General features: G+C 41.2%; 47 protein-coding genes (2 of these 47 cut by a window edge). 40 read left to right on the top strand and 7 right to left on the bottom strand.

Going from position 1 to position 57,671, the window contains the following annotated elements; translation table 11 throughout:
- The 13 genes from NRIC_RS08775 to NRIC_RS08715 all read left to right on the top strand — a co-directional run.
- A protein-coding gene (locus NRIC_RS08775) for a SpaH/EbpB family LPXTG-anchored major pilin (protein WP_146622318.1) crosses the window boundary here: on the top strand, positions 1–716 show its final stretch. It extends 1,342 nt beyond the left edge of the window; the window shows 716 of its 2,058 coding nt (coding positions 1,343–2,058); its start codon lies beyond the left edge, outside the window; the stop codon is at positions 714–716.
- 81 nt (positions 717–797) lie between these two features.
- Positions 798–1,694, top strand: a complete 897-nt coding sequence (locus NRIC_RS08770) for a class C sortase (RefSeq protein ID WP_146622317.1) — start codon at positions 798–800, stop codon at positions 1,692–1,694.
- Entirely contained in the window at positions 1,681–2,853 is a 1,173-nt protein-coding gene (locus tag NRIC_RS08765) for a pilin N-terminal domain-containing protein (RefSeq protein ID WP_146622316.1), read from the top strand. Before NRIC_RS08770 ends, NRIC_RS08765 begins: the two co-directional genes overlap by 14 nt.
- The gene (locus NRIC_RS08760; protein WP_146622315.1) at positions 2,853–7,571 is read left to right on the top strand and encodes a prealbumin-like fold domain-containing protein; all 4,719 of its coding nucleotides are present in this window, start codon (positions 2,853–2,855) and stop codon (positions 7,569–7,571) included. The genes NRIC_RS08765 and NRIC_RS08760 overlap by 1 nt, the downstream gene beginning before the upstream one ends.
- A 60-nt stretch (positions 7,572–7,631) precedes the next feature.
- Positions 7,632–8,519, top strand: coding sequence for a class C sortase (locus NRIC_RS08755; protein WP_146622314.1), 888 nt, complete (start codon positions 7,632–7,634; stop codon positions 8,517–8,519).
- A gap of 30 nt (positions 8,520–8,549) precedes the next feature.
- Positions 8,550–9,320, top strand: a complete 771-nt coding sequence (locus tag NRIC_RS08750) for a winged helix-turn-helix domain-containing protein (protein WP_146622313.1) — start codon at positions 8,550–8,552, stop codon at positions 9,318–9,320.
- A 734-nt stretch (positions 9,321–10,054) separates the two neighbouring features.
- Positions 10,055–11,167: a tyrosine-type recombinase/integrase gene (locus NRIC_RS08745; RefSeq protein WP_146622312.1), complete on the top strand. Its 1,113-nt coding sequence runs from the start codon at positions 10,055–10,057 to the stop codon at positions 11,165–11,167.
- Between the two features lie 367 nt (positions 11,168–11,534).
- Positions 11,535–12,209 carry a helix-turn-helix domain-containing protein gene (locus tag NRIC_RS08740; RefSeq protein WP_146622311.1) on the top strand — a complete coding sequence of 225 codons (675 nt, stop codon included), beginning with the start codon at positions 11,535–11,537 and terminating at the stop codon, positions 12,207–12,209.
- A 78-nt stretch (positions 12,210–12,287) separates the two neighbouring features.
- Positions 12,288–12,827, top strand: a complete 540-nt coding sequence (locus NRIC_RS08735; RefSeq protein ID WP_175580042.1) for a signal peptidase I — start codon at positions 12,288–12,290, stop codon at positions 12,825–12,827.
- Between the two features lie 60 nt (positions 12,828–12,887).
- Positions 12,888–13,862, top strand: a complete 975-nt coding sequence (locus tag NRIC_RS08730) for a BsaA family SipW-dependent biofilm matrix protein (protein WP_146622309.1) — start codon at positions 12,888–12,890, stop codon at positions 13,860–13,862.
- A gap of 119 nt (positions 13,863–13,981) precedes the next feature.
- On the top strand, positions 13,982–14,698 hold the full coding sequence (locus tag NRIC_RS08725) for an LPXTG cell wall anchor domain-containing protein (RefSeq protein WP_146622308.1): 717 nt from the start codon (positions 13,982–13,984) through the stop codon (positions 14,696–14,698).
- A gap of 172 nt (positions 14,699–14,870) precedes the next feature.
- Complete coding sequence (locus NRIC_RS08720; protein ID WP_146622307.1) at positions 14,871–15,464, top strand: hypothetical protein; 594 nt, start codon at positions 14,871–14,873, stop codon at positions 15,462–15,464.
- Between the two features lie 14 nt (positions 15,465–15,478).
- Positions 15,479–19,300 carry an RCC1 domain-containing protein gene (locus NRIC_RS08715; protein WP_146622306.1) on the top strand — a complete coding sequence of 1,274 codons (3,822 nt, stop codon included), beginning with the start codon at positions 15,479–15,481 and terminating at the stop codon, positions 19,298–19,300.
- 106 nt (positions 19,301–19,406) lie between these two features.
- On the opposite strand, the gene NRIC_RS08710 is transcribed toward NRIC_RS08715, so the two are convergent.
- The 5 genes from NRIC_RS08710 to NRIC_RS08690 form a co-directional block, all read right to left on the bottom strand.
- On the bottom strand, positions 19,407–20,069 hold the full coding sequence (locus NRIC_RS08710; RefSeq protein ID WP_146622305.1) for an ABC transporter permease: 663 nt from the start codon (positions 20,067–20,069) through the stop codon (positions 19,407–19,409).
- 5 nt (positions 20,070–20,074) lie between these two features.
- Positions 20,075–20,992, bottom strand: a complete 918-nt coding sequence (locus NRIC_RS08705) for an osmoprotectant ABC transporter substrate-binding protein (protein WP_146622304.1) — start codon at positions 20,990–20,992, stop codon at positions 20,075–20,077.
- A 3-nt stretch (positions 20,993–20,995) separates the two neighbouring features.
- The gene (locus NRIC_RS08700) at positions 20,996–21,631 is read right to left on the bottom strand and encodes an ABC transporter permease (protein WP_146622303.1); all 636 of its coding nucleotides are present in this window, start codon (positions 21,629–21,631) and stop codon (positions 20,996–20,998) included.
- 2 nt (positions 21,632–21,633) lie between these two features.
- On the bottom strand, positions 21,634–22,812 hold the full coding sequence (locus NRIC_RS08695) for a betaine/proline/choline family ABC transporter ATP-binding protein (protein ID WP_146622302.1): 1,179 nt from the start codon (positions 22,810–22,812) through the stop codon (positions 21,634–21,636).
- A 267-nt stretch (positions 22,813–23,079) separates the two neighbouring features.
- Positions 23,080–23,970, bottom strand: a complete 891-nt coding sequence (locus NRIC_RS08690; protein WP_175580040.1) for a VOC family protein — start codon at positions 23,968–23,970, stop codon at positions 23,080–23,082.
- A gap of 160 nt (positions 23,971–24,130) precedes the next feature.
- Here NRIC_RS08690 and queA point away from each other — a divergent pair, with 160 nt between their 5' ends.
- From queA to NRIC_RS08680, 3 genes are all read left to right on the top strand, one after another.
- A complete protein-coding gene (queA, locus tag NRIC_RS08685; protein WP_146622300.1) occupies positions 24,131–25,162 on the top strand; it encodes a tRNA preQ1(34) S-adenosylmethionine ribosyltransferase-isomerase QueA in 1,032 nt (343 codons plus the stop codon).
- Between the two features lie 397 nt (positions 25,163–25,559).
- A complete protein-coding gene (locus NRIC_RS19280; RefSeq protein ID WP_175580039.1) occupies positions 25,560–25,736 on the top strand; it encodes a hypothetical protein in 177 nt (58 codons plus the stop codon).
- Positions 25,737–25,905: 169 nt separating this feature from the next.
- The gene (locus NRIC_RS08680) at positions 25,906–26,859 is read left to right on the top strand and encodes a tocopherol cyclase family protein (protein WP_146622299.1); all 954 of its coding nucleotides are present in this window, start codon (positions 25,906–25,908) and stop codon (positions 26,857–26,859) included.
- A gap of 179 nt (positions 26,860–27,038) precedes the next feature.
- On the opposite strand, the gene NRIC_RS08675 is transcribed toward NRIC_RS08680, so the two are convergent.
- Positions 27,039–28,370, bottom strand: coding sequence for an FAD-dependent oxidoreductase (locus NRIC_RS08675; RefSeq protein WP_146622298.1), 1,332 nt, complete (start codon positions 28,368–28,370; stop codon positions 27,039–27,041).
- A gap of 137 nt (positions 28,371–28,507) precedes the next feature.
- Between NRIC_RS08675 and NRIC_RS08670 the strand changes: the two genes are divergently transcribed.
- The 5 genes from NRIC_RS08670 (at position 28,508) to NRIC_RS08650 (ending at position 34,610) form a co-directional block, all read left to right on the top strand.
- Positions 28,508–29,302 carry a CPBP family intramembrane glutamic endopeptidase gene (locus tag NRIC_RS08670; protein WP_175580038.1) on the top strand — a complete coding sequence of 265 codons (795 nt, stop codon included), beginning with the start codon at positions 28,508–28,510 and terminating at the stop codon, positions 29,300–29,302.
- 366 nt (positions 29,303–29,668) lie between these two features.
- A complete protein-coding gene (locus tag NRIC_RS08665) occupies positions 29,669–30,529 on the top strand; it encodes a PRD domain-containing protein (RefSeq protein WP_146622296.1) in 861 nt (286 codons plus the stop codon).
- A gap of 2 nt (positions 30,530–30,531) precedes the next feature.
- On the top strand, positions 30,532–32,376 hold the full coding sequence (locus tag NRIC_RS08660; RefSeq protein ID WP_146622295.1) for a beta-glucoside-specific PTS transporter subunit IIABC: 1,845 nt from the start codon (positions 30,532–30,534) through the stop codon (positions 32,374–32,376).
- Positions 32,377–32,392: 16 nt separating this feature from the next.
- On the top strand, positions 32,393–33,826 hold the full coding sequence (locus tag NRIC_RS08655) for a family 1 glycosylhydrolase (protein WP_146622294.1): 1,434 nt from the start codon (positions 32,393–32,395) through the stop codon (positions 33,824–33,826).
- A 1-nt stretch (position 33,827) separates the two neighbouring features.
- A complete protein-coding gene (locus tag NRIC_RS08650; RefSeq protein WP_146622293.1) occupies positions 33,828–34,610 on the top strand; it encodes a histidine phosphatase family protein in 783 nt (260 codons plus the stop codon).
- Positions 34,611–35,195: 585 nt separating this feature from the next.
- Here NRIC_RS08650 and NRIC_RS19545 read toward each other — a convergent pair.
- On the bottom strand, positions 35,196–35,345 hold the full coding sequence (locus NRIC_RS19545) for a GntR family transcriptional regulator (protein ID WP_265416107.1): 150 nt from the start codon (positions 35,343–35,345) through the stop codon (positions 35,196–35,198).
- 369 nt (positions 35,346–35,714) lie between these two features.
- On the opposite strand from NRIC_RS19545, the gene NRIC_RS08640 reads away from it, so the two are divergent.
- From NRIC_RS08640 to NRIC_RS08550, 19 genes are all read left to right on the top strand, one after another.
- A complete protein-coding gene (locus tag NRIC_RS08640; protein WP_175580036.1) occupies positions 35,715–36,323 on the top strand; it encodes a TetR/AcrR family transcriptional regulator in 609 nt (202 codons plus the stop codon).
- Positions 36,324–36,331: 8 nt separating this feature from the next.
- Positions 36,332–36,973: a DUF998 domain-containing protein gene (locus tag NRIC_RS08635; protein WP_146622291.1), complete on the top strand. Its 642-nt coding sequence runs from the start codon at positions 36,332–36,334 to the stop codon at positions 36,971–36,973.
- Positions 36,974–37,124: 151 nt separating this feature from the next.
- Positions 37,125–37,559, top strand: a complete 435-nt coding sequence (locus NRIC_RS08630) for a hypothetical protein (RefSeq protein WP_146622290.1) — start codon at positions 37,125–37,127, stop codon at positions 37,557–37,559.
- Positions 37,560–37,656: 97 nt separating this feature from the next.
- Positions 37,657–38,151: a GyrI-like domain-containing protein gene (locus NRIC_RS08625; RefSeq protein ID WP_146622289.1), complete on the top strand. Its 495-nt coding sequence runs from the start codon at positions 37,657–37,659 to the stop codon at positions 38,149–38,151.
- 284 nt (positions 38,152–38,435) lie between these two features.
- On the top strand, positions 38,436–38,591 hold the full coding sequence (locus tag NRIC_RS08620; protein WP_227873772.1) for a hypothetical protein: 156 nt from the start codon (positions 38,436–38,438) through the stop codon (positions 38,589–38,591).
- Between the two features lie 184 nt (positions 38,592–38,775).
- Positions 38,776–39,294 carry a helix-turn-helix transcriptional regulator gene (locus NRIC_RS08615; RefSeq protein WP_146622288.1) on the top strand — a complete coding sequence of 173 codons (519 nt, stop codon included), beginning with the start codon at positions 38,776–38,778 and terminating at the stop codon, positions 39,292–39,294.
- A 745-nt stretch (positions 39,295–40,039) separates the two neighbouring features.
- Positions 40,040–41,086 carry a zinc-binding dehydrogenase gene (locus NRIC_RS08610; RefSeq protein WP_146622287.1) on the top strand — a complete coding sequence of 349 codons (1,047 nt, stop codon included), beginning with the start codon at positions 40,040–40,042 and terminating at the stop codon, positions 41,084–41,086.
- A gap of 922 nt (positions 41,087–42,008) precedes the next feature.
- On the top strand, positions 42,009–44,651 hold the full coding sequence (locus NRIC_RS08605) for a cation-translocating P-type ATPase (protein WP_146622286.1): 2,643 nt from the start codon (positions 42,009–42,011) through the stop codon (positions 44,649–44,651).
- A gap of 435 nt (positions 44,652–45,086) precedes the next feature.
- Positions 45,087–46,232, top strand: coding sequence for a tRNA guanosine(34) transglycosylase Tgt (tgt, locus tag NRIC_RS08600; RefSeq protein ID WP_146622285.1), 1,146 nt, complete (start codon positions 45,087–45,089; stop codon positions 46,230–46,232).
- A gap of 80 nt (positions 46,233–46,312) precedes the next feature.
- A complete protein-coding gene (gene yajC / locus NRIC_RS08595) occupies positions 46,313–46,669 on the top strand; it encodes a preprotein translocase subunit YajC (RefSeq protein WP_175580035.1) in 357 nt (118 codons plus the stop codon).
- 298 nt (positions 46,670–46,967) lie between these two features.
- Positions 46,968–49,133, top strand: coding sequence for a BglG family transcription antiterminator (locus tag NRIC_RS08590; RefSeq protein WP_146622284.1), 2,166 nt, complete (start codon positions 46,968–46,970; stop codon positions 49,131–49,133).
- A gap of 5 nt (positions 49,134–49,138) precedes the next feature.
- On the top strand, positions 49,139–49,618 hold the full coding sequence (locus NRIC_RS08585; protein ID WP_146622283.1) for a PTS sugar transporter subunit IIA: 480 nt from the start codon (positions 49,139–49,141) through the stop codon (positions 49,616–49,618).
- A gap of 24 nt (positions 49,619–49,642) precedes the next feature.
- A complete protein-coding gene (locus tag NRIC_RS08580) occupies positions 49,643–49,987 on the top strand; it encodes a PTS fructose transporter subunit IIB (protein ID WP_146622282.1) in 345 nt (114 codons plus the stop codon).
- Between the two features lie 90 nt (positions 49,988–50,077).
- Complete coding sequence (locus NRIC_RS08575; RefSeq protein ID WP_146622281.1) at positions 50,078–51,133, top strand: PTS fructose transporter subunit IIC; 1,056 nt, start codon at positions 50,078–50,080, stop codon at positions 51,131–51,133.
- A 20-nt stretch (positions 51,134–51,153) separates the two neighbouring features.
- Positions 51,154–52,104 (top strand): aldo/keto reductase, encoded by a 951-nt coding sequence (locus tag NRIC_RS08570; protein ID WP_146622280.1) that lies wholly within the window; start codon positions 51,154–51,156, stop codon positions 52,102–52,104.
- 18 nt (positions 52,105–52,122) lie between these two features.
- Positions 52,123–53,181 carry a 2-hydroxyacid dehydrogenase gene (locus NRIC_RS08565; RefSeq protein WP_146622279.1) on the top strand — a complete coding sequence of 353 codons (1,059 nt, stop codon included), beginning with the start codon at positions 52,123–52,125 and terminating at the stop codon, positions 53,179–53,181.
- An 11-nt stretch (positions 53,182–53,192) separates the two neighbouring features.
- A complete protein-coding gene (locus NRIC_RS08560) occupies positions 53,193–54,095 on the top strand; it encodes a class II fructose-bisphosphate aldolase (protein WP_146622278.1) in 903 nt (300 codons plus the stop codon).
- A 345-nt stretch (positions 54,096–54,440) separates the two neighbouring features.
- Complete coding sequence (adhE, locus tag NRIC_RS08555; RefSeq protein ID WP_146622277.1) at positions 54,441–57,047, top strand: bifunctional acetaldehyde-CoA/alcohol dehydrogenase; 2,607 nt, start codon at positions 54,441–54,443, stop codon at positions 57,045–57,047.
- Positions 57,048–57,190: 143 nt separating this feature from the next.
- Positions 57,191–57,671, top strand: the 5' portion of a protein-coding gene (locus NRIC_RS08550; RefSeq protein ID WP_146622276.1) for a hypothetical protein. The gene runs 14 nt beyond the window's last position; 481 of the gene's 495 nt are visible here — the first part of the coding sequence; the start codon lies at positions 57,191–57,193; its stop codon lies beyond the right edge, outside the window.

The following is a 57,671-nucleotide window of genomic DNA, read 5'->3' as shown; positions in this document are numbered from 1 at the left end:
CTGATCCAACAGACTTGGTATTCAGCAAAACAGCAACCAGCTTCAAATTAGCCTTCAAACCTGGTGGCGAAATCAAAAACCACGCAGGTGAAAAAATTATCGTGAAATACAAAATGACCATCAATAACACTGCGGTACTTGATACAGGCCTTGAAAATACTGTGGACTTAGACTACAGCAATGGTCCAGTAACTGACCAAGAAACGGACAAAGAAGAAGTGTACACTGGCGGATACAGATGGCAAAAATACGGCGAAGAAGCGGCTGATCAAGATGGATTAGATGGTGCAAAATTCGTTGTCATCAACAAAAAAGGCGGCGCGGATGATGGCAAATACATGAAACAAGATGCATCAGGCAATGTTTCATGGGTAACGAACATCGGCGATGCAACAGAAATCGTTTCTCAAACCGTTGGCGGTATCAAAGGGGTTGTCGAAGTAAAAGGGTTAGATTACGGTGATTACCAATTGAAAGAAACCTATGCTCCAGCACCGTATCAATTACTAGTAAATCCAATTGACTTTGAAGTGACTAGCACAAGCTGGACAGATGGGTTCGATTCAATCGATTATGCAGAACGCATCGAAAACAAGAAAAAACCTGAACTACCAATCACTGGTGGCATGGGTACGATCATCTTTACTATCTTAGGTTTGACAGTGATGACTGGCGCAGCCATCTATACGATCAAAAATCGTCGCAAACCTGCATAAGTTTTTCTGACTGAATGAGAGGCGCTTGCTTCTCATTTGGTCGTACATAGCAAATACGTCACACGTTTGGAGGGAGGGATCATGAAAAAGAAAGCACCGAAAAAGTTTAAGGACATTGTTGCTATCATCATTTTTTTACTGGGACTTGGGCTGTTTTTGTATCCAACGATCAGCAATTATCTCATGGTCCGCTCCCAAACGATGGTGGTCGAACATTACGAAACGAAAGTTAAAGAAATTCCGAAAAAGAAAAAAGAAGATTTGAAAGAAAAAATAGCTGCCTACAATGACCAGCAAAATGGTGTCGTCGAAAAAGCGCAGGATACAAAAGGCAATGCGAAAGATGAAGATGGACAAGAAGTATTTGATGTGATGCAAGCACTGTTGGGCGAAGAAGTGGGAACCTTGAATATTCCAGAAATCCATGTAACATTGCCAATTTACCAAGGCACTAGTGAAGACGTGCTACAAAAAGGAACAGGATTATTAGAAGGCAGTGCGATCCCGATTGGCGGAAAAGGTACGCACGCGGTGATTACCGGACATAGTGGATTGCCAAACGCCAAAATTTTCACCGATCTACCGAAAATGAAGGTTGGAGATATTTTTTATATCCAATCCTTTGATGAAAAGCTGGCGTACAAAGTCGACAAATTAGCGACTGTAGAGCCGGAAGAAACCGATGCGTTGCGAGCGGAAGCCGACAAGGATTATGCGACGTTGATTACTTGTGTTCCGATTTCGGTGAACAGTCACCGACTCTTCGTTCGGGGGCATCGGATTCCGTACAAGGAAAAAGAAAAGAAGACTGTAGACAAAAAAGCACAGCGTTCCTTCAAATGGGCGCGGGTAAAAGAGTATTTAGTATTCGCGGGAGCGATCCTGTTGCTCTTACTGCTGATCGCATACTTGCGCTATCGCAGAAAAAGAAAAAAATCTGGGGGTGAAATGGGTGGAAGAAAAAATGAAAAGGGTTAGTGGAATCGGGTTGATCGCGTTGCTCATTTGTTTCTTTTGTGGCAGCTTTTCTCAACAAGTCCATGCAGTAGAAACGACCACGATCACGTTGCATCGCGTTCTATTTACGGGTGAAGAGGCCGAAGCGTTTGACAATCAAGGGGGGCGTCCTCTAAAGGATGTAAAGCTGGGTGCCTATGATGTGAGTGAGAAATTCTACCAATTAGTGAATGAAGGAAAAACACCGCAGCAAGCACAAAAAGCCATCAGTGAAGCAGCGACGGAAGCTGTTGAAAACGATGGACTCAACAAATCATTTACTAAAGCAGCCGAAGATCAGCTAACCAAAGAGGATGGAACAGTCACTTATGTGTTGCCGACCTATCATTCTGGTACCCTCGGAAAAGTCTATTTGTTTGTTGAAAAATCTGTACCGAACGGTGTAAATTATCAAGCTGGGAATTTAGTCGTGGGCTTACCGCAAGCAGAAAGTATGGTGGATGATGTCGTACATCTATACTTCAAAAACCAGTTGGTCGTGCGAAAACCATATTTCCACAAATATGGACAAGATGCGACTGGAAAAGATGAAGGTGTGTTGGCTGGGGCAGAATTCCAATTGTACAAGCTAGTGAATAATGAAAAATATTATTTGCAGGAAGAACCTTTTAACAACGGCAATCAATGGGTGCCAAGTGGTGAAGCAGGTATCGTGACATTTATTTCTGATCGTACAGGAAAGGTATCGACTGGAGAGTATGCATTAGCTCCTGGAACGTATTACTTTGAAGAAACAAAAGCACCTTCCGGTTATGAAATCACTGAGCAGGCGAAAAAAATTCAAGTCGATATCCCTAGCAATTCGACAGAAAAAATCACAGTAACTATTGATGATAAAGGAATTTTGATGGAAGAAGCGAAGGTGTTCAATCGCAAGACGACAGAACCGCCAGGCTCAAGCGAACCTGAAGAGCCGGAAGAACCAACGACACCAAGCTTGCCTTCGACAGGTGGCAATCGTTTGCCAAGTACTGCAGGTGGAACCTCTACAAGCAGCACGAAATCCTTACCAAGAACCGGCACGAGAAATCAGCCACTATTAATTATTTTCGGTGGCATACTATTGATAGGATTCACATGGATCTTATATAAACGAAACCAACCAGAGGAGGAGAAGTGATGAAAAAGAAACTTTCGATCATAGGAACGATTATTTTTCTAGCAGGCATACTCCTTCCCATTTTTCAACCAGTGTTGACCGCGATGGCAGAAGAAATGCAACCGAAGTTATTGACGGTCTATCATAATGGAAAAAAAGTGAAAGACGATGAAGAAATAGAAGTAGCAGCAGTCAACCAGATGCAATTGAAAGCAACCGGAGATTTTACTTTGACGATCCCTGAAAATGACGACTACGAATTTTCTTTGCTTTCTGATGAAGAACAAACAGATGTATTGGACCAGGTGAAAAAGAAAGACAAAGTATCCTTTGATGTTCGATACGACGAAGAGACAGGGTACCAATTAGAATTCAAAAAAGGAATGACGTTGTATTTCAATGTGACGTTGTTAAATGAATCTGCGGTGATTAACGGAACAGCTTCATTTGCACCTGAGAAGATTCCCGATGCCGAACTGACCTTGATCCAATTCGTCAAGCCAAAGGAAACAAAGACCAGCAGTGACAAAAAAGAAAAGACTTCAGAAACAGAGAAAAAAGCTTCAGAAGAGGCCAAGGGGTCGGAAACGAAAAAAGAATCTGAAGAACCAAAGGAATCGAAAAAGGAAATTGTCTTCTATAAAGATGATAAGCTGATAGATAAAAAGAAAAAAGTAACGATTGAAGAAGGCGAAGAATACAATCCATCTGAGAATGTTACTGCGAAAACAAAAGATGGTTCGGAAGAGTACCCAGTCGAAGTTGAAGTGAAAAAAGATGGGAAGACTTTAACGTTAGAAGGTGAAAATTTCGTTCCAGAAGAAAAAACGAATTATTCGATTCAATATAGAGCAATGGATGGAAACGAAGCTATTGCAACGATGGGGATCGGAGTGCAAGTATCTAATGGGAGTGTCAATGTCTCATTGGAATGGGTAACTGGTAATCCTTCTTATATCAGTAATCAAGATTATATTGTAGGACAAACAGGAAGTGGTGTCACTGCGATTCCTTATCGAGTGAACATCAGTACGACAGGTCAAATGTATGAACCTGGACAACTGGAACTTAGACTGCCAGCGAGTCAATTTCAATTCAGCGACTCAACAGGTGTAAGTGGTGCACTTGGGTGGAATACAAGGCATATTTCACTGTTGCCTTATGCACAAGTAACTACACAAACCTTTGGCTATGAGATATCTGCAGATAATCAGACATTGATCATCAAGAATGTAAATAAAATTACAGGAACAATCCAGGAATCCTTTGAAATATCGACTGTTCTGAATTCAGCCAATCGTTCTGCGACAGGTGTTCCCCAAAGAGTAAGGGCAAGACACATTGTCCATGGAACGAATGCGAAACTGAAATTTGATGTGACGGACTACACACAAACTACGCCGGCAAAAAAAGACTTTTCTACGAATGAGTTGAAATTAACTCTAAAAACAGAGTTTGCAAAGCCTAAGACAACAAAAAGTTCCCGAAATTTTGATCCATATAATGAATGGGATACAAGTATTTACGGTAATCGACCGACTGATTTCAACAAATATTACTGGATCCGTTACACAATATCTGAACAAGATATCGTAAATAGCGGGAAAAGATTACAAATAAGATTCCAAGACAGTATTTCAAAAGAACCTAGTGGTGGTTCGCAGACGCAATTGACAACAGCACAATTAAATCAATTAAAAATCATAACAAATTTTGACTACTACAATAGTAGCCTTAGCACCTCTTACAAAGATTTTTATGAAGAGGATGATGGTGGATTAGACAGTAAGTCGATTTCCTCAAATGCAATCAAATGGCAAGTCAATCAAAATCGAGGGTTTAACCAATTTAAAAATGCGACGTTGTCCATAATAAATGACTTTGTATTTCTTGTAGGGTATCCTAAAGCAAACTATAAAACAACAGACAAAATTTACAATAAAATCACGACTCAATACTATGATGCAGATGATAAAACAACCTATTATGATACGAATACTGCTCAAACTAGTACAACGCTAAAAGACTATTCTTTTGCTTATCCGCCAGGGGCTATTGTTGGTGCAAATAAAGTAATTAATTCAAAATACGGTCTATCAGACAGGCCCAATTTTTATACCGATAGCGGAATCGTCAATAGAGATTTGGTCGTGAACCTTCTTCAATCGGGAACAGAAGTCGAAATGCGAACGGCAAGTTTGTACTATACTGTCAATCATCCCAATGGGAATGACAATCCCTTCGCCATGACGATGTATGATGACAATATGACTTGGAAAGCAAATGATACCTCGACAGTAAAAATGACTCACGAGGATTATTACTTCAAACAAATAAATCTGCTTTCAGAAACAGTCATGCCGAATAAAGTGAATAATACTAATCAAGACAACGGTGTTCCTTTACCAAATTTGAGATTAGAATATCAAGACGACAATTCAGGGGTTTGGAAAAAGCATCCGACCTTGATTACGCCAAATGTGTATAAAAATAGAGGTGTTAATCCAGACGGAAGTACCTATGATATTTATTCTTGGGGAGAGTTAGATGCTTCAAACAAAATTGTCATGAGAATGTTGAAGATGTCTGATTTTGGGATAAAACCGTATCGTTTTCGTTTTGTTACTGTAAATGACGCAGGAACAAAAGCCGGGGTTTACGGTAGAGTGGATGTGAAAATGGAAGCGAACATCTCAATTTACGGAGTGAATCCTAATGACAACAAACAAACACAGTTAGAAAAATGGATCGCTGCGGGCAATGATACCAGTACGATTCAACTGTTCAACTTTTTGGGCTATGAGGCTGAATCAAAAGGTAGTGGTAACACGTGGACGGTCTTGAATCCAGATGATCAAAACAACAATACGAGATTAGAGTCTGATATACAAGAGTACGGACACTATTTGTATCGAAAAGAAGGGAATGCCATTCTTCAATCTACTTCACCGACGTCGAAGATGAGGAAAACAGCGAAGCAAGTCAACAATGTAGCTGAGAAACGTAACGATATAACTTGGACGATTGATTGGGTAGAAGGATACGATGGAACCAATTCTGATGCGACCCTCAAAGAGTTGATCGACAACGGGATTCTGAATATCCCATTGAGAGAAAAAATCGTCATCTATGATTTGATCCCAGCAGGACATTCGTTTCAATCGGTAGACGAACTTTATTATCGAGATCAAAAACTTAATAACAGCCAGTACACTTCCGCGATTGTATCAAATAATTATAATAATAGTGGAAGACAATTGATCCAAATCACTATTGACGGTAAGAGTATTACGAATAAATCGGGAATGACAGCCTTTACCGAAGTGCAGCCTAATGGTTTAAAAATTCGAGGAAACAACTTCAGTCTTCAGTATAAGACGCAAGTGACATGGGCGGATCGCTTAATAGCCAATGAAAATTTCTCTAGCTCCAATCGAAACTCTGTGACCGTATCTTTGTTTGATGATAAAAATAAGGCACAAGTAATGATGGATGGTGGAAAAACGCGAACTGAGGTCAATAATGAACTGAAAACATCGTCAGGACTCGATAATTCTGGATTAGGGTATGTCCCAAGTGTTGGAACAGGAAATACGAATATCAAGAACTCTATGAACGATTACGGGGCAATAGAAATCACTGGTGAAACGGCTGTTCAAGCAGGACTAACGAAATATGTTAAGGGCAATCGGCCAGAATCAGGATTTAGTGAATCGGATCACTCAGTCCACACAGCAGACGGAACCTATCAATATCGTTTAGATTATATTGCGGACGCTGCAGATGGTGCTGGGAACTACGTGAAAGACGTGGTCTTATTCGATAAGATCGAACGAGTCGAGACACCGAATAGCCAAGGCTATACACAAGGTTGGAGAGGAGTCGTTGACAGTATTGATCTTTCCTATGCACGTAGTTTAGGAATCGACGCGAAAGTTTATGTTTCGATGTTAACCTCCAAAGAACCTTTTGCACCGGGGGGTGGAGCATTCACTGATTCAGGGTGGACAAAATGGGAAAATGTTGCTGAGTCCGGGAAGCAAAATATCCAAATGATCGCGATTGATCTATCGAAAAAAATCGGTGGCGGAGATTACGTCTTTACTAAAAATGAGTATGTAAACATTACCATTAATATGAAGATGCCAACTAATTTTCCTACGCAACCGAAAGCTTATAATGTACCTTGGCTTTCAGCAACAAAATATACGTCAAATCAGCCCAGCAAAGAACTGACCGAAGCCACCTACACGGACTTTGAACTCACTCGAAACTATGATCTGAAAATCGTCAAACAAGATCTACAGACACCATCGAAGAAACTGAATGGCGTTGTTTTCGAGATCGAATACCCAGATGGTACAAAGAAGAACCACACGACATCTGGCGGGACGAGTCCGAACTTCTTAGGTGAAATCAATCTGAGTAGTTTAGATCCAGGAACTTACAAACTGCGGGAGAAATCGACTATCGCAGGGTATGAACTACTAGCTGAGACGTATACCTTCACGATAAAAAATGACGGAACGATCACACATCAGACAGATTCGGCGTATTGGAAATATAACAAATCAGACAATCAAATCACATTGACTGTAAACAATCGAAGGAAATTCACGCTACCAATCACCGGTGGCCCAGGAGGAATCAGTTTATTGCTTCTTCTGGCAATCGCTGTTGTTGTAGGGACTGGATGGTATTTGAAAAAGTACCGTTTTCAACTTGATGGAATAGAATAATCGAGTAGAAACGGCGTAAAATCACCTTACGCCGTTTTTGCTTAAAAGGGACGATGGATGATGGAGAAGACGACAAGACAAAAAATCATATCAAGAGTCATCATGCCGCTGATTTTTCTGATTGGCTTAGGCATTCTCCTTTATCCGAAAATCAGCAACTACCTTTTGGTTCGTTCGCAAACGATGGTCGTGGAGCACTATGAGACCAAGGTCGCGGACTTGCCGAAAGAAAAAAAGGAAGAATTAAAAAAAAGTACGAAGGATTACAACAAATCTCGTGTCGAATCAACCCCTTCGCTGGGCAATACCTTCAGCGATGAAAAGGTTCAAAAAACCAAAGGAAATGCCGTGGATGATCAAGGCAATCAGATCTTCGACGTAATGCAGGCGATGCTGGGCGAATCGCTGGGAACTATCGAGATTCCGAAGATCGGACTTGTATCACCGATCTACAAAGGGACCAGCGAAGATATTTTACAAAAAGGCATCGGCTGGCTGGAGGGAAGCTCTCTACCATCAGGCGGCGAGAGTACCCACACGGTATTAACCGGTCATCGCGGATTGCCGACAGCGGAACTGTTCACCGATTTGCCGGAAGTCAAAAAGGGCGATCAGTTCGTCGTTACATATTTAGACGAAAAATTGGCGTATGAAGTGGATCAAATTCTGACGGTGAAGCCAGAAGAGACAGAGGCTTTGCGAATCGAACCGGGCAAGGATTATACCACCTTGATCACCTGTACGCCTTACATGGTCAACAGCCATCGATTGTATGTTCGAGGGCATCGAGTTCCTTACTCGAAGGAAAAACTGACCGCTCAAACAAAGGATACGAATCAGCAAATGACAAGCTATTTGATCATCGGGATTGCCTGCCTCATCGGGCTATTATTGATTATCGTTATTATTAAAAGACGCAGAAGGAAAAAGTCGGTCACCAAATCGTAGCTCTATCAATGAAAAAGGACGTGAAGGAAGATGAAGATCACGATATTATTACTAACAAAAAATGTGTTGGCCGAAGCCAGTTTGCAAAAAAAGCTGCAGCGTTTGAATTATGAAGTGTTTTGCTCCAGCAGCTTGCTGAAAAAAATCGAGCTGGAAGAAAGCTTGAGCCAATGCTTCAGTATGTTCCATTATACGATCATCAGCGAGACCGTTTCTGATTTTGAGATGAAGCAGATTTTGCCTCGATTGGCACAATCCTCAACGGTAGTGATCCGTAAGAGCGATCAACACGTCAAGAACGCTGAGCGAGAGACTTGGTATGAAGAAGGTGTGAAGTACTGGGTATCAAACGAATCTACCTTGGAAGAGCTGCGGGAGATCATGATCGATTCGATTCTGGAAACCAAAAATATGACCACTAATTATTTGTTCCACGCTACCGAAGAAAATCGCTTGCCGTTGATGACTCAGGAGGCTGAGTTGGGTAAAAAACGTTCCATGTCGATGATCGCTTTAAAACCAGTAGAACGGGCGATCTTAAATCGTTTGTACCAGTCCAAGGGGGAGATCGTTTCCCGCGAAGACATGTGCAAATACATTTGGGACGGAGTCATCAGCAATTCCAACATGGTCAAGCTGTCCGTTTCAGTCAAACGATTGCGAGAAAAGCTGCAGGTAGAAGGCCTGCCTGAGGACACAATCCAAACCATTTGGCGCAAGGGGTATCAATTGGCGGACCATTTCTTCTTACTTTATTGCAGTGATGTAGAGACTGACGAGGCAATAAGACAAACCAGCTAAAGAAATGACAGAACTAAATTCAAAATGGACGATTTTCAAAATAGAAAGTCGTCCATTTTTGAGTTCACCAACACTCATTGACGAAAAAACCTACTAAGAAGCCCAACCATCTTAAATCGATGATTGGGCTTTTTTCTATCCAGATGAATCTAGCGTTTCTCATATTGAAAATTAATGAATGAACTGCGAATATCGTAAAAGCATCAAACGAAGGTCTATTTTTTAGCTAGTGAATACATTATTTATAATAGATGAATGTGCTATTTAAGCTCAAAAATGCTAGTTTGAGGGGTAGAAAGTAACTTATCAAATAAATTCATTGTTTTTTAACAAAAGGAATAAAAGCATTTTTTGCCAAATAAAAACAATTGTTATTATTTAAATTTAATCTAAAAAGTGATTTTTTTTATTTTTTTTAAAAAAAGACTATACATTTGATGTGATTTTTATTTATAATGGATTAAAATAATTCTAACCATTGTTTTTTTCTTGATATAACAAAAAACAAGAAAAAACTTTATCGGAGCTACATTTTAATGTGTTAAAAACCATTTATTGTAATAATAATTATAAAATTTAACCAAGATTAAGTCAATGAATAATCCAAAAATAACTTTTTTTATTAATTGAATAAATTTTTTTGGAATTTGATTTAAAAATATTTGAGAAAAAGGTTGTTTTAATCATATTTTCTATAAGACGTCGGCTTAGCCGTCAAATCGAAAGGAGAAAACATGCGTAAAGGTGAAAATATATATAAAAGAAAAGATGGCCGCTGGGAAGGCCGTTACTTTAAAGGCAGACATGCCAATGGTCGTATCAAATATGGTTACATTTATGGAAAAAGTTATCAGGAAGTCCGAAAAAAACTGTATGAATACAAACTAATGTATCAACAAATCCTTGACGCTAATGGTGATCCGTACTTAACTTTTCAGGAATGGAACCTTAGATGGCTGTCAGAAAAACAACTAGAAATAAAACCTTCTACATATTCGAGCTATCAGTATAAATTCCATAAATACGTAAACCCAATTATTGGACATATTTCTCTGAATGAATTGAGAGAGAAACATGGAGACGAGTTGCTCAAAAGTATGCAGGAAAACAATCTGAATGCCAGCTCGATAAATAATATCTTCAGATTGACCATCAAATGTTTCCAGGCAGCCAAGAGAGAAAATAAGCTTCCGATTAATCCATTTGATCAGGTAAAACTTCCCAAAATCAAACGAGAAAAAGTTCGAGCACTGACGAAAAAAGAGCAACGGATGTTGGAGCAGGCCGCACTTTCAGAAAAGAAAGAAGGAAGACTGCCAGTCTTTTTATCGTTATATGCTGGATTGAGGATCGGCGAAATCTCTGCATTGCGCTGGGAAAATATCGATTTTGAAGAGAATTTGATCCGCGTCGATTCGACATATCAACGCATCCCGGGCAACAAAGCTGGAGAAAAAACTCAATTGATCTATGCTAGTTCTAAAACGAGATCCTCTGAACGGCATATTCCTTTTGGAAACAAGCTGAAACAAATGCTGCTGGAGCACAAAAAATACATTCAAGGAGAGTTTGTCTTTGCCAAGAATGGCCATCCATTTGAGCCCAGACTCATCACGTATTATTTTCATAAAATCAGAAAAAGAGCGCAATTGCCGCATATTCATTTCCATCAGCTGAGACATACCTTTGCTACAAGATGTTTAGAGACCAATGGAGACATTCCTTCAGTAAGTGCATTGTTGGGACATGCTTCCACTCAGATGACGTTGGACACTTATGCAGATGCCATGCTCGAACAGAGAATTGAAGTCATTCTTTCTATGGAAAAAGGAATTGAGATCGATTGATCCACTAAAACAGAACTGAAAATGCTGAATTGTCCGTCATTATTTGACGGGCTTTTTTTTTTGGCGAATTTTTTTATGCGCCGTCTATCCTCGTCAAAGTTAAAAATAAACATTGATTTCTCACTTGTTTTTTACCTTTTCTTGTTTTTTGTTATATCAAGAAAAGTTGATGTAACAGGGAAAGCATTTGATGGTATATAGTAACGTTTGTTTTTTATAAACATACGCTAATTGTAGTATAAATCTCCCGTATGTCAATAAATCCTCTTGGGTTTAGGAAAAAAGAGAAAAGTGAAATGAATTTTATATGCCGGAGATTTCAGCATTTCTTGAAAGAAACAAACTATAAAAAGGAGCGGATCTGCAAATGAAGAAAATCATGGTTCTGACCAAGAATATTTTAGCTGAAGTAGACTTGCAAACGAAGCTGCAGCAGTTAAATTTCGAGGTGTTTGTTACATCCCAAACAATGGATGGACTTTTTTTGGATCAGATGCCTTCCGCTTGCCTGAATTATTTTGATTTCATTGTCATTAGTGAACTAATTACCGAAAGTGAAATGAATACCATATTGCCCTTTTTACAGCAGAACGGGATGCCTATTTTCCGCAAGGTAGACAAGGTAGTGTCTGAAAATGTAAAAAAGGATATTCAGAACAATATATTAAGTGGGTGGATTTGTGCATCAATGCCTAAGGATCGGCTGCGGGATTTGTTTTCTTCTAAGAAACTGGTCACATCAGAGAAAACGGAGGGTTGTACTTTCGGTAAACGAGTTTCTTTGACTGATCTGCCTTTATCAAAAAATGAAAAAAAATTCTTTTCAATCATTTATGAAAGCAATGGCAAACTGGTGACCAGAGAAGAGCTGTGTCTGCAGATTTGGAAAAGATGTGATCATTCGACCATGAGCCAGCTTTCTTCGATCAAGAAAAGGATCGAAAAAAAGCTTAGGGATCAGCAATTGCCGGATGAGTTCGCCAAAACTTCTTGGGGAAAAGGCTATGTAATGAACCAACATCTATATGAATATATCGCATAGAAAAAGTAATTGAAATAATTTTTCAGTAAATTACTGTTATTTGTTATGCAAAAAAAGACGTTTGAAGGATGGATTTTAGTGAAAAAAAAAGTGTATTGGTTCTTTAATCTTATTTTTTGGGTTTTGTTAATTGCGATCGTTGGAGCAGCAGTGATGTTCCGTTTTAGTGATAAAACGGATAAATCATTGTTTGGCTATCGAATATATACCGTTGCGACGAATTCGATGAACACAGAGGCGCCATTAAGCGAGCGGTTCAAAGGACAAAGCTTTGAAAAAGGCGATGTCATCGTTGTTAAGATCAAAAAAGCAAAGGACATTGTTGTCGATGATGTGGTGACCTTTGTTCCGACTGGGATCGAGGATGGGTCTGTCTATCTGACTCACCGTGTTGTTTCTGTCGATGAAAAGAAAGATACCTTCATTACAAGAGGAGACGCAAATAATATGGATGATCCAGAAATATCTGGCAAACAGATCATCGGGACGGTCCAATTTGCAACTCCTTTTGTCGGACGATTGCTGGAATTTATCAGAGACAATCTTGTTTTAAGCATTGGGGTGGGAGCGGTCTTTCTCCTATCTATTGGAATGATTCAACGGAAGTTTTTCACGTAAGGCTTTACAAAAAGTGTCACAACTTTTTGATAGCATAAAAAATTTTAAGGGGGATTCTAAATGAATTCGAAAAAGAAGAGAGCGTTAGGGGTATCACTAGTTTTAGCAATTGTTTTGGTACTAGCTGGAACATATGCTTGGTTCACATCTACTGATAACGTAACCAACAAATTTAAAACAGGTGCGTTGCCAGATGGCTCCGTGAAGATCGTCGAGGACTTTGAAGAACCAGATCCATGGTTGCCAGATCAAGAAGTGAAAAAAGAAGTCGGCGTACTAAGCAACAGTAACACAGATGTAGTTGTTCGTCTTTCCTTTAAAGAAACTTTGCAAAAAATGGAAGCAGATGGCAATAAGTTGAAACAGTATGCTTATGACACTGACCAAGACTCTGATACGACACTCGTTCCTGTACCATCTGTTGACTTTGCAGCAAATGGCTATGAAACACCTGCAGATTTAGGATTGACACCTAGTGGCGTTCCTGCTGGCATGACGCTTGTTGGTAAAGAAGTAATGACAGGTAAATACGAATTTGCATTGTACCGTACAGATGCGACAAGCGGTGACTTGTACAAGATGGATGCAGACTTTGCATACGATCTAACAGCGTCAACAGTCACTGTCACAAATGTGAAATACTTGTACTACAAACTTGGCACAACAGCAACAAAAGACTGGGCAACAGCACCATCTCCTGCTACAGCAGATATTACAAAATCAGCAATTGATGACAAAATCTTATTGGGTTATTCAAGTGATGTAGACACTGCTGCAGCGACTGCTGGCAAATGGGCGTATGATCCTGCAGGCGGTTGGTTCTACTACATTGGCAAACTGGCACCAGGTGAAGTTTCTCCATTGATTTTGGAAACAGTGAAACTAGACGGCAGCGCAGATAATACGTATCAATTAATGGACTACGCATTGGATGTTCGTATCGAAGCATTGCAAGCAACAGAAGAAGCGATCGATGGCGGCGGATTCCCAGGAATTCCAACAAGTATTGCCAATGCAATCAAAGCTGCGCTATAAGAAGAAGCTAGACAGTACGATATATCAAAAGATTCAGATAGCACCTCAAAAAACAAGAATCATCAGATTTCTTTGTGATAACAGCTGTTTGGAAAATTGCAAAGAATAGGAGTGAGATTGTGGAACGACTTAAAAGAATGCTTGTCGTATTATTGGTCTTGATCCTATCTGCTATACCATTTCAAAAAGCTTCGGCGGCAGAAACCAATCTGCCCGATGGTTTTTTAGTCGGAGATGAGAGTGGGATAAATGTTTCAAAAGATGGGGGCTACTTTTTCAACCTAGATGATTTGCAGCCAGGTGATACTGTTAAAAGGAATTTGATTATCAAAAATACCCTGGACGAAGATTACCAGCTGAAGCTGGCGATCGAACCAAAGTCCAAATCGGGAAAAGTTGATTTGATCGAAAACATGTCCATGCAGATCCTATTGGAAGATCAAGAAGTCTATCAAGGCAATTTAAGCAACGACAAGAGTGGAAGCAAGGAGGTTTCTTTCGGAACGATACCTGCAAAATCAGAAATCCAAGCAGTGATCAATCTGCGAGTAAACGAGATTGAAAACTGGAACCAAGTCTATTTTTCAGGTCCGAGTGAAGCAGAGGTTGATTGGATATTTACAGCCGTCCATACCGAAAAGAAAAAGGATGAGCTGCCAAAAACGTCTGGGGAGTCCCCTGGTTCGCCTGCCAGTCCTTCGAGCCCTTCTGGTTCGAACAGCGGCAAAGTATTGCCGCGTACTGGAGAACGAATCAATAATGGACTATTCGCACTAGGCATCCTTCTTGTTGCAGCAGTATGCTTTATGAAAATGAAACAAAAAAGATCTGAATAGGATAGAAATGTTGTAGTGCATGTAAATTGAGAATACTAACGAAACTGGTGCTCTTCAACAACAATTTTGAAGGCACCAGTTTGTTGTATTGAAATGAGGTGATGCAGTTTTGAAGAATCAGCTACACACTTATCTAAAAAGATTCACTGAGAAATGGAGAAGCATACGGAAATTGTCAAAAGGCATGGTAGCAGCCTTAACGGTCAGTCTGGTACTGCTGTCGACTTTTGCTTGGTTTATGACGACAGATTCTGTACAGAATAATTTCAAGTCAGGAAATCCTTTGTTCAATGTTGGTTTGGAGGATGATTTTGATCCGCGGGACGAAGTTGAACTGGATGAAGAAGTTGATAAAGTGGTTGCAGCGAAGAATACCGAAGATATCGATGCCTTTGTACGAATCATGGTATTTCCAACGGCACAAAAAGACGGAGAAATCTTTGAAGTGAATCTAGGAGACCAAGTAACCTTGATCGGAATCGATGACACGCAGTGGAAGGATGGAAAGGACGGCTACTATTATTATCTTGGCAAGCTGGCACCTGGACAAACGACACCGAACTTGTTTGAGAAGGTCAAGATCAGTATTCCTGATGAGCAAAAAGAGGAGTACAAGGATGTAAAATTCGATATCGTTGCGAAGACGGAAGCGATTCATACGAAGAGCAACGATTATCGAATCTCATGGTGGGGGAGTGCGAATGCACAGACAACAGATCCACTAAAAACGATAGACGAAAAATTGCAGGAGATACTAGCCGGCTAGAAAGGAGCTAGAGAATGTTTAAGTTTAAGAAAAGAAGTGTTTTTGTAATCGCAGCTGCAGCATTACTAGCTCTTTTGGCTAGTACGATGCAGCAGGTGACGAACGCAGAAGAGACAGATGCTGGTTTATCAACTGGTAATAGTGGAAGTGTCTTTTCTGGCAATAGTCCGTTAGCTATTCCTAGTGACTTGTGGCCTGTAGACATAACACCTATACCCGATACTAATGCAAGAACTCCAGAGTTAGCTTCTGCAATCAGGTTTAAGGGGATTGCGAATAATGAAGCTTCTGGTGCTGCAATAGATTATCAAGGCTATGTTTGGACTTGGGGGCACAATGCGAATGGAAAATTAGGAGCGGGTGTTGCTGAGGAGGCACGGTATTTCGGAGGAATGAAGCGACTTCCTTTTTTTGTGGATAATGACATAAAGGTTAAGGAAATTGTAACTAGTTATCGAGCCTTTTTTGCTCTCACAGAAGATGGAAAGATCTATGCTTGGGGAAATGGTGCAAGAGGAAAAATGGGGAATAATAGTCTAGCTGACGCCCATTCTCCCGTAAAAGTACAAATTCCAGAAACTGAAAAAGTTATTGCTGTTGAATCAGGAGATGATACCTCTAATGATGCTGTTTTTGCAGTCACAGAAAGTGGAAAAGTGTATGCTTGGGGAATTGGTGGACTAGCTTATGGTAGACGCTTGATCCCTATTTCAGGATTGCCAAATGACAACCCTGTACCAATGGAGGTGCCAGCATTAACGGCCCTTGTTGAAAGCGAAGGATTTAAAGAGATTGCTATGGGGTATCACCACGTCCTTTTTCAAACCGAAGAAAATCTTTATAGTTGGGGGATGTCAACTTACGGGGTGCTTGGGAGAGGTGCAGGGGCACCGGACACATTAACTCCAACAAAAATACCATTCTTTGAAGGTAAAGAAATTCTAGATATAGATGTTGATTACTATACTAATTTGGTACTCACTTCAGAAAATGAAATTTACCGTTGGGGAAGTATTGCAGGAAAGTTAGGAAGTTATCATACCACCGTAAACTCACCTGAGTTGACAGAAATTGACACAAATCTTGTATCATATGTTCCAACTATGACACAAGTTCAAGCCTCAAGATATGGTGGTTCTGCAGTAGACCATCACGGACGAATTTGGGTTTTTGGTTACAATGTCCACTATAATTTTTTAACAGATGGACAATTGTTTGGAACGGCTTCGGCAGCTTCACCTTATGATTTTACACAACCTTCAAGAGGAAAACTTAATCAGTATTTAAGTAAATTCACTCAGCTTCCAAGAACGATGGGTGATGGTGATACGGAAAGCGCTTTGTGGGGAGCAGCTGAGAAGCCAGGCGTAAAATCACCTGTGTTTACAGATGTGCTGAACAGTTCATTAAATGCTAGAACTTCTATAACGCTTGATAACTATCGAAATTATGGTAACTGGTCTGAATTAGATGGAAAGCATCCAACGATCTATGACAAAAAGTATTATCAGACAGTTGGAACCATTGGAACAGTAACCACTAATAATGCAGCTGGAAAAAGAGCGGCTCATAGCAGAGTCTATCTTATAGATGAAGAGGGAAATAAATTAGTTTATGTCGTTCATCGTAGTAAGAATTTAGCGAATGCAATTAGCGGAAATTACTATATCGCTTCAGATAACTACACTGGAGACTGGTTCGTGGACAATCGAACTACTACAGATTTACCTGCAGGAGTTACTGAAAAAACAAGTGTGCCAGCGATTAAGGAAAGCGAACGAAGTTGGATCGAACTGTCTACTGGTGGAGAGCCGAATGATTTTACTGGGAAACAACATGCGGTAACAGAAGTTCCTTTTGTGGACCAATTGTCGTTATACGAATCTACTGCAACTATTTTAGATTCAGCAGGGAATATCTACAAACAGACATTCAATGGATCTGGAAATATCGCATGGGGCTGGGATTATGTAGCGGCATATGACCATGAATCAAATGGTAATCCGACTGTGAATGGCTTATACGATTCTTATTGTTATGAATTGATGTTCATGCGTGGAGCGCCTCGAGCTACACCAGGTGATATAAAGATAAGTGCACCTATGGAAAAACATTACAAATCACAAAACGCTTCTGAAAATGTGAAGATCGAAGTTGGTCTAGGCAGTGCTTACCACAGCCCACAGTTGAATCTAACTATCGAACCGGAATTAAAGGATGCAAGATATGTGGTCATGCCGTATGACAGCGATGACCCTAATTCGGCAATCGTAAGTCCGACTGAGGATGAGTTTAATGCCGCATATACTGCCGCATCAACTTTAGGTTATACTGCGTTCGATTTAGCAGAAGAAAATGGTTGGAAAGGTATCAAACAAGGAATAGGTCAGCCAGAAGTCAAATTGACCGATGAAAGTATTACAATTGAAGATAATTGCATCGTTTGGGTACTTGTAAAGACAGACTATTATCAAGCAGAACCTGTCAATATCCAACGAAAAGTTTTCGACAACTTCTACACAGATGCAACAATCAAACATCAAGGTGTAGAACATGATAAAACGAGCAATATCTTATACAAAGCTACTGATAAAAACGTAACAAAAGTAACCAACGATGGCATCGCTAAGCTAGTCGGGTTCCCATTAGACAAGAATGGAAAAATAATCGGGACACCAACGGCACCACCAACGTTTGGCTACGACAAAGCGAAGGTAGCGAAGTTGAGTGATGCGGAATGGTCAGCTATCTTTGATACAACGGACGTGAAGGACGAACTGGTAACGAAGCATCGACAAGATCTGGTCGCGAAAACCAAAAAAGACTTTGAAGACTCAGGCAATACCTGGACACAGGCGATCGAGGATCGAATCGTGGCTTGGATCAATACCTGGATCGAAGAATGGGTCGAGGATGAATGGCTGCCGAAATACAAAGCAGCTTGGGAATTTTATACACCTCAGGCAGCAGAAAAGACGTATGAGCTAAATGGTGTAGCCGATGCAACAAACAACGACAATTTGGAAGCAGATGAAGGCGAGCTAGCGGTTTGCGAAAATTATACTCATTCCTTCCACTATCAGAAAAAGGACGAAGCGTATGCCAAGGTACATTATTTAGGCGTAGATGATGAAGGCGAAAAGCTTGATCCATTCAAGATGGCTTCAGAAGACGTGCTGCGGGATGTCTCCTACAAACGAATTCCGCCAGATTTACTGGTTGATTCAGTGGAGTACACGCCTGATCAGTACAAGCAGACCAATGGAACACCAGCAACAACGTTTCCAATCAATGTAACTGGCGCAACAGACATTGGAACAAATGGCGACCTAACCTTTAAGGTCCCAGCAAGCACAGCAGAAATTACAGTAAATGTGATCTATAAAGCATTTACTTCAATACAGCTGCATGTTCGCCAAGTCATCCAAAATCCGAACTCATCGGTTAAGAAACCAAGTAACGGGTTTATGTCATTGGATAATGTGAAATTGCCTAGCTATGATCAAATGGTTACCAGAAAAAATATCACTACGCACAGTGGAGATATCAATAAAACAGTTCCATACAATGAATATACTGTTTCCTTGGAAAAAGGATACAAAGGAATTAAGGTGAATTGGATCACACCACAGTATTATGAATACATTGGCTTCGTGCTAAGTGAGGCGGAGAGTGGTCAAGACATTACTAATTTGAACAATTCCAAAAATATTCATTTGGACTGTGATGGTACAGAAGAGTATTGGCTAACGATTTATTTAGAGCCGGATACGACAATCAATGACTATGCGTGGGATCAGAAGACCAATGATTTTGGGAAGATCAAAGTTCCTTAGGGTAGTTGCGATATGTTCTAAAACGAGCTCATTGTTTCAGAATAGGTAGTAAACACATAAAAACGAGTGGATTCTGTATTTCTGGAATCCACTCGTTTTTTCTATTTTATTTGCTTGTCTTCGTTGCGGGGTCCAGCCTGCGTTCAACGATCCCTAGTAGCCAGTCGGTAATGATCGCCATTAAAGCTGTTGGCAACGCACCGGCTAAAATAATCGAAGTGCCGTTAGTGGCATTAGTCCCTCGAATGATGATGTCGCCTAATCCGCCGGCTCCTACGAAGGCTCCGATAGCAGTAATCCCGATAGCGACCACTAAGGCATTTCGGATTCCGGCCATGATAACAGAAACGGATAGGGGCAACTCAATCATATACAAACGCTGCAGGGAAGTCATGCCCATCCCTTTGCCGACGTCTAAGGCGTTGCTGTCGACTTGTCTCATGCCGGTGTACGTATTTTTGATGATCGGCAGCAAAGAGTACAAGAAGACCGTCAGGATGACTACGTTGACGCCTAGGCCCAAGCCAAGCATCAAAATAGAGATCATCGCCAGCGAGGGAATCGTTTGAATGATATTGGCAATTCGAATCACCCAATTGGCTAACTTGTAATGTTTCGAGATGAAGATCCCGATCGGAATCCCCACGATTGCCGCAAAAATCACGCCATAGATCGAGATCAAGAAGTGGCGAAAGAATTGGGTAAAGACATAGCTGCCATTGACCTGAAAATATTCAATGAATTGTTGAAAGGTGTTCATATTCTCCATGCCGCTCACTTCCCTTCAAAGTATCGATGCTCGTCCAAGAATTCTTTGGCGACCATTGCTGGCTCCATCAAATCGTTGTCCGCTCGAAAGTTTAATTTTTGCATTTGCTCGGTATCGATAGTTCCAGCTAATTTGTTCAAGGCTTCTCGAAGCTTTGGATTTTTTCTTAATATCTCGTCAGTTGCGACTGGGGCTGCATCGTAAGGCGGGAAGAAACTCAAATCATCCTCCAGCATTACCAAGTCATAGCTGGCGATCCGTCCATCCGTTGAATAACCCAGCACGATATCCATTCGTCCGGCATCGACCGCATCGTAGACCAATCCGATCTGCATCGGCAGAATCGATGAAAATTCAAAGCCGTATGTTTCCTTGAAGCCGTCATAGCCATCGCCTTCACGAGTGATCCAGGCAGTATCTACACCGGCCGTCAGCTCTCCGGCTACATTTTGCAGATCGCTGACCTTTTTCAAATTGTATTGTTCCGCTGTGTCTTTACGGACGAGAAAAACATAGGTATTATCGAAGCCGTAAGAAGGGAACCACGTTTGCTGGTACCGCTTCTCGAATTCGGTACTGACGATATCAAAGGCCTTTTTAGGGTCCTTTTCCGCTGGCAAACCTAGCGTCGTCGTAACATCGGTACCCGTATAACGAGCAGCTGAGATCGAGGCGTCGTTGTTCATCATCGCCTGGTGATTGATGGTCGTGGTAGCCAAGTTGTTGATCACGGTAGTATCTAAATCAGTATAATGCTCCACCATTCCAGCTACGAGGCTTCCTAAAATCTGTGCTTCAGAGGTCACGCCACCGGTTATCCCGACGGTGTCTTCGCCGTCATTTGAAGAAAGACCGGGGAAGGAACAGCTGCTTAGAAAAAGAAGAGACAATCCGAGAACCACTAAGTATTTTACTTTTTTCATGGATTACTCCTCCTTTCGCAACGCGTTTGGCGTCATTCTATTTTCTAATATGCCTAACAAGAAGTCAGACAACAAAGCAATCAGGATTACCGGAATCGTTCCTGCAAAGATCAATGGCGGTTGGAAATTGTTCAGTCCGCTGAAGATTAAATCGCCCAGACCGCCTGCTCCAATGTAGGAAGCCAGAGTGGCCCATGCTATGACATAGACAGCGCCTAAACGAATTCCAGCCATGATCGTAGGGATGGCGATCGGCAGTTCAACACTAATGATCGATTGCAGATTGGTCATGCCCATACCTTTGGCTACATCACGATAATTCCGATCAACACCCTTCATTCCGATATAAGTGTTTCGCAAAATCGGCAGCAAGGAGTAGATAAATAACGCAATGATCGCCGGCAGCTTGCCAACACCAAAGAAGGGAATCATCAAGGCCAGCAAAGCTAATGAAGGAACGGTCTGCAGCACACTGGCTACACCGATCACGACATTGGCGACTTTCGGCAGACGGGTCAGCAGGATGCCTAGTGGCACAGCCACGAGAATCCCCAGAGCAAGTGCAAAAGCGGAGATATAGAGATGCTCGGCGCTTTTTGTCAGGATCTGTCCTCCATATTCATTAATAAATTGTTGCATGGTTACGCCTCCTCACTAGCAGCCGTAACATTTCCAGCAGCATTGATGATATTGTCCTCTTCTCCCCACAGCACATCATAGATGATGTCCACTAGAGAGACCCGAGTCAAAATGCCGACTAAATGCTTTTTGTCATCAACGACTGGTACATATTTCACACCGCGCTTCAAGATCTTTTGCAGACTGTCTCGCAGCAGAGCAGATTCTTTTACATAAAATACATTTTTATTGAAGATATCACCGACACTGGTCGCTGTGCCGCGCCGGCGTTCACGTTCAATGGTTTCTACATCTACAAAGCCTTTTAAGGTGTTGCTTTCGTCAACGACCAGCAGCGTATCGACACGCTTTTCTCTCATGAGATGAACGGCGGTTTGCAGTCCTTTTTCAGGAGTGATCGAAACGGCTGTGTTCATCATAATTTCGCCAACGGTGGTTACATCTGATTTGGCCTGCAGCAGACGATCTTCGCCGATCAGTTCTTCAACGAATTCATTTGCCGGGTTGTGAAGAATATTTTCTGGGGTATCAAATTGAATGACTTTGCCGCTGTCCATCACGGCGATTCGATTGGAAAGTTTAAGTGCTTCATCCATGTCATGGGTAACGAAAACGATGGTTTTACCTAAGCGTTCTTGCAGATCCTTGACAAGATCCTGTAGCGAGTCACGGGTAATCGGGTCCAAAGCGCCAAAGGGCTCGTCCATCAGGATAATGTCTTGATCTGCTGCCAAGGCACGTACTACACCGATCCGTTGTTGTTGTCCGCCAGACAGCTCATGGGGATAGCGATCCAGCATATCGCGAGGCAGCTCGACAAGGTCGATCATTCGTTCCGCTGTTTTATCTCGCTTTTCTTGATCGACTTTTAACAGCTTTTGGACAAGTGTGATGTTTTCCCGAATCGTCATATGCGGCATCAATCCAATGTTCTGAATGACATAACCGATCTGACGGCGCAGCTCAACAGGATTTTTCTTTTGAATATCTTCTCCGTCGATTTTAATGACACCTGCACTAGGATCGATCATTCGATTGATCATTCGCATCGTCGTTGTTTTTCCGCTTCCGCTGGTACCGATCAGACAAATAAATTCCCCCTTGTTGAAAGAGAGATTTACGTCTTCGATCGCTACTTTATTGCCTGGATATATCTTTGACACATTTTCAAATTCGATCATATTTTTCCACCCTTAAATCCTTTCAATGGTTTTCTTATAATAATAGTATGCTATAAATAATAGCATAAATGCAAATGGTATGCTTCAAAAATTGCGTAGAATCAAATTTTTAGTCGGATCAAATGGGTTTTAAAATAACTATAATTAGTAATCAATATGTTTTTTGAATGAGAAGAAAACCTATAAAATGAAAAAGCTAAGAGGAAATTTGCAATAAAAGATAAAAAACAATCCCTCAAATAATTTTGAGGGATTGAAGAAATTTGATTATTTTTCTGGATAAAGGTGCGCTTCGATCTCTTTTCGTTGCTTCGCAAGAAAAGGCGGCAGTGCCAATGTCTCGCCTAAATGATCTATGTCCTCGTCGATTGTAAAACCAGGTCCTAGTGTCGCAAATTCCACTCGATTGCCACCGGGTTCACGAAGATATAGACTCTTGAAATACCCGCGGGAAACCAGCTGCTCGACCTGCCACTGTTCGTTTAACGCCTTTTGATGAAGCTGATGGAGCGCTTCTTCATCTTTCACCGCAAAAGCCACGTGATCGATACTGCCTCTGCCCATGTGAGTTGGTCTCGTAGAGTTCGAAGGCAAAATGCGAACGTACGCCTGTTCATTCAACGTGAGAGTATCATCAACAGTCGGCCAATCAAGAAATTGATGAAAAAAGTCAATGGTCTTCTGGGGCTGAGCCACGTGAAAATCGATCGAACGCAATCCCAATAATTGTTTGTCTGCAGGAATGTTGCTTTCTACAGAGAATTCCTCTTGGATAGGCTCTAGATCGGTCTCTACGAAAACCAAGGCCACGCCATCAGGGTCGGGAAACGTCAGCGTATTGTCTTGTCTATCTGCAACGATCCCGCTTTGTTTCAAACGGGAGACCCAGAAATCCAAACTCCCTTGAGGCAGATTCCAGCCAATCGTGGACAGATAATGATCGTTGTCATAGCGGTTGCCTAATTTTGGGACGACGAAAAAAGTGATGACCGAACCTGGCGAGCCTTGATAATCGCCATAGTAATAATGAAGCATGCGATGATTTTCTTGATTGATCGTATTCTTCACAAAACGCAATCCCAGCAAGTCAGTATAAAAAGCTAAATTTTCTTCTTTATGTCGGGTTAAAAGGGAAACATGGTGGAAATTTTTCATCATAAGACTCCTTTCTTCAATGAATGTTCTTATTTTTAGTAAGTATAGTACAAGTCCTGGCAGAAACAAAAAGAGTTGCTTTCCATTCTGAGAGCCACGTGTTAGAATAGCCGAGGAAATGTGAACCGGATTAAGAAGATAACCGTAGAAATAAGGAGAGCTTATGTTAACGACAGAAGATTTTGATTTTGAATTACCCGAAGAGCTGATTGCTCAAACCCCATTGGCCCAACGAGACAGCTCACGATTACTGGTACTGGATCGTAAGTCTGGTGAGATCGAAGACAAACACTTTAATGAAATCATAGATGAATTAACTGCCGGGGATGCATTGGTCATGAACGATACCCGTGTTTTGCCCGCTCGGCTCTATGGTGTGAAGCCGGATACCGGCGGACACTTAGAAGTATTGCTGTTGAACAATACCCACGATGATGAATGGGAAACCTTGATCAAACCTGCCAAGCGTGCAAAAGTCGGTACCGAAATCGTGTTTGGAGATGGCCGATTGAAAGCCGAGGTCAAAGAAGAGTTGGAACACGGCGGCCGAATCATCACTTTTCAATATGAAGGAATTTTTTTGGAGAACCTCGAATCTTTAGGAGAAATGCCTTTGCCGCCGTATATCAAAGAACGTTTGGAAGATCCTGACCGCTATCAAACAGTGTATGCCAAAGAAAACGGCTCAGCAGCAGCGCCAACAGCCGGCTTGCACTTTACCCCGGAATTGCTGCAGGCTATCGAAGCGAAGGGAGTCAAATTAGTGTATTTGACCCTGCACGTTGGACTAGGCACGTTTCGTCCAGTCAGTGTGGACAATATTTCGGAGCATCACATGCACAGCGAGTTCTACCGACTTTCTGAAGAGGCTGCAGCTCAGTTGAATGACGTTCGAGCAAATGGCGGAAAGATCATCGCTGTTGGAACTACTTCGATCCGGACATTGGAAACGATCGGGTCCAAATTTGATGGAGCGATCAAAGCAGACAGCGGCTGGACGGATATTTTCATCACGCCAGGCTATGAATTCAAAGTTGTTCAAGCCTTTTCCACCAATTTCCACCTGCCAAAATCTACGCTGGTGATGCTGGTCAGTGCCTTTGCTGGCAGAGAACAAACCTTGGCGGCTTATCATCATGCGATTGAAGAACGGTATCGCTTCTTTAGCTTTGGGGATGCGATGTTTGTGAAGTAGAACGATTTTTAGAGGCTGTGACAATGTCATCGCCTCTTTAAAAACCGCCTGATCGGTGTGACTAAAGCAGTTTTTTCGGAAATCTGCCGAATATTCGCAAAAATAGGAGAAGCCATTTTCGGATTATCCAGCCTGTTTCTCGGAGCCAAGGCTTTTGTAACAGCCTTTTTTGTGGTCTCTGCGAAGTGGGATTTAAAAAATTGCGCAAGCAGAGAACCAATCTATCCCCAATCACGAAAGTTTGAGAATAATCCAAACTTTTTACTTTTTAGATGATAAAATCATTTCCTATTCAAACTTTATTCCCTCATAATAAGAATTAGAAACAAGCGGAAGCGGCTTGAAAGGTCACCTGAGTTGTTCATGATAGGGTTTCAGAAAAAGAGGAGCTGGGAAAATGAATCAGAAAAAATGGTACGCACAATTCTGGTATGCCGCAGCTAAATTGATTGGGGTTCTATGGATTTTACTGTGTTTTGATGGTTGGTACAAAGTGTTGTTTGCGGCTATATGGGTTCTTTTGGCAGGTATAAATGTTTACCGAGGCGTGATCTATTATAAACAAGGAGTTTAAAAGGCGTAGTAATGAGAAAGCAAAATGATAGTCAAAAACATTCCTATACAAGAAGGGATGTTTTTTTTGTAACGATACGTGTGTTCAAAGGCCTATTCTTAGCTGCTTTTTCAACTGTTCAGTATAATGAATGTAGATGAAACCGTTTCGATGAAAGGATGATCGAAGAATGGCGATAACCACAGACCTTTATTATCACGGAGAAACCAAGCAGCATTCCTTCTTTGAAGGCTGGTATTTAAAGCATCAGGTAGATCAACAAACGTATGCATTTATTCCAGGAGTATCGATTGAAAAGGATGGTAGCAGGCATCCGTTTATTCAAATCATCCACGATGAGAATTCTCATGTGATCCATTTTGAGGCGAAGGATTTTTTTGCCAAAGAGGATGCTTTTTATGTACGCATTGGAAACAATGTGTTTAGCGAAAAAGGCGTTTCATTGGATATTCACGATGAGAAAGAAAATTTGTTTATCTCCGGCCAAATCATGTACGGACCGTTTTCGCCAATTCAACGCAGCAGGTATTCACCAAGTATTATGGGGCCTTTTTCTTACTTGAGCTTTATGGAGTGCTACCATGGTATTTTGAGTATGGGGCATTTTCTTCAAGGCACTCTGAATTGGAATGACCAAGTGATCGAATTTTCCGGCGGAACTGGTTATATTGAAAAAGATTGGGGAACGTCCTTCCCTAAGGCCTATATTTGGGTACAATCCAATGAGTTTCGACAAAAGGACGTTCAATTTTTCTTTTCACTGGCGGATATTCCTTTTCTTGGTTTTGAGTTTTTAGGATTGATCTGTGTTCTGGTGATCAATGGTAAGGAATATCGAATTTCCACGTATCATGGCGGAAAAGTCGAGTCGATCCTCCGTGAACATGGCCAATTAATAGTGACGCTTAAACAAAAAAATCTAGCTCTGAAAATAGCAGCTGATTGTCAGGCTGGTCACGCTTTATTGGCACCAAGCCAAGGTGAAATGAACCGAATTATTCGTGAAAATGCCAATACGACGATTAGAATTCGTTTATTTGAACAAGACAGACAGGCATTTGTGGGGGAAGGTCGTATGGCCGGGTTTGAAGAGGTAGGCCAAGTTGGTTCTTTTAACTATTGATTATCCTTTAGCCAGAAATTATCTATCACTTTATAAGGAGAAAAGGAAACTTCGCTCTGTAAATAGAAAAAACTAGCACATTTAGACGTCAAAAAACAGAGGCAGAACAGTCTACCCGACAAGTTCTCCCTCTGTTTTTCTAGAATTTCAACACTTTGAAAAACGGTAAGCCTTAGCCATTACTCACTCAACACGTCATTCAGCGCTTCTGACATCGTTGGGTGGGTATAAATCTGATCTCGCAATATTTGATAAGGCAGATCCGCCTTCATTGCTAAAGCAATCAGATTGATGACTTCATGGGATTCTTCACTATAAATTACCGCACCAAGAATTTTATCCGTTTGCTTGTCTACCATGACTTTGAAAACCCCCGTTGGATCTTCTAAAACCTGCGCTTTCGGAACGCCTGCAGTCGCGAAGTTGAAGGTTTTGTAGTCGTAGCCTGCAGCTTGGATCTCTTTTTCACTCAGACCAACACGAGACAATGGCGGCGTTAGAAAGACGGTGTAAGGAACAAATTTCCGGTCAGCAGTAGAACGTTCCCCTTTTCCTAGCAGCTGATCCTTGACGATTCGATAGTCATCCAAAGAGACATACGTAAATTGGGGCCCCCCATTCACATCACCAATGGCCCAAACATTGTCAACAGTGGTTTGCAGCTTGTCATTGACTTTGACAGCGCCTCTGTCTGTGGTTTCAATACTTGTGTTTTCCAACTTCAAGCTTTTAGTGTTTGGCTTGCGGCCTGTGGCAACTAAAATCGCATCGCCGGTGATGATGTGTTCAGAGCCCTTTTCATAGGCAACTTGAACACCGTCTTGGTCTTCTGTTACGTTTTTTATTGTTGCTCCTAATTCAAAATCAATGCCTTTTCCTGTTAAATCGTGATAGATCATCTCAGAAATATCTTGGTCTTCTTTAAACATAAATTCGGTGTGAGGGTCCAGTACAGTTACCTGGCTGCCATAGTTGGCAAACATCGAAGCAAATTCCAATCCGATATAGCCTGCACCGATAATAATCAATCGTTTAGGTAATTCTGGCAATTCCATTGCTTCTTTAGAAGTAACGATCCGTGAGCTCAACTCAAGACCAGGAATATCAGGGATAACAGGGGTAGAGCCAGTATTAATGAAGATCCGTTCGCCCCGAATTTCTTGATGCGTGCCATCAGCCAATTCAACAGCTAGTTCATGATCAGATAAAAAGCTGGCTGTTCCAGTCCAAACCTCACCAGTCGGTTGATCAGCCACCATATGGTAATTTTTATTCCGCAGCTTGGCGGTCAATTCGCCACGATGTTCGACTGCTTCAGTAAAGGGCAGTTTTCTTTCGCTATTAACAATCAAGGACTTGGAAGGAATACAGCCAATATTGATGCAGGTTCCGCCGTACATTTGATCAGAAGCTTCAATCATCAAAACCTCTTCGCCGTGCACCGCCAAATTTTTAGCCAACGTTTTGCCGCCTTTGCCAAATCCAATAATCACGTTTTTATAGTTTTTCATCTTTCAGCCTTCTTTCTGCGTCCATTATAGCAAGGGGCTTTTGATTGCGAAAACATTCTGCCTTTTCACAAGACGAATCGTTTCTATTTTTTAATGAATCCTAGTATGATTGCCGTAAGTCAAGGAGGATGAGAGAGATGAAAAATAAAACCAAGCTGTGGCCGAGGCTGATTGGCAGCTGGCTGATCGTAATTGCCTTATTGTTTCTGGTCTCATTTCTTATACCTAAATCTTTTTCAGCAACCAGCAAGCTGGTAATTCAAAACACCATCATGCTGCTTGCTACTTATCTCTTAGGCAAATTCTTAATCCAAATCAGACCACGCTTTTTCTCTAAAAGCAGACTGTTGTCGCAATTACTTGTGGTTTTGCCAGTGCTGCTTTATTTGGCAATCATGGTTTTTGGAACAGCAGTGAATCTATCAAATGAATCGGGAAACATCGCTTCTGTTTTTGTAAATGCGGCTATCTTAGGACTGTTTGCTGCCTTATTTGAAGAGTTTTACTTCCGAGGTCTGCTGCAAACGGCTATTTTTCGGGCTTATTCGGGAGCGAAATCCATTTATCTGTCAGTCTTTATCTCAAGTATACTGTTCTCTCTTAGTCACTTGATCGTAAATTACTCTCCAGGTGAAGCATCTGGAGTAGTACTACAAACGATTGCCACCTTTGGTTCAGGTCTTTATATGGCTGCCTTGTTTTTAAGAACAAGGAACATTCTGTGGCCATTATTGCTGCATGGAGTAAATGATTTTGTCAGTATTGCTTCGACTGGCGGAAGTATTGCCCCGTCTAGCACGCAAACAGGTGGTGGAATTGGGTTGCAGCTGATCACCACACTGATTTTCATTGTGATCGCCTTGTTTATTTTGCGAAAGAGTAAGCATGAGGAGATTATTAGTCAGTTTAGTGAAGGGAATATACAGCATTAAACAGAGAAATCTGCTTAGATTAGAAAAGCGATTCAAGCAGGGATCTCATTCCCTTTAAAAGACAAAAATAGCGGACACCTCTCAAGAATCTATTAATGATTTTCGGGAGGCGTTTTTTCTTGAGAGAACAAAAAAACAAGGACAGCCATGCTTGAGAGAGTAAATGGATATTTTAAACTAAAAGAAAGCGTTGACATCAAAAGAACCCTCCTTTAGAATAATAGATGAGAAAACTTAAATCAAAGCAACGGTGGCAGTTGCTGCTTTGAGTATGTTACTGATGATGCAGGCAGAACTCAAATTACCTCAGGATAAATACACTATCCTTAGGTAATTTGAGTTTTTTTGTTTGAAAGGAGGGAAAGCATGATTATCAGTCAAATTTTAAACAATAATGTAGCCATTGTAAAAAAGGGAAGCAATAGCCAAACCCGCGGAAACGAAATCATTGTTTATTCAAAGGGTGTTGCGTTTAAGCACAAAGCAGGGGATACTATCGCGGAAACGGAGATTCAGAAAACCTATGTCCTAGATTCCCATGATAAATTGGAGCATTTCAGTTATTTACTTTCGAATACCACAGATGAATACCTTCAGATTGTAACCAAGACGATCGAATATGGTGAGAAAGTTATTAAGAAGGATGTGTCCGATTATCTTTATCTAGCATTGCTTGATCATATTGATTTTGCCATCAAACGGCTGGAAAAGGACCAAATTGTCAAAAGCCCGTTAGATTGGGAGGTTCGGAAGTTTTATCCAGATCATTATAAGATCGGACTTTATGCTGTAGGACTGATCGAAGAAGCGACAGGAAAAGCTTGTCCGAATGAAGAAGCCGTATCTATTGCTTTGCATTTTATCAATCTTCAAGCCAAGGGCAGTGAAGATGACAGTATGATGCGCATGATGGAGGCGGTGCGCAATATCTTATCCATTATTAAATACCACTTCCGATTAGATTTCGAAGAAGAAAGTATCAATTACATTCGTTTAGTGACCCACCTGCAATACTTTATCGTCCGTATGTTTAAAAATGAGGTCTTTGCCTCAAATGAGACAGAGCTGAATCGACAAATTCGTAAGCTTTATCCAGATGCTTACAGCTGCGTCAACAAGATTCGAGTGTATGTCCGAGATACCTTTGGAAAAGATTTGTCTGAAGACGAGGAAGCTTATCTAATGCTGCATATCCAGCGAGTCGCGAAACGAGAAGAGGAGAAATAATTATGAACTATGAAAAATTTTGTAACCAGCTGATTGAATTAGTTGGTGGAAAAGAGAATATTCAAAGCGTGACTAATTGTATGACACGTTTACGTTTTAAATTAAATAATCGTAGTCTTGCAAAAACAGAAGAAATCAAAGAACTGCCGGATGTGATTGATGTCGTTTCTAACGATGTCGCTTACCAAGTGATTATCGGCACACAGGTTCAAGATATTCGTCCAGAGATAAATCAAATTCTTGGATTAAGCGGTGAAGGCAATCAATCTGAGCCCGCTGAAAAAGAAAATTTCGTTACGATGGCTTTACGTGTTTTATCAGAAGCGATGGGACCGATTTTAATTCCTATCATGGCAGCAGGGCTGTTGGCTGGAATATTGTCGCTGCTCTCATTAACAGGCTTAGTCTCGGCTGAAAGTTCGACCTATATGATTCTAGATGCCATTCGGCAATCAGTCTTCTTCTTTCTACCCGTATTGATAGCGATTTCCTTTGGCCGTCAATTAGGCGTGAATGAATACTTAGCAGTGACAATCGCCTTAACGATGATGTCCGAGACAATCAACGGAGCAGCCGGGTTGGATTTTCTTGGTTTGAAATTGCCAGAAACGACCTATTCTAATTCCTTCTTTCCAATTATCTTAAGTATCATTTTTATGAAATATGTCGGAAAAGCGTTGGAGAAACTGATTCCTAAAGCAATGCAATACTTCTTTAATCCGGTACTGACCTTGATTATTACTTTGCCAGTCACCTTGATTTTATTTGGACCGCTAGGAATGTATATTGGCGATGGCTTGAACTTTGTTTTTGATTTTATCGGCGGAACTTTTGGCAACTGGATGGTTGTTATGCTGTATGCGGCGCTGCAACCATTCTTGATTACGATCGGTGCAGGAAACTTTATTATCCCAATTTTCATGAATTCGTATGCGACGTTGGGCTATGATCCAGTCTTTACAGCTGCTTGGATTGTCTCTGATATTGCGGTGTGTGGGGCTGTAATGGGCTACTTCTTCCGTTCAAAAGATAAAAAACAAAAACAATTATTCGGGACAACGGCCTTCAGTGCCTTCATGGGTGTGACTGAACCCGCAGTATATGGTGTGTTCGTCAAATACCGTCGTCCATATATTGCTGTCATGATCGGCGGCGGACTTGGTGGCTTGTTTGCCGGGTTAATGAATGTTGTTGGATACGCGCCAGTCTCACTTTTTGGGATTGCCTCGTTTATTGGCGAAAGTAATTATCGGAATTTCTATATGATGGTGATTGCAGTCATCATTGGGTTTGTCGGTGCTGCGGTGGCGGCCTTCATTTTAGGGATTCCCGACGATGAAAAGATAAAGGAAAAACAAGTAGAACCCGTTGGAAGCAATGCAGAAGCTGTCACCAAACTATTAATCAAAGCACCTGTTAAGGGGAAAAATGTTGCTTTAAGTAATGTGAATGATAAAGCCTTCTCGTCTTCTGCGTTAGGAAAAGGCTTAGGAATAGAACCTGAAGAAGATACCATTCACGCACCAGTAAATGGTGAAATTGTCAGCTTATTCCCGACGAATCATGCGATAGGAATCAAGACCGAATACGGTGTCGAGCTCTTGATTCACATTGGGATTAATACCGTGGAACTAGAGGGTCAGTACTTCGAATCATTTGTAAAACAGGGGGACAAAGTTTCCGTTGGTGATGCTATTCTAAAAGCCGACATGGCAGGAATTCGCAACGCAGGCTACGATCCGGTCGTGATTACGGTTATCACAAATACAGCGGACTACTTGGATGTGTTGCCGACCAGTGATCCAAGTTTGAATAATAATGAAGACTGCCTGACAGTCGTTGTCTAAAATGGAGGGAAAACGAGTGAGTAAATTAGCAAAAGATTTTTTATGGGGCGGCAGTATTGCGGCGCATCAATTGGAAGGAGCATGGCAAGAAGACGGCAAAGGTCCTGCGATCATGGACTTTGCGACATCCGGCTCAGTTACAACACCGAGAGAATATACGAAAACGATCGAAGCAGGCAAGTATTATCCATCTCATGAGGGAATTGATTTTTACCATCGCTACAAAGAGGACATTAAGCTATTTGGCGAGATGGGCTTTAAGAGTTTACGGCTTTCTATCGACTGGTCACGAATTTATCCCAATGGCGATGATGCCAAACCAAATCAAGCAGGGATTGACTTTTATCAACGTGTTGTGGATGAATTATTGAAGTACAATATCGAACCGATTATTACTTTGTACCATTTTGAACTGCCGATCAATTTGGTAACAGCGTACGATTCTTGGAAGAATCGCCAAGTCATTGATTTTTATTTGAAATTTGTCGAAACAATGGTCAATGCGTTGAGGGGTAAAGTAAAGTATTGGGTGACCTTCAATGAAATGAATCATATTGATCCGCAAACTGAGGCTTCGGATATGTTCACCTACATTTTAGCTGGGTTGAAATACAGCGAGCTTGAAGGAAATAAGAAAGAAGTTTTAGCAGTAGTTGGTTACAACATGACCTTAGCTGGTGTCAAAGCAACCCATTTGATCCATCAGCTTGATCCAGAAAGCAAAGTTGGCTGTGTCTTCGGGATTACGCCAACGTATCCAGTAAATTGTGATCCTGTCAATGTACTGAATGCTTTTAAAGAAATGGATCGCGATTTCTATCAAATTGATGCGATGTGCAATGGTGAATTTCCCCAATACAAATTAAGGGAGTACGCAGATCTAAACATTGAGATTGGGTTGACGGAAGAAGATCAAGCAGCGTTTGCCAAAGGAAGGCTTGATTTTATCGGCATGAACTACTATATGACCGATGTTGCTCGGTATGAGGGCAGTGAAAATGAAGAGGAATCCCTCTTCGGTGGAGTTCAAAATCCCTACCTTGAAAAAAGCAAATGGGGCTGGGGGATTGATCCAATCGGGCTTCGGTACTTATTGAATTATACTTACCGACGCTATGGATTACCGATCATCATTTGTGAAAATGGATTGGGTGCCTACGACGAAGTCGGACCAGACGGTGTTGTTCATGATGATTATCGGATCGACTTTTTACAAAAGCATCTAAGCGAGTTGAAAAAAGTAGTGGAAGAAGACCAAGTAGACTGCTTTGGCTACTTGATGTGGGGGCCGATTGACCTGGTTAGTGCCACCACCGGTGAAATGAGAAAACGCTATGGCTTTATCTACGTTAATAAACATGATGATGGGACAGGAGATCTAGCCAGATCGCCGAAGAAGTCATTCTATTGGTATAAACATCTGATCGAGACTAACGGGGAGGAATTGTAAAATGAAAAAAGTGTTTGGGGTATTGTTAACCTGCATGTTGGGAGCTGTGTTGATCGGTGGTTTAGCCAAGGGCGAGGAAGCTGAAGCAGCAAAGAAAAAGAACGATGAGGTTACAATCTACTTAATTCGTCATGGCAAAACCTTTTTTAACACCACTGGACAAGTGCAGGGTTTTGCTGATTCACCATTGACAGATACCGGGATCAGCCAAGCAAAAAAACTTGGAACGGGCTTGAAGGAGATCAAGTTTGATCTTGCTTATTCCAGCGACCTGGGTCGACAACGTAATACAGCCAAGCTAATCCTTGCGAAGAATGAACATAAGAAGCCTAAATTGATCGAACATGATGGCTTCAAAGAGTGGAATTACGGCGGATATGAAGGCAAGACAGACAAAGAAATGTGGACACCGATTTTTGAAGCGAACGGCTTCCAGTTGGACGATGACTGGTCTGATTATGATAAGCTAGTTGAAAAAATTGGTGATGATGGCATAGCGAATACGATCGCTGAAAATGATCCATTGAAGGCAGCAGAAAATTATGATGAGATTACAACTCGTGGTCAAGCAGCGATGGATAAGGTAATCAAAGATGCCAAGAAAAAGAAGGCAAAGAATGTTATGATCGTTTCTTCTGGCGGTATGATCCCAACCTTATTGGAGATGCTGGTTCCAGACGCTTACAACGGTGAGATGATAGAAAATTGCAGCGTAACTACCCTTAAGTATAAAAATGGAAAATATACCTTAGATAAGATTGGCGATACGCAATATATTGAGTAAGGAACGAATAGTAAAACAACTAGATTTGAAATTCTGCTATTCAACTGTTTGATCAACTCAATTAAAAACTATGGAGAAAGAACAAAGCAGATAAGGGGCTCAATGTCTTAACGGATGATTGGGCTTTTTTGTTTTTAGAACAAAGAAATAAAATCGACGCCTCCGTAGGATTTCGGTTAGAAGCAAAGGTTGCTTTGTAAAGAATCGAAAAAGCTTATAGGTGTCATCAAAAAATGCGGGCATACAAGTGTATGACACGAGTAAATGATCAAAAAATCTAACCCTACATCGTATTCTGTTATACTAGGTGGCTAAAACCATTGATAGCGTACGTATCTTATCACCATAATTAGACAATTGTTCAACATCAGTGAAGTTCCGCTTCCAAACATTTTTTCCTTCTGTCAACGATAGCTTCAAATTGATAAGCATTGAGAATAGTTTCAACTAACTTCTCAGTAACTGGACTTTTTTCTTTCTGATAAGAACGAGCTAAACTGTTCATTTCATTTTTTTGAAAAGAAAAACTGTGAAGCAACCACCTACTTAGAATCAATGGTTACTCACACAGTTAAGGGTAAACTATTACGTTCGCTGCAAAATACTTCCTACACAGAATTTGTTTGATTTTAACCAGACGCGCCCTAATTCAATGATCGAATCATTGTCTAGGTGAACAAGCTGTTCTTGATAAAGCAATGGAGAGTTTTCTTCAACTTGAAGAAGCTCCGAAATCGTTTTATTTGAAGGAACAGCGGCAAAAGAAGTTTCAGCATGAACCGCCTGTGTCCATTCAATAAATAAGTAGTCATCGCCTACATTGATTTTAACATGCGAGCGATCTTTTCGTCGGCCTGTCTTTTTTCTAAGTTAATCAATTTTGCATCAAACTCAAGACCTTGATTTTTCATTGATTCAGAAAAGAGAGAGCCGATATTCTCATCAATGATAAAGGTTCCTTTTCCTTGTACCAAAAAAGAAACCGATTTCTTATCGTTCCACGACTCATATCAAAAAGTTTCATGAGATCCTTCTTAGAACAATCTTGCCCTCCCTACCAATCGGTAGTATAATGAAGCTACCGATTGGTAGGGAGGGCTTATTTTGAATACAAAAGAGCAAATTTTGAGGTGTACATTGGAGCTGGCATCTGAAACCGGCTTGGGTAATGTCTCTTTGCAGAAAATTGCCGATAGGGTAGGCGTTCGTAAGGCCACCTTGTTCAGCCATTACAAATCAAAAGATGAGATTATCGAGGCGTTGTACCGATACATTCGCACCATGGCGGTTGCAAACCGGAAAGGCCTCCCCTTGGAGCATCCTGCTTTTTTGCAAGACAAAACAGCGGTGGAGGTGCTGGAAAGTGTAGTTTTTGCTTACAAGGCGATGAATGAGTCTAGGGATATGGCTATGTTCTACCGGTTCATTTACTCCGAGCGTGTCTTTAACCCCCTAGCCGCCAAAATTATGATTGAGGAAACGCAAACCATGCTGGCACAAGTGCAACAGTTGCTGGCAGCAATGCAAGAGAGTGGGCTGCTTCGCTTCCCCTGTCTGAAGACTGCTGCAACCGCCTTCTGCCTAACCATCCATGAGCTGCTGGATTTGGGTAGGGATTATGCCGCAAACGGACAGCCGGATAAAGGTAGGACGATGATTTGTGACTATATCACCGGGTTTTGTAAAGAATACAAATCTGGTCAATCTGTGTGAGGTGTACAATGAGGATCATTAAGCCGCTGTTTTCCTTGGGCATGATCAGCTCGGTGGTCTATCTGTTGCATGTTTTTATTGGGCAGGCTTTATGGCCCGAATATGACCCGGTATCCATGGATATCAGCTCCCTGACAGCCGATGGCGCGCCCAATGCTCCCTTGCTGCGCGTGTTTACGGCGGTTTATGGGGTGACATTTCTACTGTTTGTTGCTACGTTGTTGTGGTATGCCGTTAAGCACTATCACAAGGCAACCACTGCGGGATATGGGCTGCTGCTGATTATGGCACTTTCCACCACCATTGGCTACAGCTTATTCCCTCTCACCGGTAACAAAACAGAGATGAACTTCCAAAACATGATGCATATCGTTGTCACGATGGTTGTCGTATTTACAACTATTGCAGCGTTATTTCTGCTCGCCTACGGGTATCTCAAAAAAGAAAAAAACAAGTTGTTGGGGCGTATCTGCCTCAGTTTTAGTATTGCCATTTTTCTGTTTGGCGCGTTGAACCCTCTTTCACTCGCCTATAACCTTGGCATCCTAGGTATCACCGAGCGTCTGGTAATTTTGACCTTGCAGCTTTTTGTATTTGTATGGTCTTACCTGTTTACCTTTAAGTACAACAAAGTCAATATCATACAATAAGGCGATGTGTCCTCCCGGTATAATAGGACTATTACGATGAAGGGAGTGACCCTATTGTTTGAAAAACTGAAAGATATACGGTACGACGAGAACTTGCGCTACCGCTGACTGAATATCAAACAGAATCTGATGCAGGAGGCTAGCCCATGAAGTGTTAGGCTGCCGCATTTTACGCCGTCAGTGCAGTACTGTACCGAGCTGTTGGGTATTCCCGTATGGCCTACTTGCCATGCTGATTCTGTTTGTGCAGAGTTGTTCTGACCACGAAAGCAGTTTGGCAGCGTATTTGCTCCCTGTTCAAGTGCATGATCTGCCTTTTGCCGCAGTTTATCGATGGGATTTCTTTGAAAAGACGGTGGCATTTATCCCAACTGCCGCAAAGCCAGACAATCTGAATTTTCATGTACAGCACGCGAAGAAGCTGCTTTATAAAATAGGGCTGGCAGATGATGAAAGTGTGGGTGATGGGCGACCGTATGCTCTTTGCCAGCTCCGGTGTTCCTGCTGTCGCAGTAACGGCATCGAACATTTTCACCCTCATGGAATCAGTGATGCATACGCCCGCAGACAATTTGTTAATTGTTGATGTGAATAGGATAGAGGAAGCCATCAGCTTTCTGTTAAGCTGTGTTTGGTGTGCTACACCAAGAATAAATACCCAATAAAAGAAAGAAGGAATGAATATGAACCACAGAATTGAGAAAATGGACGCTTTCCGCATTGTCGGTGTTAAGCTGCGCTCTACCAACGAAAATATGCAGGGCATGAAGGATATCCCTGCTTTTTGGGGAGAGGTCATGAGCCAGAAAAAGCAGATGCAGATTTTGCCTTTGATGAATGCCGCGCCTATGGGCCTGCTGGGCGTGAGCGTATACAACTCTGATGCCAACGATGCCAAGGTGTTTGATTATTACATTGCCTGTGCCACTACGAAGGCCACGCCGGAGGGCATGGAAGAATACACGGTGCCTGCAGCTACTTGGGCCGTATTTCCCTGCAAAAAGGAAGAAATGGGCCATGTGCAGATGGATATCTTCACTCAATGGATGCCGACTTCGGGCTATCGCGGCCTGAACAGCGGCTATGAAACCGGCGCAATGAACTCCGCCGCGCCCGACATTGAGTTGTATACCCAAGGGGATGATGTGGAGATTTGGGTGCCGGTGGAGAACGCTTAGTTTATTTCTTGAATCAACCGAGTTAGTATAGTTTTATTAAAAAAAGAGGCGGAGAGAACGGTAGTCAAGATTCCAACTTTGTTATTTCACTATTCTGATGAAGAACAGAAACTGTATCATCCCCTTCTTATGAGCAACGGCTTTGGCTCTCACTCTGCCTCATCCATGCAGGAAGCCCTCATCATGCTTGTCGATAGAGAGTTTGCAACTATTGTCATCAACGGCAGCTATTTTGAGTACATCCTACTTTTGAAGGTTATGTGAAAGATTACTAGTGGTTATCCATGGCGGTTCAGGAATTGCGGCAGAGCTACATTCAAAGTATCGGTCATGCTTACGATGAAAATCATCAAGAAGCAAATTTAATTGCAGTTTTAACCAGTGCCAAAAATTCTGTCCAAAAGAAAACGATTGAAAAAATCAAAGAGTTGAATGATTGATCTTTTCACTCAACAAGCCAGCAAACTATTGTTGGCTTTTTTTAGTGGGGGATTCAAAGAAAAATTGAACGAAAAGGTGGATTTTGCTTGTGGTAGAAAGGATTTGCTATCGACATTTTGGTCAAAAGGAAATATATTGGATAGAAGAAGACACTGAAAACTAATAAGGTGTAGGTGAAGATAAATGGAAATCAATCAGATAATTAAAAGCCAGAGAACCGAGCATAAGCTGACACAAGAACAGCTGGCAGAAAAAATCTTTGTCTCTAAAAAGACGATCTCAAATTGGGAAACCGGAAAGACCACGCCGGATCTTGACAGTGTGATTCGCCTGGCTCGTCTATTCCATTTATCTTTAGACACTATATTATTGGAGGAGTCGATTATCGTGAAGGATATCCGAAGAAAAACGGTATTCAGTAAAAGCTTGGTGTTATTCATTGTTCCGTTTTTAGCTAACCTGTTCCTGCTGTTTCAGCAATTTTTGCTGCTTCATCAATCAAAAAACACTTTTCCAAGTGTATTCCTGTTCTCCTGCTGCTTATTTGCCAATCTGCTGCCATTGACTTATTACTATTTGAAGACTAGCGAGAAGAAGTACAAGTATAAATACCAGCCGTATATCTATTTAGCTATTGGGTGGATTGTATTATTCATTTTAGTTGAGATTATTGTAGTCTTGCTGATCAGTTTCCTGCGGTGAACGTTCAGACATAAAAATACCGACCTCCAAAAGTTAGATTTTTGGTCTAACTTTTGGAGGTCAGGTCAAATACACGGTCTTTTTGCTGTGTACCATTTTATAGAGTCCGGTTTAGTGCATTAGCCGTTCTTTCTTATTTGTGGACATTGTTTTCGACGACTAGCCGGGATCAATCATAAAAAAAGCCAATACGTTTGAATTTTAGGAACATCTTTTTTACGTTTTTGGTGCACAATAAAGTATGCTCTATCCAGATTTTACAATGTTCTAGATGAAACAGCTTGATGGAATAGGTTGAATATAGCCTATTTTCTTAATCGTATAGCTTAAGCAGATACGAAAGGGTAAAATGATTTTTCTACTATTCTTTAAACACTGAAATGGTCAGAATAAAAAAACAAAGATTTCAGTCAGTGATAGAAGTCCATGTTCATTCAGATACTAGTGTGGAACAATTTAAGAAAGACTGGGAAGCAATTTATGGCGTAGGGATGTCAATTTGTGACTTCTAACAAAGAAATTTCTTTGGGATCAATCATTTTTATGGTTGGTCTTTTTTTAGCAGTCAAGCTAGTATTGCTTATTAAAATTTTTTATTTGACTTAAAGTGAACTTCAAGGTTTATACTAAGTTTATTCTCTATTCATAGAGTAATCGGAAAATTATTTAAAAGCAGGTTGTCAGGATTCATGCAGCTGTTTCTTTTCCGAGTGTAATACAAACTGAAATTGAAAGGAATGGAATGATGAAATCGACAATTTTTGAAAAAGCGGGTCTAGTAACGGTTCAAGAAGTTGAAAAACCAAAATTACAGGCGGAGGACGATGTGATCATCAAAGTCGTTCGTGCATGTGTCTGTGGTTCGGATCTTTGGTCTTATTCTCATGGCGACAACAAGGAAGCACACTCTGTCAATGATGGTCACGAAGCGTTGGGAATCGTGGAAGAAATCGGCTCTGCAATCACCACTGTGAAACCGGGGGATTTTGTTATCGTGCCTTTCACCCATGGCTGTGGCGAATGCGATGCTTGCCGTTCAGGCTTCGATGGAACTTGCGATCGTCACAAAGGCGCAACAAACTGGTCTCATGGATTCCAATCTGAATACATTCGGTTCCATTATGCCAATTGGGCATTGATCAAAATTCCTGGACAACCGTCTGATTATACTGAAGGAATGATTAAGTCATTGCTGACTTTGGCTGATGTGATGCCGACTGGTTACCACGCTGCGCGTTGTGCTCATGTAGAAAAAGGCGATAAAGTGGTTGTCATCGGTGACGGAGCTGTAGGTCAGTGTGCGGTCATAGCTGCGAAAATGCGAGGGGCTTCACAGATTGTTTTGATGAGTCGTCATGAGGATCGGCAAGAGATGGCTTTACAATCAGGAGCAACTGCTGTTGTTGCTGAACGTGGGGAAGAAGGCATTGCAAAAGTCCGTGAAATTTTAGGTGGCGGTGCGGACGCAGCACTTGAATGTGTGGGAACAGAGGCTGCGATTGATCAAGCCCTTGGTGTCCTGCATAATGGAGGTCGAGTTGGTTATGTTGGTGTGCCGCATTACAATGACCGACCACTGGGGTCAACCTTTGCCCAAAATATTTCAGTTGCTGGCGGTTCGGCTTCTGTAACGACCTATGATAAACAATTCCTGCTTAAAGAGGTTTTGGGTGGGAATATCAACCCTGGTCGTGTGTTTACCCAGACCTACAATTTAGACGACATTAACCAGGCCTATCAAGATATGCAAGAGCGTAAAACCATCAAATCGATGGTTGTGGTGTCTGATTAGTTCGGGATTAGAAATTACAATTTTGATGTTTCTTATCATTGCTAAATTTTACGGACTGGAGAATCTAGAAGCTGATTTTTTTTCGACTGAAACATCAAGCCTCACTTACCCTATATGTAAATAGAGCGCTTAAAAAGTTGAGGCTTAGATAGAAGTAAAAGTGACTTTAATTTCCGCATATGGAATTAAAGTCATTTTTTTTTGAAAAGTTGGGATTCCGCCATTTACAAGAACTAATGCTTACTCAATGAATATGAGTTGTTCATTTATCCTGCATTAATTGCTATTTGTGAGAAGGAATCATTTTTCGTACGCATATCATTTTTCTAAACTGCTAAAGCAGGAAGAAAAACTGACAAAAAAAGCCAGGCTCTCGATATGCCTGGCTCTTAGATTTCGGAAGGAATCATTATTCGAATGTCTTACTTTCATATATACATGTAAAGTATTACATGAATTTCTTGATGATAAACATAAATTTTGTTTTACTACTTGTTTCACTATTTGCTTCACAGTATTCAATATTTAATTTTTCGTCAGTTCTTCTTTTACGTATCTCTTTTACTTCTAATTTTGACTTTAATTCAACTACTGATACGCATTCACTATTTATAAGGAAATACTCTACACATATATCACTTATTGCTTTTCGGTGAACCTTGTACTTCTAACAACATTATTGTTTACTTTGTTCTACTTTTCTTATCGAAAAATCCTACTTCGAATAACGATTGTCCTCCTTCCTTGTATCTATATAGTAGCATATTCTTCCAAAAAAAGAAAGCGATTACACTCTTTTATTTAAACAATAAAATTTGTTACTTTTTGACCGTACCGCAAGGCCAATCCTTTGAGTTATCAACAAAATCTATGTTATAGTAAATAATAAGTGGTTTTTTTATAACTGAAAGGGAGGAATAGGATGGAACCATATAAAGAGTCGATAGACGATATAAAACGTGAGTTAGAAACAGATTTAGAAACGGGGTTAACCCCTGAGGAAGTAGACAAAAGATTAAAAAATAACGGAAGAAATAAGTTTGAAGAAGCGAAGAAAGAATCGATTGCGAAGAAGTTTTTCCGCAGTCTAACTGATTTTACTACCATTATCTTATTGGTGGCAGCAGTTATCTCGTTGTATACAGCCATCGCGACAGATCATGGGGATTACTTTGAAAGCTTCTTGATCATTGCCATTGTGGTAATCAATTCCGTCTTGTCGATCGTCCAAGAGGGCAATGCTGAAAAAGCTTTATCTGCTTTGCAGGATATGAACAAGCAAACTACTCAGGTGATGCGAAACGGCAAGGTCGAAGAGATCGACGCCGAAGAGCTGGTACCTGGAGACATCGTATTGCTGGAGGCTGGAGCGTTGATCACCGCGGATGCGAGGATCGTCGAAGATTCTCAATTGCGGGTGGAAGAATCCGGCTTGACTGGAGAAAGCGAACCTGTTGTAAAAGATTCAGAGTATCAAGCACAGGAAGATGATTCTTTAGGCGATCGTTTGAACATGATCTATAAAGGATCAACCGTCGTAAATGGTCGCGGAAAAGCAGTGGTCACTGCGACGGGGATGCAGACGGAGATGGGGAAGATCGCCGGACTGCTGAACGAGGATCATGACCAGAAAACACCGTTGCAGCAACGGTTGAACCAATTAGGAAAACGCATCAGTATGATTGCATTGGCTGCAGCAGCCCTAGTATTTGTCATTGGCGAACTCCAAGGGGAACCGATCTTGGAGATGTTTATCACGTCCGTTTCACTAGCCGTAGCCGCAGTTCCAGAGACACTGACTGTTATCGTGACGCTGACCTTAGCTTACGGTGTACAAAAGATGGCGAAGAAAAACGCGATCATCCGGAAGCTTCCTGCGGTTGAAACACTGGGTTCTGCCAACGTCATTTTGTCGGATAAAACAGGAACACTGACTCAAAACAGAATGCGCGTCCGTCGTGTCTGGACCCGTGGCGATTCGGTCGTTGATACCGAAGAAGGCATGACCGATGAAGCGATGGAAGTGTTGAGCATCGCGGCATTATCAAGTGATGTGAATGTCGACAATGAGGGCGACGAACTGCTGATCACAGGAAATCCGACAGAAGCAGCAATCGTTCGTGCGGTTGAGGAAAATTACCATACAAAAGCCGAATTGGAAGAAAAATACCCGCGAATCGGCGAGATCCCTTTTGATTCTGACCGGAAAATGATGACCACCGTCCATAAGCGTGGTAAAAAATTCATGACCGTTACGAAGGGTGCTTTCGATGTGCTTTATCCGAGGTTCCGCTTTGGCGATGTGGATCAGGCGGCAATTGTCAATGATCGTTTCGGTAAAAAGGCCTTGCGGGTTCTTGCTGTTGGGTATGCGATCTATGATGAAGAACCGACTGAAATTACCTCTGAAGCGTTGGAAAAGGATCTGCATTTGATGGGGTTGATCGGCATGATTGATCCGCCGCGTCCAGAATCTAAGCCAGCGATTGAACGCGCTCGAAAAGCTGGCATCAAAACGGTCATGATCACAGGAGACCATGTGGTGACTGCGGGTGCTATTGCAAAGGAACTGGGCATCATGGAAACACGAGAAGAAGCTATTTCTGGTGCCCAATTGAAGAAACTGACAGATGAAGAGCTTGATGAACGTGTGAAAGATCTCTCTGTGTATGCACGAGTAACCCCGGAAGACAAAATTCGGATCGTAAAAGCTTGGCAGCGAGTTGGTGCAGTAGTTGCGATGACCGGTGATGGTGTCAATGATGCCCCTGCCTTGAAGGCCAGCAATGTCGGAGCTGCGATGGGAATCACCGGAACAGATGTCGCGAAAGGTGCTGCAGATATGGTCTTGACCGATGATAATTTCGCGACCATTGTAGATGCGGTTGCCCGCGGACGTGCAGTTTACCAAGGCATTCGTAAAGCGATCAATTTCTTGCTGAGTTGTAATATTTCAGAGATTTTCATTGTATTGATCGCTATGTTGTTAGGTTGGGGTGCACCCTTTACAGCTGTTCAATTGTTATACGTGAACGTTGTAGCGGATGGACTGCCAGGATTTGCTTTAGGTCGTGAGCCTGCGGAGCCGGGCATCATGGATGAGCCGCCGATTCCAAACGATGAAGGGATCTTTGCCCGGGGATTATGGCAAAAGATCGCAGTCAATGCCAGCATCTTTACCGTTGTGGCCTTGATTGGATTTTATGTTGGAGCTTTCGTGGAAGAAATCAGTCATTGGGTGGCACCGAGCTTAGAAGTTGGTCAAACCTTGGCCTTTCTAGTGCTGGCGTATTCATCGATCCTGCATGTTTTCAATGTGCGAAGCAGCAAATCGATCTTTAAAGTGGATTTATTGACTAATAAATCTCTTGCGCAAATGGCGTGGCTGGCAATTGCTATCACCACGGTGATTGCATTAGTTCCATTTACCCAAGGATTGTTCAACCTAGTGTCGATCAGTTTGACACACTGGTTAGTAGTGATCGTACTATCCTTTGTTCCAATACTGGTCAATGAGTTGATCAAATTCCAAAAAGCACCAGAGGTTGATCCAGAAGAAATTTAAGAGAAAATTGGCTGAGCGGCTTAGGCTGCTCGGCATTTTTTATAGTTCAACTAGCTTTAGGAAATGGAAGAAAGATTTGTTCGGCTTGGTTTCCATGCACCGCATAGGTACTAAAAACATCAATACTTGAGCGCTGACAGTAATCAAGATATCGTAAGGATCAAAAGGACTATTTAAAAACAATGTGTGCGCAGCTTCAGATAGCAGCGTCCTGACAATGATCCAAATTTGATTTTTCGCACGCCAAGCTCCTAGAAAAATAAAGGTGCTTCTATATGAAATTGGGGAAATCGTAACCAGACGTAAATGAGCGGTGTATGAACTCTCTTAAGAATGTCCAATTTTTTCTTGGACGATTTGCAAAAAAGGCTTAAAACCAGTATTATGATACAAGTTGAAAACTTATACATACCAAAGAAAGTAGGAAAAAAATCAATGACTCAACCTGCTATTTCTTATCGATTGATCAAGAAAGAAAAACATACAGGTGCTCGTCTTGGCGAGATCATCACTCCTCACGGCACCTTTCCGACTCCGATGTTTATGCCGGTAGGTACCTTGGCAACGGTAAAAACGATGGCGCCTGAAGAATTAAAAGAGATGGGTGCGGGAATCATTTTAAGCAATACCTATCATTTATGGCTTCGTCCTGGAGAAGATTTAGTGGCAGAGGCTGGCGGATTGCACAAGTTCATGAATTGGGATCAGCCGATCTTGACAGATTCAGGTGGTTTCCAAGTCTTCTCATTAGCTGATATGCGAAATATCGTAGAAGAAGGGGTTCATTTTAAAAATCATTTAAATGGTTCAAAAATGTTCTTGTCTCCTGAAAAAGCGATTGATATTCAAAATAAGCTAGGCTCAGACATTATGATGAGCTTTGATGAGTGTCCACCATTTGATGAAAGCTACGACTACGTGAAAAAATCGGTCGAACGAACTTCACGTTGGGCAGAACGTGGTCTGAAAGCTCATGCTAATCCAGATAGTCAAGGGTTGTTCGGGATCATTCAGGGGGCCGGTTTTGAAGATCTGCGCCGTCAAAGTGCGAAGGATCTGGTTAGCATGGATTTTCCTGGGTATTCAATTGGCGGCTTGTCCGTAGGTGAGCCTAAGGAAGAAATGAACCGAGTCTTGGAATTTACCACCCCATTGATCCCAGAGAACAAACCACGTTACCTGATGGGAGTAGGAGCCGCGGATTCCTTGATCGATGGCGTAATTCGCGGAGTTGACATGTTTGACTGCGTCTTGCCAACGCGGATTGCTCGTAATGGAACGACGATGACTTCGCAAGGCCGATTAGTCGTTAAAAATGCTAAGTTTGCCCACGATTTCCGTCCGTTGGATGAAAAGTGCGATTGTTATACTTGCCGAAATTATTCTCGGGCCTATATCCGTCACTTGATCCATTGCGATGAAACCTTTGGGATTCGCTTAACTTCGTATCACAACTTGTATTTTCTGATTAACCTGATGAAACAAGTCCGTCAAGCCATCATGGATGACAATCTATTGGAGTTTCGTCAAGCCTTTTTCGAGGAATATGGCTTTAATAAGGAAAACGCAAAAAGTTTTTAAAATATGAGGGAAAAAGCTAGTGTTCCCTTATCAACTTTGATACAGTTAATAGTGACTTATTAGAATGTGAGGCGAAAAAAATGGGCGGAAACTTTTCAATGGTTATCTTGTTGGTGTTAATGGGCGGTATGTTCTTTATGATGAACCGTTCGCAAAAGAAACAACAGCAAGAGCGTCAAAACTTGTTAAGTTCGATGAAGACTGGGGATGGCGTTGTAACGATCGGCGGACTGCACGGCATCATATCTGAAATCAATGAAGCAGACAAAACAGTTACGTTAGACTGTGAAGGCATTTTCTTGATTTTCGATCGTGCATCGATCCGGACAGTAAAACCAGCTGCACCGATCGGTCCTGCGACAGTTGAGCCAGCTGCTGATGAAGCAGCACCGGTTGAACCTGAAGTGGAACCAGAACCAACAGATAAAGAAGAATAAAAGGTTTGCAATAAGGAACCAGGAACTGTATTTTCACTGTAAAAAATCGGTGAAGATACAGTTTTTTTTTAGAGGAAAAAAATACTCGAAGAAATTTTAAGATGGCTGCTTTAGTTCCTTTTGCTTCTTTTGATTGGTGAAAAAAATAACTGAATGAGTTTTACTACAAGCCTAATTGAGGAAAAAAGGTGAAACAGATTGATTTCTTTTTTTCTTTTTTTTAGGAAAATAACCGGTCTAATGAAAGCGTTTACTAAGTTGATGTTATCAGACATAATAATTATAAGAGAAGGGCAGGATGACCAATAGAAAGAGGGGATGGCTTATTAATCGTCAAGTAAAAATAGCTAAGCAACTTTTGCAGACCCGCCAATGGACAGCCATTTCAGAATTAGCAGATAAATATAATGTATCAAGTAGAACAATTAGAAATGACCTGAATGCGATTGAAGATACTTTAAACTCATTGGACATTCGAATGATTAAAAATAGAAATTTAGGAATATGCATCGATTTTACCGGGGTTGAAGAAGAGCAGATAAGAAAAGCACAGATAACCTTGTCAAACAAACATTTTTATTCTGAAAATGAACGAATCAATAAAATCTTGCATTTTATGTTATTAGAAAATGAACGGTTTACGATTAATGATTTATCGGAACAGGTTAACGTGGGAAGAAATACAGTTATTCGTGATTTAAATACATGTGAACGCTGGCTAAATGAAAGAGGAGTAACCCTTCATCGCAAAACAAGGGTAGGAATAAAACTAAATGCTGAAGAGTATCAATGGCGTATTGCTGTTTTAGATTTTATTCATCGTGATATAAGTGACATTGACTACCAAAAATTGTATCAAGGTTTAATGGACGATACTGCCATCACGATAAATTTTTATGTGAACGACTTTATTCGTCATTTTACAACTGCTGCTCATACGCGCTTAATCAAAAATTTTTTACGCAAGTACGAAGAAGACCATTTATTGAAATTTACGGATGAGTCCTTCTCTTATCTATTCTTTTATCTGTGTATCAGCGTTGTTCGTATTCAAAAGAATGAAAGCATCCAAACAAGTTTTTCAAATCAGCAAAGCCAGCTGCAGGACAAAAAAATAGGTAAGTGGTTCCACCAGAATAAAGAAATTATCGAAGGTGCCTTAGCGATAGAATTTAATTCATACGAGGAACAGGCAATTGTATCTAATCTAATGACTAAAAATGCTTATTTAATTCAACCGAATACTTATGATGATAGGGAAGAAGAGGAGGCGAGAATAAAAAAATTTATTTTGAATATGGAAGCAACTCTTTGTATTGAATTGGCTAATGACAAGCAGCTGCTGAAAAATCTTTTGCTTCATATGCGTCCGGCTATCAACCGAATGCTACTTCATATCCACAATAAGAATCCTTTAAAGGATGACATTAAAACGATGTATCCATCTATATTTACTGCTTGTCGGAGAGAACTTAAGTGTGTTGAAGAGCAGTATAAAATTTCTTTTACAGAAGATGAAGTTGCTTATATCACAATCCATATTGCTACAGCAATTGAGAAGAGGCGCAATATAATGAATTTTTATCATAAAGTTATTGTGGTTTGCTCAAGTGGCATTGGAACCAGCAATATGCTGGTCACCCGTCTTATGACAGAGTTCCCAAGTATTCAGGTGCAAGCGGTTTGCTCAATTAAGGATTTTAAATCGTGGAATAAAAAAGACATCGATTTTATTATTTCTACCGTACCTTTATTTACGCATGTTGATATCCCCGTTATTTATGTTAACCCTCTATTAAACGAGAGAGATAAGAAAAAAGTTTATCATTCCTTAAATCGTTATGGTACTAAACCAGCATTTGATGTTGCTAATCTATTGAATCAACTCATGTCGATTATTGTTCAAGAATGTGAGGTTGCCGATTATTCCCGCTTAAAAGACCGCCTGGGCAAGTTATTTGAAACAAGAGCGGATGAAAAGATATATGAGGTGAAAAAGTTAAGTGATTACGCATTAGATGGCATGGTCACACTCGTTGATGAAGTTGAATCTTGGGAAGAAGCCATTCAACTATCAGGAGAGTTATTAGTAGCTGGGAATCAGGTAGACAAGGGTTACGTTGATCGATTGCTGGAGTCATATGAGGAATTAGGAAGAAACATGATTGTATCCAGTGGTGTAGCTATGCCTCATACATGTGTCGGTGAGGATGTGTACCACACTTCAATTTCTTTTGTCCTGCTGCAGAAACCGATCGTATTTTTTTCCGATGAGGAACCGGTATGGTTTATCATTTCCCTGGCTTCTAATGGTGACAATCAGCATATTGGTGCTGTAGGTGAATTGGTCAATCTTTTGATGGATGAAGAAATGATGGAGAAGATAAAACAAGTGCGCGATAAGACACAATTTATATTGTTATTAAAGGAGTTCGAGAAAAATATAGAGAGTCGAGAGGGCTAGTAGGTATGAAAGAGATTAATTTGTCTGAGGTACTAAATGTTGAATTGATTGATACTGCCACGCATCATTTTAAAACAAAGCAAGAGCTATTTGAACACGCAGCTTCATTGTTCAAGCAGGCTGGTTTTATTAGTGATTCGAATGGATTTATCGAATCATTATACGAAAGAGAGGCAGAAGGGACAACTTATATGGGAAATGGGCTGGTAATTCCTCATGGAAAGTCTGTCAGTGTTTCCAAGGCAGGTGTCTGTATCTGCCGCTTTCATCCAATGAAATACGAGGGGGAAGAGGAGGAATTGGCTCATTATGCGGTAGTTCTGGCGGTACCTGAAAAAACTGATCCCAATCAATATATTAAGCTTTTATCCAGCATTGCATGTTCTTTACTGCAGCAGGAGATTGTTGAACTAGTGACAAAAGAAAAGGATGCATCTCGAATTTGGCAATCCTTGTCTGAAGTAATTGCAACTGTGAAACAGTAGGTAAATAGAAGGGAAGAAAACAAAATGAAAAAAGCTAAAAATGATTTGAAGGTTGTTGCGATCACTTCTTGTTCTGTAGGAATCGCTCATACTTATATGAATGCAACGGCTATGGAAAATATCGCTAAAAAGTACGATTTTTCTATTCATGTTGAAAAACAGGGCCAACTTGGTCCGGAAGATGCTATTTCTTCGCAGGAATTTGCTGAGGCAGACGTGATTATTTTGTGTTGCGGTGTTGCACCATTAGAACCAGAACGATTCGAATGTTATCCAGATAAAATTGTAGAGGTTGAGTTTGATGGGATGTTGAAAAAACCTCAAATGATGGAAGAGAAGTTAAAGGAAAAAGGAGTTCTAATCGATTAACAGATATTTGTTAAAAAATCGTGCACGATTTTGAATATACCCGATTCATAAGATGTCGGAAAGTAAGTTTTACTCTGGGGAGGGGAAACAATGGACGTGAAGAAGTTTTTGAAGGACTGTTATGCTGCTATGATGGCTGGAATTTCTTATATGGTTCCGGTGATTGTGGCAGGAGGAATTTTGCAGGCTATTCCTAATCTTTGGACAAACGGAGCTGCAGCTGAAGCAGTTGAGGGAACAATTGCTTTTACAATGTATTCTTGGGGAAGCTCATTGTTTGGCATGATGTACTACGTACTGGGAATGTTTGTTGCTTTTGCTATTGCTGGAAGAGGAGCATTTGTTCCAGGATTGATGGTAGGTCTAATTGCAGTAAACGGCTCTTCTGGTTTTTTGGGAGCTTTAGTTGGAGGAATTATTGCAGGGTATTTAGTTAAGTCCGTTTTGATGAAATTGAAGCTGCCATCGGTCTTGCAATCAGCGAAACCGGTATTGATTATTCCATTATTATCAGCAGCTATAATGATGTTTCTGATGGTTTTCATGATTGAACCGGTTTGTGGCTGGTTAATGAACTTGATCTATGATGCAGGCAGATTTGTAGAATCGATAGGCTATAACTGGCTGTTGTATGCCTTCTTTGGAATATGTGTTTGTTTTGGAATGGGAGGACCAATTATCGCTGGAACTGTCCCTCTTATGTTGGCGCTGATTGCAGATGGAAATGTAGAAGTAGCAGCAGTTATGAATTGTACAGCCTGTGCCAGCTGTTATGGGACAGCCTTAGCTACCGTCCTTTTTAAGAAAAAATATCGCCCAGACCAGCGTGCTAATTTACCTGGTTTGTTGACAGGGGGGATTTGCCAAATTACAGAGTTTCAAATTCCGTTTTTAATGGATGACATTAAAGTTATGACTCCTTGTTACATTCTTTCTGGGGCATTAGGCGGGATCATGGTGGCATTGACCGGAGTAACTACTCCAACATTCCATGGAGGTATCTTTACGGCTTTCTTAGCGTCGAGTGTACCACTACACCTCTTATGTATATTGGTTCAGGCTTCATTTACTTGCTTGTTTATTGGCATATTTAAAAAGAACCTTTCTGAGGAAAATGAGGAAGTGTCAGAATTAGTTGCAGAATAATTGGATGAAGGGAGACTATCATGCGGTTTAAAACGTTAGGAAAAAGTGGATTAGAGGTTTCGGAACTCACTATTGGCACATGGGCAATGGGAGGATTAGGGTATGGTTCCGTTGATAAAAAACAATGTATTGATGCGATACATGCAATGATTGATGCCGGTGTCAATCATATTGATACAGCTTGGATCTATGGACTAGGCGAGGCAGATAAAGTAGTCGGTGAAGCGCTCAAAGGAAAACGTGACCGAGTGTTGATAACCTCCAAAGCTGGTTTTCATCCTCCTGTGAATGGGACGGGACCAAATTATCCGGATTGTTCCCCAGCATGGATGACAAAGTGTCTTGAAGAATCATTGAATTATCTTGGCACAGATTATGTAGATATATTTCTTGTCCATGTTCCAGATGAAAACACTCCTTTTCAGGAAACTGCGGAATGTGTTAATCAATGGGTCAAAGATGGAAAGGTTCGTCACGTGGGGGTATCTAACTTTGATCCAGCGGCAATGGATCAAATGGCTCAATATCTTTCTATTACAGCGCTTCAATCACAATATTCCATGGTGGCGCGTCAAGAGGAATCTGCCTTAAAGTGGGCTTTTGAAAGTAATTGCGGCGTCATGACTCACAGTTCTTTGGCTAGTGGGCTGTTAACAGGGGCAATTCGTCAAATGCCTCAATTGCCTCCAGATGATATTCGAGTATTGTATGATTATCCACAGTTTAAAGAGCCTATGTTTTCTCAAATTATGGAGCTTCTGAAAACACTCGATCAAATCTCAGAAGAACGGAATGTTCCAGTGGCACAAGTTGCTTTAAACTGGAACTTGCAAAAGGAGTTCGTAACTACTTCGTTATGTGGTGTTCGAACTGTAAAAGAAGCTTTAGAAAATTGTCAAACAACCGAGTGGCTGTTAACAGAAGAGGAAATGAAGAAATTGGATAAAGCTATTATGGAGACTTTAGGGTAAGTGATCAGGGGGTAAAACATGACAAAGATTGTATATGTATCTGAAGGATTAATCACATGGCAGGATCTTGAGGAGCGAGGCATTCCAGAAAGAATAAAAAAATTCGAGGCTTTAGGGATTGACAGCTTCGAATTTATTGAGGATCGAGCTGCCTTTGAACAGGAGAAAGATTTACGTAAAGCAAATTTACGTTTGGAAAAGGAAGGTCCTAATTGGGTAAGACAATCTCCGGATTTTTTTGAAGGAATTCAAGAGGCAGAAATCATTATTTTACACTATTCAGCGGCAGGAAAATTATTTTTCGATGCAGCAAAAAAATTAAAGCTGTTGTGTGTAATGCGCAGCGGTGTTGAGAATGTTGATATGGATGCAGCTAAGGAACATGGTGTAACTGTCTGTTTTTCACCAGGTCGTGCCTCGGAGCCAGTTGCAGATTTTACATTAACGTTGTTGCTGTCATTGATGAGGAAATTGCCGCAGAACAACATGGCTGGCTTAAAAAAATGGAAAAAAGGCGTTCCGATGGGTGAAGAAGGGATGCTGCAGAATGCAACAGTAGGCCTATTCGGTTTTGGAATGATCGCCCAAAAAGTAGTTTTACGATTGAAGGGCTTTGGCTGCAACTTACTCGCTTATGATCCTTGGGTATCTACAGAGTCTATGCTTGAACATACGGTTACCAAAGTAGACTCTTTGGGAGAACTATTTGAAGTCTCCGATTATGTCTCCGTACATGCCCGACTCACTAAAGAAAACTACGGAATTGTGAATAGCGAACTGCTGGGACGAATGAAGCCTACTTCTTATTTAATAAATACAGCAAGAGCGGGTCTAATTAATGAAGAAGATTTAATCGAGTGTCTGAAACAAAAAGGGATTGCAGGTGCTGGATTAGACGTATTTAATCAAGAGCCTCTCCCAGAAAATCATCCCTTCTTGAGCTTAGACAATGTCATTGTCACACCTCATGTAGCTGGGAATGGAGGAGATTTTATTCTCCGATCAATTGAAAGTCCGTTGAAAGAAATTGAGCATTATCTAAAAAATGAAGAACATGAATTTCAAGTAACTATTTAAGGAGGAAAAGTATGTTAGTTTCAGCAAAAGAAATACTAGATCGAGCAAACAAAGAAAATTACGCTGTTCCAGCTCCGGTTGTTCAAACTGAATTGAATGCGAGGGTGGCGATTCAAGAGGCTGTAAAGAAAAATTCTCCAGTGATTTTACTAGTTCCACTGATTTTTGATTACGATGTAGATTTATTTGGTAGATATTTAAAACAATTAGCTGATCAAGTGTCGATTCCAGTAGCTATTATGCACGACCATGGCTCTGATTTTGAAACAGCCATTGCTTGTATTAAGGCAGGGCTGTCCAGCATTATGGTAGATCGATCACAGCTTCCTTATGAAGAGAATATTCTTCAGGTAAAAGAGCTGGTAAAGGTTGCTCATGCTGCGGGAGTCAGCGTAGAGGCGGAATTGGGACATGTTGGAATGGCTACCAATTATGAAGAAGACTGTGAAAAGAATTTAACTGAACCGGATTTGGCTAAACGCTTTATTGAAGAAACCGGAATCGATTGCCTAGCTGTAGCGATCGGTACTGCTCATGGTGCTTACAATCATGGACAACAGCCAACAATTGATTTTGATCGGTTGAAGAAAATTAAAGAAGTAACGAATAATTTCCCATTAGTTCTCCATGGAGGATCAGGTACTGGGGATGAGTCTTTGAGCCAAGTAGCCCAACTTGGAATCAATAAAGTAAACATTGGATGTGAATTATTTACAGCTGCAATTCAGACTATAAAGGATGCAGATACAGGAGGAAATGGTGCTTATGCACTAACGAACCTAATTAGTGAAGGGTATGGAAAACGGTTAGCACATTTCTTTGATGTTTTAGGTTCCACGAATAAAGCATGGACAGCTTTGACTTTAGATAAACAAGTAATTGGTGTGGAGCTAACAGAAGATACAATTTTATAGGAAGCAACGAATAGATGAGACAAACGCTATATTGAATTGTCTCATTTATTTGTGTATTCGGATCATTGAACAACTATTGGAATTGAGGATAAATAATTCTGGTTGAGGATCTTCTCACGAATAAGAATGATTTTATTGATATCTGTGAATAAGTGAATTAAGCAGATGGCAATACTTTTTGATCTTTAGAAAATACCACTAAGCGCGTAACAATTGGCACATTTGTTAAAGAATAAAAAAGTGTGAAAAAAATCACAGAAATCTATTTACAAATCAAAAACTGTATTGTATGATAGCAATGTGAAAAAGTTAACAAATAATTTTAAGTTTTTTAGGAGGACTCACATGGCTAAAGCAGTTGAGAAAGAAAAAGAAACAATCAATGTTGACCAAGTCATCGACGAATTAGCAGCAAAGGCGAATGTTGCCGCAAAAGAAATGGAAGATTTTGATCAAGAGAAAGTTGATCATATCGTTCATGAAATGGCAATGGCTGCACTAGACAAACACATGATGTTAGCAAAAATGGCTGTTGAAGAAACTGGCCGCGGGATCGTCGAAGACAAAGCGATCAAAAACATGTACGCTTCAGAGTATATCTGGAACAATGTGAAGCATGACAAAACGATCGGTATTATTGGCGAAGACAAGCAAAGAGGCTTGATCGAAGTTGCTGGTCCTGTCGGCGTCGTTGCAGCAGTCGTTCCTACAACGAACCCAACGTCAACAACGATCTTTAAAGCAATGATTTCCTTGAAGACAGCAAATGCTGTAATCTTCTCTTTCCACCCATCCGCACAAGAGTGTTCAAAAGAAGCTGCACGCATCGTTCGTGACGCTGCGATCGCTGCCGGAGCTCCTGAAAACTGTATCCAATGGATTGAAAAGGAAGAATCTTCAATTGAAGCAACACAAAAATTAATGAATCATCCGGGTGTAGCAATCGTATTGGCTACTGGCGGACCTGGCATGGTTAAATCAGCATACTCAACTGGGAAACCAGCTTTAGGGGTAGGTGCTGGTAATGTACCTGCCTATATCGAAAAAACTGCAAAAATCAAACGTGCGGTCAACGACCTGATCGTTTCTAAAACGTTTGATAACGGCATGATCTGTGCTTCTGAGCAAGCAGTCATCGTCGACAAAGAAATCTACGATGAAGTGAAGAGAGAATTCGAAGCACACCAAGTCTACGTAGTGAAGAAAAATGAATTGAAAAAATTAGAAGACGCTGTTATGAATGAAGGCAAATATGCGGTAAATGCAGCTATTGTTGGCCATTCAGCAGAAGACATTGCACAACGCGCTGGCATCAAAGTTCCTGCAGGCACAAAAATGCTGATTGCAGAATTAGATGGCGTTGGAGCAGATTATCCATTGTCTCGCGAGAAACTTTCTCCTGTTTTAGCAATGATCAAATCAAACGACCATGTACATGGCTTCGAACTTAGCCAAGGCATGTTGGAATTAGGTGGTTTGGGGCATACAGCAGTAATCCATACAGAAGACGAAGATCTGCAAGTGAAATTTGGCTTGAAAATGAAAGCTTGCCGTGTCTTAGTTAATACACCATCTGCAGAAGGTGGTATCGGTGATATCTACAACGAAATGATTCCATCATTGACTCTTGGTTGTGGTTCATACGGTAAGAACTCTGTATCTAAGAACGTATCTGCTGTTAACCTGATCAACGTTAAAACTATCGCGAAACGGAGAAATAATATGCAATGGTTTAAATTACCGCCAAAAATCTTTTTCGAAAAGAATTCTCTATTGTATTTGACAAAAATGGAGAACGTGGAACGTGTCATGCTCGTTTGTGACCCAGGAATGGTTCAATTTGGCTATGCAGACGTAGTACGCGAAGTATTAGGTCGTCGCAAAAATGACGTGAAGGTTGAAGTCTTCTCAGACGTTGAGCCGAACCCTTCAACAAACACTGTTTACAAAGGTCTAGAAATGTTCAACGAGTTCCAGCCTGATACAGTGATTGCTTTAGGTGGTGGTTCTGCGATGGACGCGGCGAAAGGTATGTGGATGTTCTTTGAACACCCAGACACTTCATTCTTCGGCGCGAAACAAAAATTCTTGGATATCCGTAAACGGACCTACGGAATCGCTAAGCCTGAAAAAGCGAAATTGGTATGTATCCCAACAACTTCTGGTACAGGTGCCGAAGTAACACCATTTGCGGTTATTACCGACAGCGAAACACACGTGAAGTATCCGTTGGCTGACTACGCGTTGACACCAGATGTAGCGATCGTTGACCCTCAATTCGTTATGACTGTACCTGCTTCAATCACAGCAGACACTGGTATGGACGTATTGACTCACGCGATCGAGTCTTATGTATCTGTTATGGCCTCTGACTATACGCGCGGATTGAGCTTGCAAGCAATCAAACTTGTATTTGAAAACTTGGAAAACTCTGTGAAGACAGCAGACGAAGTGGCAAGAGAAAAAATGCATAATGCTTCAGCAATGGCTGGTATGGCATTTGCGAACGCCTTCTTAGGAATTTGTCACTCTGTTGCGCATAAGATCGGTGGAGAATATGGGATTCCTCACGGACGTACGAACGCAATTCTATTGCCTCATATCATCCGTTACAATGCCAAAGATCCACAGAAACATGCGATGTTCCCTAAATATGATTACTTCCGTGCAGACACAGACTACGCAGATATTGCGAAATTCTTAGGTCTAAAAGGCAACACAACGGCAGAATTAGTGGAAGCATTGATTTCAGCAGTGTATGACCTTGGTGTGAAATGTGGCATCGACATGAACCTGAAAGCACAAGGTGTGACGCAAGAAACTTTGGATTCAACAGTTGATCGTATGGCTGAATTGGCTTACGAAGATCAATGTACAACGGCGAACCCGAAAGAACCATTGATCAGCGAGCTGAAACAAATCATCGTGACTGCTTACGATTACAAACAATAAGCTGAACGAACTAAAATCCCGACAGAATAATCGCTGTCGGGATTTTTTTCTTTTATTTTTTCCTCAAATTAATCAACTTTGATTGTTCCTTCAAGAAAAAAAAGTTAGACTAGGATTAAAAGGAAAAGAGAGGGAAGACGCATGTGGAGAAGCTGACACGGGAACTAAACGAATTAAGCATTTTGAATGCCGAGCTGGATTCTTTGGCAACATTTTTGACCGAAAAGCCAGCTTTAATGAATAAAAAAGCCCTTCAGATTTTTATTTTGGATCTTCGTGATTATGTTGCTGAAGTGGGGCGTATCTCAGAAATCGTTTCTAGTCCCACGATTGAACAGCACGAGCCTAGAGAGATCAATCATTTGCTGACGAAACAAAACGAACTGATGAAGGTGATCCGCCGTGATTTTCTCCGGGTAAACGCCGGGAAGAAGACGGATGAAAAGATTTTTGGGCTAGGAGAGAAACAAATCGAAGAGCTGACGAAGCAGCTGGATGCCTTGCATGTTTTGAATCAGTTTTTGCTGCAGGACAACTTATCTTTCCAAGCGATGATCGAAAGTATCTCCTTGACCAGCAATATTCGGGTAGGGAAAAAGCAATCATTTATGCAACGATTATTCA

The organism is Enterococcus florum (genome assembly GCF_004309355.1).
In the GTDB taxonomy this organism is placed as follows: domain Bacteria; phylum Bacillota; class Bacilli; order Lactobacillales; family Enterococcaceae; genus Enterococcus_A; species Enterococcus_A florum.
Note: the sequence above shows the minus strand (reverse complement) of the source record. Positions and strands in the feature narration are given on the sequence as shown.

Coding starts and splice junctions, on each gene's coding strand:
- NRIC_RS08770 (WP_146622317.1), top strand. CDS start 798: ATGAAAAAGAAAGCACCGAAAAAGTTTAAGGACATTGTTGCTATCATC.
- NRIC_RS08765 (WP_146622316.1), top strand. CDS start 1,681: ATGAAAAGGGTTAGTGGAATCGGGTTGATCGCGTTGCTCATTTGTTTC.
- NRIC_RS08760 (WP_146622315.1), top strand. CDS start 2,853: ATGAAAAAGAAACTTTCGATCATAGGAACGATTATTTTTCTAGCAGGC.
- NRIC_RS08755 (WP_146622314.1), top strand. CDS start 7,632: ATGGAGAAGACGACAAGACAAAAAATCATATCAAGAGTCATCATGCCG.
- NRIC_RS08750 (WP_146622313.1), top strand. CDS start 8,550: ATGAAGATCACGATATTATTACTAACAAAAAATGTGTTGGCCGAAGCC.
- NRIC_RS08745 (WP_146622312.1), top strand. CDS start 10,055: ATGCGTAAAGGTGAAAATATATATAAAAGAAAAGATGGCCGCTGGGAA.
- NRIC_RS08740 (WP_146622311.1), top strand. CDS start 11,535: ATGAAGAAAATCATGGTTCTGACCAAGAATATTTTAGCTGAAGTAGAC.
- NRIC_RS08730 (WP_146622309.1), top strand. CDS start 12,888: ATGAATTCGAAAAAGAAGAGAGCGTTAGGGGTATCACTAGTTTTAGCA.
- NRIC_RS08715 (WP_146622306.1), top strand. CDS start 15,479: ATGTTTAAGTTTAAGAAAAGAAGTGTTTTTGTAATCGCAGCTGCAGCA.
- NRIC_RS08710 (WP_146622305.1), bottom strand. CDS start 20,069: ATGGAGAATATGAACACCTTTCAACAATTCATTGAATATTTTCAGGTC.
- NRIC_RS08705 (WP_146622304.1), bottom strand. CDS start 20,992: ATGAAAAAAGTAAAATACTTAGTGGTTCTCGGATTGTCTCTTCTTTTT.
- NRIC_RS08700 (WP_146622303.1), bottom strand. CDS start 21,631: ATGCAACAATTTATTAATGAATATGGAGGACAGATCCTGACAAAAAGC.
- NRIC_RS08695 (WP_146622302.1), bottom strand. CDS start 22,812: ATGATCGAATTTGAAAATGTGTCAAAGATATATCCAGGCAATAAAGTA.
- NRIC_RS08690 (WP_175580040.1), bottom strand. CDS start 23,970: ATGATGAAAAATTTCCACCATGTTTCCCTTTTAACCCGACATAAAGAA.
- queA (WP_146622300.1), top strand. CDS start 24,131: ATGTTAACGACAGAAGATTTTGATTTTGAATTACCCGAAGAGCTGATT.
- NRIC_RS19280 (WP_175580039.1), top strand. CDS start 25,560: ATGAATCAGAAAAAATGGTACGCACAATTCTGGTATGCCGCAGCTAAA.
- NRIC_RS08680 (WP_146622299.1), top strand. CDS start 25,906: ATGGCGATAACCACAGACCTTTATTATCACGGAGAAACCAAGCAGCAT.
- NRIC_RS08675 (WP_146622298.1), bottom strand. CDS start 28,370: ATGAAAAACTATAAAAACGTGATTATTGGATTTGGCAAAGGCGGCAAA.
- NRIC_RS08670 (WP_175580038.1), top strand. CDS start 28,508: ATGAAAAATAAAACCAAGCTGTGGCCGAGGCTGATTGGCAGCTGGCTG.
- NRIC_RS08665 (WP_146622296.1), top strand. CDS start 29,669: ATGATTATCAGTCAAATTTTAAACAATAATGTAGCCATTGTAAAAAAG.
- NRIC_RS08660 (WP_146622295.1), top strand. CDS start 30,532: ATGAACTATGAAAAATTTTGTAACCAGCTGATTGAATTAGTTGGTGGA.
- NRIC_RS08650 (WP_146622293.1), top strand. CDS start 33,828: ATGAAAAAAGTGTTTGGGGTATTGTTAACCTGCATGTTGGGAGCTGTG.
- NRIC_RS08635 (WP_146622291.1), top strand. CDS start 36,332: ATGAGGATCATTAAGCCGCTGTTTTCCTTGGGCATGATCAGCTCGGTG.
- NRIC_RS08625 (WP_146622289.1), top strand. CDS start 37,657: ATGAACCACAGAATTGAGAAAATGGACGCTTTCCGCATTGTCGGTGTT.
- NRIC_RS08620 (WP_227873772.1), top strand. CDS start 38,436: ATGGCGGTTCAGGAATTGCGGCAGAGCTACATTCAAAGTATCGGTCAT.
- NRIC_RS08615 (WP_146622288.1), top strand. CDS start 38,776: ATGGAAATCAATCAGATAATTAAAAGCCAGAGAACCGAGCATAAGCTG.
- NRIC_RS08610 (WP_146622287.1), top strand. CDS start 40,040: ATGAAATCGACAATTTTTGAAAAAGCGGGTCTAGTAACGGTTCAAGAA.
- NRIC_RS08605 (WP_146622286.1), top strand. CDS start 42,009: ATGGAACCATATAAAGAGTCGATAGACGATATAAAACGTGAGTTAGAA.
- tgt (WP_146622285.1), top strand. CDS start 45,087: ATGACTCAACCTGCTATTTCTTATCGATTGATCAAGAAAGAAAAACAT.
- yajC (WP_175580035.1), top strand. CDS start 46,313: ATGGGCGGAAACTTTTCAATGGTTATCTTGTTGGTGTTAATGGGCGGT.
- NRIC_RS08590 (WP_146622284.1), top strand. CDS start 46,968: ATGACCAATAGAAAGAGGGGATGGCTTATTAATCGTCAAGTAAAAATA.
- NRIC_RS08585 (WP_146622283.1), top strand. CDS start 49,139: ATGAAAGAGATTAATTTGTCTGAGGTACTAAATGTTGAATTGATTGAT.
- NRIC_RS08580 (WP_146622282.1), top strand. CDS start 49,643: ATGAAAAAAGCTAAAAATGATTTGAAGGTTGTTGCGATCACTTCTTGT.
- NRIC_RS08575 (WP_146622281.1), top strand. CDS start 50,078: ATGGACGTGAAGAAGTTTTTGAAGGACTGTTATGCTGCTATGATGGCT.
- NRIC_RS08570 (WP_146622280.1), top strand. CDS start 51,154: ATGCGGTTTAAAACGTTAGGAAAAAGTGGATTAGAGGTTTCGGAACTC.
- NRIC_RS08565 (WP_146622279.1), top strand. CDS start 52,123: ATGACAAAGATTGTATATGTATCTGAAGGATTAATCACATGGCAGGAT.
- NRIC_RS08560 (WP_146622278.1), top strand. CDS start 53,193: ATGTTAGTTTCAGCAAAAGAAATACTAGATCGAGCAAACAAAGAAAAT.
- adhE (WP_146622277.1), top strand. CDS start 54,441: ATGGCTAAAGCAGTTGAGAAAGAAAAAGAAACAATCAATGTTGACCAA.